The sequence below is a fragment of the Flavobacterium tiangeerense genome, assembly GCF_007830355.1.
In the GTDB taxonomy this organism is placed as follows: domain Bacteria; phylum Bacteroidota; class Bacteroidia; order Flavobacteriales; family Flavobacteriaceae; genus Flavobacterium; species Flavobacterium tiangeerense.
The window spans coordinates 115,344-173,014 of the sequence record NZ_VLKO01000009.1 but is presented as its reverse complement, the minus strand read 5'-3'; the positions used below and the strand labels follow the sequence as shown (position 1 = coordinate 173,014).

The 57,671-nt window shown below is 33.1% G+C and carries 53 protein-coding genes and 1 tRNA gene (2 of these 54 cut by a window edge); 34 read left to right on the top strand and 20 right to left on the bottom strand.

Translation table 11 applies throughout. The features are described 5' to 3' along the window. The 4 genes from IQ05_RS12030 to IQ05_RS12015 all read right to left on the bottom strand — a co-directional run. Nucleotides 1-313, bottom strand: partial view of a hypothetical protein gene (locus tag IQ05_RS12030; protein WP_144893290.1) — the 5' portion only. It extends 137 nt beyond the left edge of the window; 313 of the gene's 450 nt are visible here — the first part of the coding sequence; the start codon lies at nt 311-313; its stop codon lies beyond the left edge, outside the window. Nucleotides 314-428: 115 nt separating this feature from the next. After that, nucleotides 429-2,216 (bottom strand): TonB-dependent receptor, encoded by a 1,788-nt coding sequence (locus tag IQ05_RS12025; RefSeq protein ID WP_244289569.1) that lies wholly within the window; start codon nt 2,214-2,216, stop codon nt 429-431. A 47-nt stretch (nt 2,217-2,263) separates the two neighbouring features. Then, on the bottom strand, nt 2,264-3,127 hold the full coding sequence (locus IQ05_RS12020) for a PhzF family phenazine biosynthesis protein (protein WP_144893288.1): 864 nt from the start codon (nt 3,125-3,127) through the stop codon (nt 2,264-2,266). Nucleotides 3,128-3,180: 53 nt separating this feature from the next. After that, nucleotides 3,181-6,195, bottom strand: coding sequence for a tetratricopeptide repeat protein (locus tag IQ05_RS12015; RefSeq protein ID WP_144893286.1), 3,015 nt, complete (start codon nt 6,193-6,195; stop codon nt 3,181-3,183). Between the two features lie 241 nt (nt 6,196-6,436). On the opposite strand from IQ05_RS12015, the gene IQ05_RS12010 reads away from it, so the two are divergent. After that, nucleotides 6,437-7,123 carry a cell division ATP-binding protein FtsE gene (locus IQ05_RS12010; RefSeq protein ID WP_144893284.1) on the top strand — a complete coding sequence of 229 codons (687 nt, stop codon included), beginning with the start codon at nt 6,437-6,439 and terminating at the stop codon, nt 7,121-7,123. After that, nucleotides 7,123-8,022, top strand: a complete 900-nt coding sequence (locus tag IQ05_RS12005; RefSeq protein ID WP_144893282.1) for a glycosyltransferase family 2 protein — start codon at nt 7,123-7,125, stop codon at nt 8,020-8,022. Before IQ05_RS12010 ends, IQ05_RS12005 begins: the two co-directional genes overlap by 1 nt. On the opposite strand, the gene IQ05_RS12000 is transcribed toward IQ05_RS12005, so the two are convergent. Genes IQ05_RS12000 through IQ05_RS11990 form a run of 3 tightly spaced genes read right to left on the bottom strand, consistent with a single transcriptional unit; the run spans nt 8,014 to nt 10,578 of the window. Beyond that, nucleotides 8,014-9,102: a glycosyltransferase gene (locus IQ05_RS12000; RefSeq protein ID WP_144893280.1), complete on the bottom strand. Its 1,089-nt coding sequence runs from the start codon at nt 9,100-9,102 to the stop codon at nt 8,014-8,016. The two genes, IQ05_RS12005 and IQ05_RS12000, sit on opposite strands and share 9 nt — an antisense overlap. Beyond that, nucleotides 9,099-9,491: a sugar 3,4-ketoisomerase gene (locus tag IQ05_RS11995; protein WP_144893278.1), complete on the bottom strand. Its 393-nt coding sequence runs from the start codon at nt 9,489-9,491 to the stop codon at nt 9,099-9,101. Before IQ05_RS11995 ends, IQ05_RS12000 begins: the two co-directional genes overlap by 4 nt. A 1-nt stretch (nt 9,492) precedes the next feature. After that, nucleotides 9,493-10,578, bottom strand: a complete 1,086-nt coding sequence (locus tag IQ05_RS11990; protein ID WP_144893276.1) for a glycosyltransferase — start codon at nt 10,576-10,578, stop codon at nt 9,493-9,495. 47 nt (nt 10,579-10,625) lie between these two features. Here IQ05_RS11990 and IQ05_RS11985 point away from each other — a divergent pair, with 47 nt between their 5' ends. The 3 genes from IQ05_RS11985 to IQ05_RS11975 all read left to right on the top strand — a co-directional run bounded on the left by IQ05_RS11985 (nt 10,626) and on the right by IQ05_RS11975 (nt 12,725). Next, nucleotides 10,626-11,537: a glycosyltransferase family 2 protein gene (locus IQ05_RS11985; protein ID WP_144893274.1), complete on the top strand. Its 912-nt coding sequence runs from the start codon at nt 10,626-10,628 to the stop codon at nt 11,535-11,537. 227 nt (nt 11,538-11,764) lie between these two features. Continuing rightward, on the top strand, nt 11,765-12,325 hold the full coding sequence (locus IQ05_RS11980; RefSeq protein WP_144893272.1) for a DUF6642 family protein: 561 nt from the start codon (nt 11,765-11,767) through the stop codon (nt 12,323-12,325). A gap of 178 nt (nt 12,326-12,503) precedes the next feature. Next, entirely contained in the window at nt 12,504-12,725 is a 222-nt protein-coding gene (locus tag IQ05_RS11975) for a hypothetical protein (protein ID WP_144893270.1), read from the top strand. Between the two features lie 68 nt (nt 12,726-12,793). On the opposite strand, the gene IQ05_RS11970 is transcribed toward IQ05_RS11975, so the two are convergent. Further along, complete coding sequence (locus tag IQ05_RS11970; RefSeq protein WP_086453722.1) at nt 12,794-13,246, bottom strand: DUF4442 domain-containing protein; 453 nt, start codon at nt 13,244-13,246, stop codon at nt 12,794-12,796. 257 nt (nt 13,247-13,503) lie between these two features. Here IQ05_RS11970 and IQ05_RS11965 point away from each other — a divergent pair, with 257 nt between their 5' ends. From IQ05_RS11965 to IQ05_RS11945, 5 genes are all read left to right on the top strand, one after another. Further along, the gene (locus IQ05_RS11965) at nt 13,504-13,959 is read left to right on the top strand and encodes a DUF4870 domain-containing protein (protein ID WP_144893268.1); all 456 of its coding nucleotides are present in this window, start codon (nt 13,504-13,506) and stop codon (nt 13,957-13,959) included. 233 nt (nt 13,960-14,192) lie between these two features. Continuing rightward, the gene (locus IQ05_RS11960; RefSeq protein ID WP_086454625.1) at nt 14,193-14,522 is read left to right on the top strand and encodes a PadR family transcriptional regulator; all 330 of its coding nucleotides are present in this window, start codon (nt 14,193-14,195) and stop codon (nt 14,520-14,522) included. A 5-nt stretch (nt 14,523-14,527) separates the two neighbouring features. Then, nucleotides 14,528-16,267, top strand: coding sequence for a PspC domain-containing protein (locus tag IQ05_RS11955; RefSeq protein ID WP_144893266.1), 1,740 nt, complete (start codon nt 14,528-14,530; stop codon nt 16,265-16,267). Between the two features lie 2 nt (nt 16,268-16,269). Next, nucleotides 16,270-17,004, top strand: coding sequence for a head GIN domain-containing protein (locus IQ05_RS11950; RefSeq protein WP_144893264.1), 735 nt, complete (start codon nt 16,270-16,272; stop codon nt 17,002-17,004). Nucleotides 17,005-17,080: 76 nt separating this feature from the next. Next, nucleotides 17,081-17,914: a GIN domain-containing protein gene (locus tag IQ05_RS11945; RefSeq protein WP_144893262.1), complete on the top strand. Its 834-nt coding sequence runs from the start codon at nt 17,081-17,083 to the stop codon at nt 17,912-17,914. 380 nt (nt 17,915-18,294) lie between these two features. Here the strand turns inward: IQ05_RS11945 and trxB are convergent, their stop codons facing one another. Then, entirely contained in the window at nt 18,295-19,242 is a 948-nt protein-coding gene (gene trxB, locus IQ05_RS11940) for a thioredoxin-disulfide reductase (RefSeq protein WP_144893260.1), read from the bottom strand. Nucleotides 19,243-19,602: 360 nt separating this feature from the next. Beyond that, nucleotides 19,603-19,677, bottom strand: a tRNA-Pro gene (locus IQ05_RS11935). Between the two features lie 403 nt (nt 19,678-20,080). Between IQ05_RS11935 and IQ05_RS11930 the strand changes: the two genes are divergently transcribed. From IQ05_RS11930 to IQ05_RS11905, 6 genes are all read left to right on the top strand, one after another. Then, nucleotides 20,081-20,848 (top strand): ParA family protein, encoded by a 768-nt coding sequence (locus IQ05_RS11930; protein WP_144893258.1) that lies wholly within the window; start codon nt 20,081-20,083, stop codon nt 20,846-20,848. A gap of 4 nt (nt 20,849-20,852) precedes the next feature. Continuing rightward, nucleotides 20,853-21,752, top strand: coding sequence for a ParB/RepB/Spo0J family partition protein (locus IQ05_RS11925; protein WP_144893256.1), 900 nt, complete (start codon nt 20,853-20,855; stop codon nt 21,750-21,752). A 32-nt stretch (nt 21,753-21,784) separates the two neighbouring features. Next, nucleotides 21,785-22,312: a DUF5683 domain-containing protein gene (locus IQ05_RS11920; RefSeq protein ID WP_394345204.1), complete on the top strand. Its 528-nt coding sequence runs from the start codon at nt 21,785-21,787 to the stop codon at nt 22,310-22,312. Nucleotides 22,313-22,461: 149 nt separating this feature from the next. Further along, entirely contained in the window at nt 22,462-23,163 is a 702-nt protein-coding gene (gene dapB, locus IQ05_RS11915) for a 4-hydroxy-tetrahydrodipicolinate reductase (protein WP_144893254.1), read from the top strand. Nucleotides 23,164-23,223: 60 nt separating this feature from the next. Further along, complete coding sequence (gene lepB / locus IQ05_RS11910; RefSeq protein ID WP_144893252.1) at nt 23,224-24,792, top strand: signal peptidase I; 1,569 nt, start codon at nt 23,224-23,226, stop codon at nt 24,790-24,792. Between the two features lie 60 nt (nt 24,793-24,852). Continuing rightward, nucleotides 24,853-25,470, top strand: a complete 618-nt coding sequence (locus IQ05_RS11905) for a WbqC family protein (protein WP_144893250.1) — start codon at nt 24,853-24,855, stop codon at nt 25,468-25,470. 50 nt (nt 25,471-25,520) lie between these two features. Here IQ05_RS11905 and IQ05_RS11900 read toward each other — a convergent pair whose 3' ends face one another. The 6 genes from IQ05_RS11900 to IQ05_RS11875 form a co-directional block, all read right to left on the bottom strand. Beyond that, nucleotides 25,521-26,567: an endonuclease/exonuclease/phosphatase family protein gene (locus tag IQ05_RS11900; protein ID WP_144893248.1), complete on the bottom strand. Its 1,047-nt coding sequence runs from the start codon at nt 26,565-26,567 to the stop codon at nt 25,521-25,523. Nucleotides 26,568-26,612: 45 nt separating this feature from the next. Further along, nucleotides 26,613-27,482, bottom strand: coding sequence for a rhomboid family intramembrane serine protease (locus IQ05_RS11895; RefSeq protein WP_144893247.1), 870 nt, complete (start codon nt 27,480-27,482; stop codon nt 26,613-26,615). A 48-nt stretch (nt 27,483-27,530) separates the two neighbouring features. Then, nucleotides 27,531-28,274: a rhomboid family intramembrane serine protease gene (locus IQ05_RS11890; protein ID WP_144893245.1), complete on the bottom strand. Its 744-nt coding sequence runs from the start codon at nt 28,272-28,274 to the stop codon at nt 27,531-27,533. Next, nucleotides 28,271-30,112 (bottom strand): DNA mismatch repair endonuclease MutL, encoded by a 1,842-nt coding sequence (gene mutL / locus IQ05_RS11885; RefSeq protein ID WP_144893243.1) that lies wholly within the window; start codon nt 30,110-30,112, stop codon nt 28,271-28,273. Before mutL ends, IQ05_RS11890 begins: the two co-directional genes overlap by 4 nt. 161 nt (nt 30,113-30,273) lie before the next feature. Next, complete coding sequence (ribH, locus tag IQ05_RS11880) at nt 30,274-30,846, bottom strand: 6,7-dimethyl-8-ribityllumazine synthase (protein WP_144893241.1); 573 nt, start codon at nt 30,844-30,846, stop codon at nt 30,274-30,276. 78 nt (nt 30,847-30,924) lie between these two features. After that, complete coding sequence (locus tag IQ05_RS11875) at nt 30,925-31,701, bottom strand: tetratricopeptide repeat protein (protein WP_144893239.1); 777 nt, start codon at nt 31,699-31,701, stop codon at nt 30,925-30,927. Nucleotides 31,702-31,933: 232 nt separating this feature from the next. Here IQ05_RS11875 and recF point away from each other — a divergent pair, with 232 nt between their 5' ends. From recF to IQ05_RS11825, 10 genes are all read left to right on the top strand, one after another. Then, complete coding sequence (gene recF / locus IQ05_RS11870; protein WP_144893237.1) at nt 31,934-33,013, top strand: DNA replication/repair protein RecF; 1,080 nt, start codon at nt 31,934-31,936, stop codon at nt 33,011-33,013. Between the two features lie 27 nt (nt 33,014-33,040). Then, the gene (locus IQ05_RS11865; protein ID WP_144893235.1) at nt 33,041-35,161 is read left to right on the top strand and encodes an ATP-binding response regulator; all 2,121 of its coding nucleotides are present in this window, start codon (nt 33,041-33,043) and stop codon (nt 35,159-35,161) included. Nucleotides 35,162-35,302: 141 nt separating this feature from the next. Next, a complete protein-coding gene (locus IQ05_RS11860) occupies nt 35,303-36,004 on the top strand; it encodes a thioredoxin domain-containing protein (protein ID WP_144893233.1) in 702 nt (233 codons plus the stop codon). A 5-nt stretch (nt 36,005-36,009) separates the two neighbouring features. Then, entirely contained in the window at nt 36,010-36,681 is a 672-nt protein-coding gene (locus tag IQ05_RS11855) for a DUF2461 domain-containing protein (protein ID WP_144893231.1), read from the top strand. 1 nt (nt 36,682) lies between these two features. Further along, nucleotides 36,683-37,744, top strand: a complete 1,062-nt coding sequence (locus IQ05_RS11850) for a glycosyltransferase family 4 protein (protein ID WP_144893229.1) — start codon at nt 36,683-36,685, stop codon at nt 37,742-37,744. Nucleotides 37,745-37,750: 6 nt separating this feature from the next. Further along, nucleotides 37,751-39,598 (top strand): asparagine synthase (glutamine-hydrolyzing), encoded by a 1,848-nt coding sequence (gene asnB, locus IQ05_RS11845; protein ID WP_144893227.1) that lies wholly within the window; start codon nt 37,751-37,753, stop codon nt 39,596-39,598. A gap of 47 nt (nt 39,599-39,645) precedes the next feature. Beyond that, entirely contained in the window at nt 39,646-40,659 is a 1,014-nt protein-coding gene (gene murB / locus IQ05_RS11840) for a UDP-N-acetylmuramate dehydrogenase (RefSeq protein ID WP_144893225.1), read from the top strand. A 46-nt stretch (nt 40,660-40,705) separates the two neighbouring features. After that, a complete protein-coding gene (locus IQ05_RS11835) occupies nt 40,706-41,320 on the top strand; it encodes an FMN-binding negative transcriptional regulator (protein ID WP_144893223.1) in 615 nt (204 codons plus the stop codon). Nucleotides 41,321-41,429: 109 nt separating this feature from the next. Continuing rightward, nucleotides 41,430-42,536 carry a glycosyltransferase gene (locus tag IQ05_RS11830; RefSeq protein WP_144893222.1) on the top strand — a complete coding sequence of 369 codons (1,107 nt, stop codon included), beginning with the start codon at nt 41,430-41,432 and terminating at the stop codon, nt 42,534-42,536. Next, nucleotides 42,527-43,075: an RNA polymerase sigma factor gene (locus IQ05_RS11825; RefSeq protein WP_144893220.1), complete on the top strand. Its 549-nt coding sequence runs from the start codon at nt 42,527-42,529 to the stop codon at nt 43,073-43,075. The genes IQ05_RS11830 and IQ05_RS11825 overlap by 10 nt, the downstream gene beginning before the upstream one ends. Before the next feature lie 76 nt (nt 43,076-43,151). On the opposite strand, the gene IQ05_RS11820 is transcribed toward IQ05_RS11825, so the two are convergent. After that, nucleotides 43,152-43,904, bottom strand: coding sequence for a glycerophosphodiester phosphodiesterase (locus tag IQ05_RS11820; protein WP_144893218.1), 753 nt, complete (start codon nt 43,902-43,904; stop codon nt 43,152-43,154). Nucleotides 43,905-44,163: 259 nt separating this feature from the next. Between IQ05_RS11820 and IQ05_RS11815 the strand changes: the two genes are divergently transcribed. Both IQ05_RS11815 and IQ05_RS11810 read left to right on the top strand, forming a co-directional pair. Next, complete coding sequence (locus IQ05_RS11815; RefSeq protein ID WP_144893217.1) at nt 44,164-47,340, top strand: TonB-dependent receptor; 3,177 nt, start codon at nt 44,164-44,166, stop codon at nt 47,338-47,340. 222 nt (nt 47,341-47,562) lie between these two features. Beyond that, entirely contained in the window at nt 47,563-48,381 is an 819-nt protein-coding gene (locus tag IQ05_RS11810; RefSeq protein ID WP_144893215.1) for an energy transducer TonB, read from the top strand. Between the two features lie 57 nt (nt 48,382-48,438). On the opposite strand, the gene IQ05_RS11805 is transcribed toward IQ05_RS11810, so the two are convergent. After that, nucleotides 48,439-49,275 carry a M48 family metalloprotease gene (locus IQ05_RS11805; RefSeq protein WP_144893213.1) on the bottom strand — a complete coding sequence of 279 codons (837 nt, stop codon included), beginning with the start codon at nt 49,273-49,275 and terminating at the stop codon, nt 48,439-48,441. A gap of 260 nt (nt 49,276-49,535) precedes the next feature. On the opposite strand from IQ05_RS11805, the gene lipA reads away from it, so the two are divergent. The 3 genes from lipA (at nt 49,536) to IQ05_RS11790 (ending at nt 53,688) form a co-directional block, all read left to right on the top strand. Beyond that, complete coding sequence (lipA, locus tag IQ05_RS11800) at nt 49,536-50,435, top strand: lipoyl synthase (protein ID WP_144893210.1); 900 nt, start codon at nt 49,536-49,538, stop codon at nt 50,433-50,435. Between the two features lie 72 nt (nt 50,436-50,507). Next, on the top strand, nt 50,508-51,503 hold the full coding sequence (gene gap, locus IQ05_RS11795) for a type I glyceraldehyde-3-phosphate dehydrogenase (RefSeq protein ID WP_144893208.1): 996 nt from the start codon (nt 50,508-50,510) through the stop codon (nt 51,501-51,503). A 25-nt stretch (nt 51,504-51,528) separates the two neighbouring features. Then, nucleotides 51,529-53,688 carry a tetratricopeptide repeat-containing hybrid sensor histidine kinase/response regulator gene (locus tag IQ05_RS11790; RefSeq protein WP_144893206.1) on the top strand — a complete coding sequence of 720 codons (2,160 nt, stop codon included), beginning with the start codon at nt 51,529-51,531 and terminating at the stop codon, nt 53,686-53,688. Here IQ05_RS11790 and IQ05_RS11785 read toward each other — a convergent pair whose 3' ends face one another. Together IQ05_RS11785 and lpxK are read right to left on the bottom strand one after the other, a co-directional pair. Continuing rightward, a complete protein-coding gene (locus IQ05_RS11785; protein ID WP_144893204.1) occupies nt 53,689-54,501 on the bottom strand; it encodes a purine-nucleoside phosphorylase in 813 nt (270 codons plus the stop codon). Then, entirely contained in the window at nt 54,473-55,498 is a 1,026-nt protein-coding gene (lpxK, locus tag IQ05_RS11780; protein ID WP_144893202.1) for a tetraacyldisaccharide 4'-kinase, read from the bottom strand. The genes IQ05_RS11785 and lpxK overlap by 29 nt, the downstream gene beginning before the upstream one ends. Before the next feature lie 117 nt (nt 55,499-55,615). Between lpxK and IQ05_RS11775 the strand changes: the two genes are divergently transcribed. The 3 genes in view from IQ05_RS11775 to IQ05_RS15585 are tightly spaced (at most 36 nt apart) and all read left to right on the top strand, a layout consistent with a single transcriptional unit that may run on beyond the window. Next, nucleotides 55,616-56,710 (top strand): Nif3-like dinuclear metal center hexameric protein, encoded by a 1,095-nt coding sequence (locus tag IQ05_RS11775; RefSeq protein ID WP_144893200.1) that lies wholly within the window; start codon nt 55,616-55,618, stop codon nt 56,708-56,710. Between the two features lie 3 nt (nt 56,711-56,713). Beyond that, complete coding sequence (locus IQ05_RS11770) at nt 56,714-57,493, top strand: zinc ribbon domain-containing protein (RefSeq protein ID WP_144893198.1); 780 nt, start codon at nt 56,714-56,716, stop codon at nt 57,491-57,493. A 36-nt stretch (nt 57,494-57,529) separates the two neighbouring features. Then, nucleotides 57,530-57,671 carry the 5' portion of a hypothetical protein gene (locus tag IQ05_RS15585; RefSeq protein ID WP_317133643.1) on the top strand. 140 nt of this gene lie beyond the right edge of the window, so only the first 142 of its 282 coding nucleotides appear in the window; its start codon is at nt 57,530-57,532; the stop codon falls past the right edge of the window.

Here is a 57,671-nt window from a genome sequence, read left to right as displayed (position 1 = left end):
GAAGTGCTGCACTTACATACAAATAAATACCATTGGCTTTGACCAAGCTTCCCACAATAATAGTTTGAGCACTTGTAGTGGAGTCAATTTTATCTAAAATGGCTTTTTGACCCAATACTTCTTTCAATTTATGATTGAGTTTTTCTTGCTCAAGGTGCATCATCGACAAAGCCGTTTCGTGTTTATCGCCTGCTGAACCTTTGGCATCATTTTTAGAATCTTCAGTAAGTGCCGTGATCATGTCTTTGAAGACATCTATACGGTCTTGAACCAACTGTAAATAATGAGTGTGGATTTTTTGTTTGAAAGTCATAATTTAAAATTTAACCACAAAGTTCACAAAGAAAGCGCAATGTTCACAAAGTATTTTAATTATATTTTCTGTGGTCTCTGTGCATTCGTTTGAACCGTGTGCTTCGGTAAAAAAATTAAAAATCAAACTTATAATTGGCTCCCACTAAAAATTGAAAACCTTGCACTGGGAAATTCAACCATTTTTGATAGTTGTTATTGGTTAGATTGTTTAATTTTATAAAACCCGTTAATTGCTCATTGTATTTATAACCCACATTTGCATTCACATCAAAATATCCTTCTAATATAATCGGAGTAGTTGATGGTAAAAAAGTAGTGCTGTTTTGAAGATCTTTACGTTCTCCTACATAAAATACATTTGCGCCAGCATACCATTTCTCTGTGATATCCACGTCAAGATTTGCTTTAATCTGAATTGCTGGTAAGTTCCAAGCCTCTTGTTGAAAATCATTTGTAAAACTGCTAAAGCTTCCGTTTATTCCAAAAGAAACATCCTTTGAAAAATCAGCTTTAAGTTCTCCGAAAAAACGAAGGGTACGCATATCATCATACACCACTTGAAATGAGTTCCCAAAACCATAGTTCATATTTGTGCCGCTCTCACTATAATCATTGCTTTTAAACAAAGCCTTGTTGCGCTCATTGTTATACGAACCTCTCAAGGTATAACTCACAGTATTGCTCAACTTTCCTTTAAGACCTGCGTAGATTTCATATTGATTATCGGTAGGGTTAATCAACAAGGTAGGAGACAAAAATGAGTTTTCGGTCACAAAATCTTGATAGGAATTTTGGTTTAAATTCCCTTCGGCACCAGCATAAAATATCATCAAATCGCCCACCACTTTGTAAGACGCATTAAATTTTGGATAGATATATAAAGAGCTATTGCTGTTTTTGGTATCCAAACTATAATAAATAGTAGCACCAAGATTTAAAGTCCAATCTTTCTCTTGCATCACAAAACTTGGCGAGAGTCCAAAATTTGCAAAACCATAATCAATAGCTGCTGTATTGCTGTTATTAGTGACAAAATTTCCGCCTACATAATCCACAATAACATCTGTTTTTACAGCATAATCCATTACTTGAAGTTCAAGTGTGGGCTTTACCACAAAACGATTTTCGGCTGATTTATAAAGATCCGTAAATCTATTAAATTTGAGAGTAGCCTTATCTAATATTCCCTCGGTAAGCACTACGTTTCCTGAGAAAGACAAAGTATTGTACGCTTGTTTAGGATCTATACTAGCAAGTAAAACTCCTTTATCAGAATTAGTTAAGGAATTTCCAAAATTTAAAGGCAACCCATACCAATTGTAGACTTGGTTATTGTAACCCAAATCAAGATTATACGAAAGCGTTTTTTGATTTGAACCGTACATAATATCGAATGCTGTATCATAAAAACTATTATCTAAATCTATCGTGTTAATCCCGCCTTGCGAGGAGTGGTGCCTGAACATTCCACCCACATAATCAGTAGCATTTAAATCATGATTCACAAACAGTTCTCCTACAAGTGTTCCATAATTACCCGCACCAAATGTGGCATAATTTTTAAAAACATGAGGTTGTTTTTCCTTTTCAACTCCTTGTGCTTTTCCCTTTGAAGGTGTAAAAGTTGATGCTACTGGAAATGAAAAAATAGCATATTTAACCGTTTCTTTTTTCGAATTACCCACTTCCTCAAGTTCAGGAACTTCTTTGACTTTAAAGGCATCTGAAATTTTAGGAGTAAATGGCTTGACTACGTTTACCGTTTCTGTCCCTATTTGCTCTTTTTTTTGTGACCAAGAAATTGGAATTATACCCATAAACAAAAAGCCCAATACTAACGGCTTTAAAATTCCGATTTTGCTATGATTCTGTACGTTTATAATGGATGGATTCAATGTCATTTCTATTGTGTTTACTTCTTATTTTTTTAATGCTTTTTTATGCAAGCTTATACTTCCCATACTCCTTTTGCAAGAAACTGAGATTTGCCACCAATTTTAATTTCATAATTTTCACCACTTTTGGTTCCGTCAAAATAAATTTGAGAAGGCCTATGTATAAAATGTCCCTGGTGATTGACAAGCTTTATTTCTGGGCTGTGGTATTGTAACAAAAATGCTTGCAAGCATGTACTGGCACTACCTGTAGCCGCATCCTCAATCAATTGGTTGTTCTCTATACACATCATTCTGCTAGATAATTTTTCATTTTCTAAACAAAAAAAGTAAAAAGCCCTATGTGGTGTTTTACAATTTTGGCGCAACCATTGTTCTGCTTTATTTTTATCCAAAACAATCTTGCCCAGCACCTCTTCATTTTTTACTGGTACCATCACAAATGCGCTACCAGTAGTCACCTCTTGAATAGGGAAATTTATATCAAAATCATCTTGTGACAAAGTACTAAATGAAGAAAAATCATCTTTCAAATAAACGTCTAAAAAAGTAGGTTGTGCTGCCTGAAGCCAAATAAATCCATCTTTTTGATTAACAGGAATTGCTCCCACAGGAACCTGTATTGTAATAGTTGATGGATTGTCATTGAAAATTTTATTCATTAAAACCCATGATGTACCAATGATGGGATGCCCTGCAAACTGCATTTCATGTTCAGGGGTAAAAATTTTAATTTCGGCACTATTTGTTTCCTTATTAATATGGGTAATAAAAGTACTTTCGGCAAAGTTAATTTCCTTTGCAATTTGTTGCATTTTAACTTTGCTCAGGCTTTCGGCACCAAAAAAAACAGCAAGTTGATTGCCTGCATACTTAGCATCCGTAAAAACATCTACTATATAAAAATCTAAATTCATTTTTCTATTTTATTAAAAATCAAACATCATTTCCAAACAATTCTGTGAAGCAATTATTTAGTTACAGATGAGTTTGTTTTGGACTCTTCGGTTTTGATAATATCTAATTCTTTTTGAGCATCAGCAACAACATCTGGGAAATCAGTGAAATTCTGAATAACATTCTCTAAAATATAAGTGGCTTGAAAACTATCTTTCAGTCCATAAAAATTCTTAGCCATTAGCACCAATCCTTTAGCACCAAAATATTTATAACTAGCATAACTTTTAGCTAATTTTTGCACCGCTGTATTCGAAGCTTCATAATTAGCCTCTTTGTTTTTAAAATAGGCATCATAATACAACGCCTCTGCTGCCAGTTCTCCTTTGGCCGTAGCCATTAATTTTGCATAAGCGCTTTTCGCTTTTACTTCGTCTCCGTTAACTATTGCAGCACGGGCAATGATAATTTGAGCATCACTTTTTACTCCATTATCCGTTTTAGGATTTAGCAATACTTTTTCGGCATAAACACCCGAATTAGGATAGTCTTTATTGTCGTAATACAATTTCATCAAATTAGACTGAGCAAAAGTTTTGTTTTGAGACGTTTCTGCTTCGTTTTCCAATCTAGTTAGCATTGCAATTGCTTTCTCTGAATCTTTATTTTTAAGATAAATTTGAGACAATCGAGACAAAGACTGCTCTGAAAATTCATTTCGAGGCTGAGCCACTACGTACTCATAATGCGGAATAGTTTTGTTCTCGGCACCATCTGTAAAATAAAGTTGCGCTAAATAATAGTTAGCTGGTAAAGCATGAAGTCCGCGTGGAAACTGACTTACATAACTTGCAAATCCAGCAATAGCTTGCTTTGTATTGTTTTGCTGAAATTGCTTTTCGGCTGCCTCATAACTGTCATTGTCTAATTCTGCATCCGTTACAGCAACAAAATCGAGTGTCTTAACCCACGTTGCATATTCATTTACTCGTCCCGTGTCTACATAAATCAATCTAGCTGTTGCTACAGCCTCTAGTGCCTCAGGAGTTCTAGGGAAATCAGCAGCAACTTTTTTAAATTTGACTAATGCTTGATCGTCTTTATCTGTATTGTAAAAAATTAAACCTTGACGTAAAATTGATCTAGAAGTAAATGTTCCGTTTTTAAACTCGGTATTCAATCTGTCGTAGGTCTTAATTCCTTTGTCATTTTCGTTTTCAGCAACATAGGTATTTGCTAGTTCAAACAACGCATCATCTCTAAAATCAGATTTTTGATAGGCCTCTAAAAATGAATTTAAATCATTAATTTTTTTATCATTTTTACCCATAAAACCATACGAAATAGCTCTTTGAAAATAAGCATAATCAGCATCTACACTTTTTGAGTCTACCACTTTTGAATACGCTTGTAAGGCCTCCGCATATTTTGAAGTTACAAATCGACAATCCGCAAGTCTTAAATAAGAATCTTGAAAACGAACTTTATCCGCAGTAGCGTTATCAATTTGTTTTTGAAAATAATTCCCAGCTTGTTCGTATTCTTTCAACTTAAAGAACGTGTATGCTATATTGTAATTGTGATTTTTAAACTCCGGAACCGTGTTTGCCTGAGCCGCATTTGTAAACTGTTTGAAAGTGAGTAAAGCCTCTTTAAAATCATTTAAAACATATTCTGTTTCTGCTTTCCAAAAAATTGTTCTAGCAGTAAAAACAGGATCTTTTTGTTCGGTTAAAGCCTTGGTAAACATTTTCAAAGCTTCATTAAAATTTGCGTCGGTGTACAATTCTAATCCTCGGTAAAAAAGAACTTTTTGGTACGCTACTTTATTTTCGGGTGACTTATTTTTTTCTAATAATACGAGCGCTTCTTTGTAATTTTTAGAAGAAATATAGGAGTCTATCAATAATTTCTCAATCTCATTTTTATTCGCATTCTCTGGATATTTCTTTAAAAAAGCTTGTAAAACGGCTGGTACACTTTGATAGGAATTGCCTAATTCATAACTCAATTTAGCATAATTTAAACTCGCATCTTCTTGAATGGCGAGATCAAAATCCATTTCAGACGCATTCTTGAAAGCGTTTAATGCTTGTTGTTTCTTATCTGTATTCAAGTAACTTTCGCCCAGATGATAGTAGGCATTTTGTGCCACAAAATCTTTCCCTCCTATTATTTTATTAAACTGACTGATTGCATTTTCAAAATCTTTTTGCTTGTAATGCGCATAACCTAATTGGTAAAAATCTGTATTTGTCCACTTCCCTTTTTTGCCTTTATAAGCCTCTAAAAAAGGAATTGCGTTGCTGTATTGTTTTAGATTAAAGTAGCTTTCGCCAATGATTTTATTCAGCTCTGATTTTTCTAAAGCATTTGAACCAGCCATTGCTTTTTGCCCTAAATCGATAGCTTTTTGAAAATTACCAAGCTTAAAATTCATATCGGCTTGGTAATACGACAATTTTTCTTTGTACTTCTCCTCACCCGAAACTTCATCAAAATATTTAGTTGCTTGCTTATAATCATCGCCCTCATAAGCCATAAATCCTAGGTAGTATTTAGCTTGTGAACCATATTCTTGTGAGTTAATTACTTTGTTAAAATACGCAGTTGCCTCCTTGCGTTTCTTAGCATTAAAGTTACCATATCCTTTTTGAAAATTAAACTTATCTTGATCATTTCTACTCAAACTAGACTCGTCAACTTTATCGAACCATTGCAAAGCTTGAGGATAATTTCCTTGTTTAAAGTGAAATTGCGCTACCTCTATATACGCTTGATTTTGTTTTACACTCGTGGGATAATCTGTAACAAACTGTTCCATCAACTCATCTGCATTAGACTGGTTGGTTCTAATGGCGCAGTTTGCGGCATAATAAGTACAATCTGATTTTAGCTCCTCGGTGGTGGCTGTTTCTTTTACTTTATTAAAAATTAATTGGGCAGATGCATATTGATCATCTTTGAATAATGAGACTGCTTTGTCAAATTCCCTGGAGTCATGAGTATATATTGCTGTTTTTTGTGCACTAAGACTAGTGGCATAGATAAAAAGGCTACCTATAAAACATTGAGAAAGTTTACGCATTGTACTTTTATTTTAATAATTCAAATGTATTATATTCTGAGTCTATAACGAATTGAATACGGGATTTATTATGATTTTTTTACAATTGCTGTTGGTTCGCATACTGTTCTAGGATTATTTTTAGAAACGGTGGGTTTGATTTTGTTCTTTAATTTTTTATCGAATTCTAAGCATTACAACAGAATTTATTTTGAATCGTTGCGTTAACTTATTACTTTTACCCCATAAACAAATGTAAAACATGTCACAATCCGTACTATCCTTAAAAAATGTAACTATTTATCAAGAAAATAAATCAATTTTATCTGATGTAAACTTGGAGGTAAAGCATGGCGAATTTCTTTATATCATTGGTAAAACAGGTTCTGGTAAAAGTAGTTTAATGAAAACACTTTACGCTGATTTGGCTTTGACAGAGGGAGAAGGAACAATTGTTGACTTTGATTTAGCAACTTTAAAAGAAGATGACATTCCGTTTTTACGTCGAAAAATTGGAATTGTTTTTCAAGATTTTAAGTTACTACCAGATCGCACCGTAAATGACAACATGTTATTTGTGCTAAAAGCTACTGGATGGACCGATAACGGTGAAATGGAAGCTAAAATTGAGGAAGTTTTAAATAAAGTAGGGATGGGTGAATTTGGCAAAAAAATGCCACATCAATTATCTGGTGGAGAACAACAGCGTGTAGCAATTGCTCGCGCATTACTTAATGACCCTGAGCTAATCCTTGCTGATGAACCTACGGGAAATCTTGATCCTCAAACCAGTGCCGAAGTTCTTGAAGTACTAAAAAAGATTAATGCTATAGGAAAAACAATCATTATGGCTACGCATGATTATGCTTTATTGATGAAATTCCCATCCAAAACATTAAAATGTGAAGATTCTAAAATATTCGAAGTGATACAGCAACGCAATTCGTAATGCTTTCTATTCTTGTTCCTATTTATAATTTCAATGCATTTCCTACCGTTCAAGAACTGCATAGACAATGCGTCGAACAAGAAATACCATTCGAAATTATTTGTCAAGATGATGCTTCAGAATCAGATTTGAATCTTTTTAATGAAAAAATAAACGACTTATCACATTGTAGCTTTGTTTCCTTAAAAAATAATATTAGCCACCGAGAAAATAGAAATAATCTAGCAGCACAATCAAAATATGATTGGCTGCTTTTTTTAGATGGCGATTCAATTATCACAAACAAAAACTTTATTCACCACTACATCAAACAAATAAACACTTTCGATATTGTTTATGGTGGCCGAGTTCATCCTGAAAAGTGCCCTTCAAATAATCAAAAACTGCGCTGGAAATACGGTCGCTATATGGAAGACCAAAGTGCCCCTGAACGAGAAAAAAAAGGGTATTCTGCACTGCTTTTTAACAATACACTCATCAAAAAAAAGTGTTTTGACACGGTAAGATTTGACACGAATACCACCAAATACGGTCATGACGATACCCAACTTTCCTATCGCTTGAGTCTCAAACTTTTTTCTTTAATGCATCTTGAAAATGGTGTAGAACATGGTGATATTGACACAAACTATGATTATTTAAGTAAAACCAAGCAATCTCTGGAAAATTTGCAGCAATTGTATCAAACAAAAACAATTGATTCTAAGTTTGTCAAATTGCTTTCACTATATGATTTTTTAATTAAAACTAAAATTCAATATGGCATAGCTCTGGCTTTCAAAGTATTTTCGAAAGCATTGGAACAAAATTTAAAAAGTAACAATCCAAAATTATTCTTTTTTAATTGTTTTAGATTGGGCTATTTATGTTCTATTTCAAACCCAAAGTCTTTAGGTTAAGGACTTGATTAATTTTTGCCATTCAGGCATTACTTGCTCTATCTGGTAAGCATTACTTGTAGCTTGCGCTTTTTTGCTCATTTCTAAACAAAGCGTTTCATTGCTCATCAACAACTGCAATTGTTTTATAAATTCATCTTGATTACCATCTTCAACGAGCAATCCATCAACACCATGATTTATAATTGCTCTTGGACCACAAGGACAATCATAAGCAACACAAGGAACTCCAGAAGCCATCGCCTCCAGTAAAACCATTGGAAAACACTCATAACGAGACGTCATAACATAAATGGCTGCTTGTAAATACACCTCTTGAATCGTTTTGGTTGAGTCTAAAAAAACAACCGAATCTTGTATTCCTAACTCTCGAGCTAACACCTCAAGATCTTGGTAGTTGCCACAGTATAATTCTAATTTCCAGGATGGATATAATGTTACGACTTCTTTCCAAATAGGCAACAACCTGTCTAGCCCTTTCTCATAAGTATTTCTAGCTACAGCAAGTACCTTTCTCGATGAAAGCGGCGCAACAGAATTTAAGGCAAACCATAATGGATTAGGAATTATTGCTTTCTTCCTAACATTCCATTCTTGAGCACTTTCATTGGATAAAAATACAACTTTAGTATACTTTTGAGCAGCATACTTTTTGAAGTGATATTGCAAATTCCGTTTCAAGGAACTGAATACAGCATGAGAAGAGGGATGTTCTTGTACATGAATGGAACTGTGAATCTCTAACAAAAGTGGAATTTTCCGTCGAACTAAAAAAGGCAGTAAAAAAGCTTTTAATCCATTATCACAAATTAGAATACAATTTGGTTTAATGAGGGAAATATTTTGATTTAACGCCTTATAATATTGAAAAGCAAACAAAGGAGCAGCACCTTTTAATTGCATGTCATGAAACACAACATCCTCATGAAAAGAATAAAACAAGGGAGTATTCCCGTTATTTTGAGTCAAAATATGAACTTCATAACCGCATTGTGTAATAAAATAATCCGTTTTAAAAGATAAGATTCTTGCAACCCCTCCTTCATTATTGATATTTGGAACTATATAAAGTAGTTTCATTTTTTTGAGTTGATGAAAGTATCAAAATCCCTGATATAATCCTCCTCATCAAAAGTGGCTGATGCCAAGACAAGACAAACGGCACCTGATGAAAAATTTTCAAGTTCGCGCCATGTATCATTTTTAATCAATAATCCTTTGTCAGGTTTATTTAAGGTAATGGTTTTTTCTGTAATTCCATCTTTTAAAACTACATCAAAACTTCCTGAAATGGCAATTAAAACTTGCTGTAGCTTTTTATGAGAATGTCCGCCTCTTTTTGAAGAACTAGGAATATCAAATAAATAATACACACGCTTAATTTCAAACGGAATCACCTCATTTTCTATGACTGCAATATTCCCAAGCACATTTTCAATCTTGGGTATGTCTATAATTTCTATTTGCATCTTAACTCTTCGTATTTAAATAATCAAGCCATTCATTTCCAATTTTTTCTACTGAAAACCGAAGCGCACTTGGTACACTATTCGCTTTGCAAAATGCTCTTAATTCAGCATCCGTATAAAGTAAATCTATGGCTTCAACCAGTTGCTCCTTATTTTGATTTTCAACCAGTAAACCATTGAATCGGTCTGTAATAATTTCACTTGGCCCAGCAAAACAATCATAGGAAATGGCAGGAGTTCCTACTAACAAACTTTCTATAATCACATTTGAAAGTCCTTCATATTCGCTGGTAACTACTGTGAAAAGAGCATTTTTTTGGTGACAAAAAGGATTTTTTTGACAACCCAAAAACTCTACTAAATCACCTAAATTTTTCTCAGCAACAAGCCGTTTTAAATCCTCAAGATAGATTCCAGAACCAATAATTTTTAATTTTATCCCATTTTTTGGCAATACCGTTTTAGAATACGCCTCTATCAACACATCAAATTGTTTTACCTTTTCGTTCATTCGACCCACAGCAATAATATAGGTATCCTCCATTGGCATACTAGCCAGAGCTAATTGTTGAATCTTTTCAACTTCAAAAGGATTGTAAATGGTTTGAGCTTTAATATTATACTGCTGGAGCAACGCTCTTTCCAGTGCTTTACTTACGGTAACAAAATTATGTTTTCCATAAATAAAACGGGCAATCCAGGGTTTCTTTGAAATATAATTGTGTAAAATTCCACTATGAATGGTATAAATAATACTCGATTGATAAACATAATGTGCCATCAAAAATTCATTTATCGTATTCACTCGATAGCGAAAATCAAGAACAAAATCAAAATGATGTTCTTTAAAATAACTTCGTAACTCTTGTAATCGTTGTAGCTTTTTAAAGGTTGTCGCTGTATTTTTTTCATCTAAGTTAAGCACAACTCCTTTGTAATCATAAACGATATCGTCAACAAAAATAATGTTGTGAACCGCGATTCCTTTACTTTCAAAAAAACAAGACAGCACGGCATGGACACGTTCTGCACCACCGCCACCCAGTGAATCGCCCACTAGAGCAATTGTTATTTTTTTCGGAATCATTTTTAATTTACTAATTTAGCTTCAAATATAAACACTTCTTTGTTCAAATGAATTACAATCCACTAGTTTCCGTTATCTGTCTTTGTTACAATCATGAAAAATTTGTTCAAGAAGGACTGGAATCAATTGTAAATCAAACTCATAAAAACATTGAAATTATTATTGTAGATGACTGTAGCACAGACAATTCTGTGGAAGAGATTGAAAAATGGCTCGTTAACTATCCCAATGTTATTTTTATTGCCAATCGTGTAAACCAAGGGAATACAAAATCTTTTAATACCGCCTTCAAGCGCTCAACTGGCTCCTATATTATTGATTTTGCAACTGATGATTTACTCCATCCCGATTGTGTAGCCACGCAAATAGAGCAGTTTAAAAATAGCACTTACACTAATCTTGGAATTGTATACGGTAATGCCGAAATGATCTTTGAAGACAACACGCATTTTAGCTATTTTTTTGAGGTAGACCAAAATAAAAAACGAATACAAAGCCAACCTACAGGCGACATTTATTTAGGATTATTGCGTTTAGACAATAATGTTTGTTCCGTTTCGGCAATGGCAAAAAGAGAAGTTTATGAAAAACTAAACGGCTATAATGAAAACTTGCATTATGAAGATTATGATTTCTGGATACGAGCAGCGCGCAGCTACAACTTTGATTACATAGACCAAATTCTGTTACAAAAAAGAGAATTAAAAAATTCCTTGAGTACCTACCGTTTTAGAAGATTGAATTCAAAAACACGAAAATACAACCGGTCTACGTATAAAATTGTAATCCATGCTTTAAAAATGAATACCACTACCGAGGAAAACAAGGCCATTTTAAACATGATTCACCATGAAATAGAAATAGCTTTGCGAACAATCGACCCAATTTTACTTCTCAAATATATCGTATTAGAGACCAAAGTATTAGCCTTAATAGCACTCAAAAAAAGATATCAATAATTCTTAATTGCGTTTTATAAGAAAACATTCGTCGCAAAAAAATATCCAAAACAATTACTAGTCTTACAAAAAAAACGGTGTTCACAACACTTTTTTTGCAATAACTTCACACTCGTTTAGGCAAGAATTTAGCCGTAGAACCTTATTTTTGTTATCATGAGATATTTTAAATCAGGTATAGTGCCATTTGGAATTCTTTATTTTTTACATCATCTAAATCGAATACAATGGAAACCGATACATTTATTTTCTGTCTTGAGGCTGTAGCCGATGTAGAGGAAAATCTAGATACCGAAGTTGTCAAACATCTAGAAAAACTAGCTTCAGATCAAGGATTGACTAGTATTTATAAAACATGTGACACCATAGAAGGACTAGAAGAAAGCTTGAATAGACTGCTATATGACGATCATAATTTTACCAATTATGAAATCATTTATCTGGTAATGCCTGGCGAAGCCAATACGATTTGCATCAACGAATATTTTTACAGCCTTGAAGAAATAGCCGAATTATTTGAAGGGAAAATGAGAGGAAAAATTGTTCATTTTGCGAATTCAAAGATTCTTAATTTATCACCAGATGAGGCACAATATTTTATTGATGTTACTGGTGCAAAAGCTGTCTCGGGCTATGGTGCATTCCTTCCTAACGTGAGTAGTACCGTGCTAGACCGTTTGTTTTTTGGACTGTTTGAAGAGCAAGATGATATTTTTGAAATTGTTGAAGAACTGCATCAAAAACAGTATGCATTGTGCAAATTACTTGATTTTAGAATGTATTATTAACTCGTTTATATCATTTTAGATATTGAAACCAGTTCATACAAAAAATGACTATAATAGCTTCTTAAACTATTTTTATATGTTAAAGTGGCGGCATAAAGACTAATTTTTTCACAAGAAGCGATTCAACATTACATAAAATCTTTATATTTGAAATACAAACAATCAAAAATCAAAACTTATGAAAAAAATAGTATCCCTAGCTGTAATTGCTTTTTTTACACTTCAAATGAATGCACAAGAAGTTAAAGCAGTAGCCAAAGAAAAAGCAAAAAAAGAGGCTTGTTGTTCTAAAAAAGGTGGAAAAGCAGCCATGTCAGCAGCTGAAATTGAAAAATGTATGGCAGCATGCAAAGCAAAAGGAAAAAAATGCGATGCATCAAGTGCCGGTAAAAAGTGCTAAAAAACCCATATGTATTAAACAAAAAACGCCTCTTTATAGAGGCGTTTTACTTTTATATAAGTAGTATATTATTTTACTCTCACACTCCATTCAAAGTCCATTTCTGAAACTTGTACTCCTTTTTCATCGGTGCCAATGGATTTCATCCAAAACGTTTGCCCCTCTCCAGTAGCAATAGTTTCCTGAATTGCTTTTTCAATTAAATGACCGTCATTACACGTAAAAGTAATGCGACCCGTGGCTTTTTTGGTAAAGTTTCCTTTGTTGTTTGCTACTAGCATTGATATTTTACGACCACTTTTTTGAATTTGAAACATCACAAGTGCGCCCGTGGTCAATTCTGCTGCCATAGCTTGAACGGCAAAATACATCGAGTTAAAAGGATTTTGATTGATCCAGCGGTGTTTTACGGATACAACACATTTTTTTTCGTCAATGTTTTTTACGCGAACTCCGCAAATAAAAGCCGATGGTAATTTGAAAAGTAAAAATTTATTAAGTTTTGATGCAGTAAGTAACATAGGCTTTCTAGTTTATGAATTTTAATTACAAATGGTAATACATGGGCTGTCAGGGGTATTGTCATTTGATATTTGGCTAAAATACAAAAAAATACTATGCACGCCTATTAAATTTATTTGTTAATTTTATGTTAATATTTGGTACTATGCGAAACAAGATACTGTTTTTTAAACATATATTTGCATAAGAAATTACTAGGTAGCCTAATTAATCAAAAAATCAAATCAGTTTCAATCATCATCAGAAATCAAAAAAAATGGAAACAACTACAGACAAAAACATTGCCACATTTACACACTTGAGTACACTAACTCAATATTTTATTCCTTTTGGGAATTACATTTTCCCAATTGTATTGTGGAGCACTAAAAAAGGAGAATCGGAATTTGTGGATCACCACGGGAAACAAGCTATTAATTTTCAATTGAGTTTATTACTCTATTCATTAGTTTTGTTAATGATAGCAATTCCTTGTTTTTTAATCACTGTTTTTAAAAACATCCCGTTGAATAGCTTGCATGAGAATCACAATTTTATATTGTCTGATTTTAATTTTAGTGACAATGCTGGATTTTTGACCGTAGGAATTGTGAGCCTTTTACTCTTTTTAATATTAAAAGTTGTTGAGTTCTTTTACATTATTTATGCTTCGATGCAAACATCTAATGGCATAGCATATAAATACCCGCTTACCATCCCGTTTTTAAAATAGACATGAGAGCACTCGAAGTTCTCTATAGCCCTGATTGCAACGGCATCCTTTTATGGTCTCGTTTTTTAGAGACCAGAAAAGATAGAGTGAAAAGCAGGAATAAAAGTTCTTAAAAAACTGGAGTTGACTGCTCCTAAAAAATCATCATAATAATCAATCACGCTGGAGTAAAATCCAGAAAATCAATCAAAGAATGAACAGTTTTAATCACACAAAATCAAAAAAATGAAATTATGAACATTGAAAACACAAAAGCACAAATGCGCAAAGGTGTTCTTGAGTTTTGCATCCTATCAGTACTAAAAGAGAAAGACGCATACACATCAGAAATATTAGACACTTTAAAAAACGCAAAATTACTAGTTGTTGAAGGCACCATTTACCCTTTATTGACTCGATTAAAAAATGACGGTTTGCTCAATTATCGTTGGGAAGAGTCTACATCAGGACCACCAAGAAAGTATTATGGCTTGACCGAAATAGGACAAACTTTTTTAAAAGAACTTAGTGGCACCTGGACTGAATTATCAGATGCTGTAAACCTTATAACCAACCAAAAATAATAATCATGAACAAGACTGTAAATATAAACCTAGGCGGAATGGTTTTTCATATAGATGAAAATGCATACCAAAAATTAACTCGATACTTTGATGCCATTAAGCGCTCATTATCAAACTCATCTGGACACGATGAAATATTAAAAGACATTGAAATGCGCGTGTCTGAATTATTGAATGAAAAACAAATAAGCGACAAGCATGTTATAGGATTGAAAGAAGTTGATGAAATGATTGCAGTTATGGGGCAACCTGAAGACTATATCATTGAAGACGAAAACGCCGAAGCAAAACCATACCAAAACACGACCAGAAGAACTAAAAAACTGTATCGTGATAAAGAAAAAGGGATGCTAGGTGGTGTAGCACAAGGATTGGGTTACTATTTTGGGGTTGATGCCGTGTGGATTAGAATAGTACTAGTATTGCTTGTTTTTGCTGGTTTTGGAACTGGTATTTTAGCGTATATCATTTTATGGATTGTAACACCAGAGGCCGTAACAACCTCTGAAAAGCTTGAAATGACTGGAGAACCCGTTAATATATCAAACATTGAAAAAAAAGTTAGAGAGGAGTTTGAGAACGTTTCTGGAAAGCTAAAAAATGTAGATTATGACAAATACGGTGTTCATATTAAAACAGGAGCAAACAAATTAGGAAGCTCGTTTGGAGATTTTATCATGACCGTTTTTAAAGTTTTTGCAAAATTCTTAGGCATATTATTGATCTTGTCTGGAATCACGGTTTTATTCTTCTTGTTGATTGGTATTTTTACATTGGGTTCTGGATTGTTTATCGATTTCCCTTGGCAAAATTTCATTGAAGCAGGCAATTTTACTGATTATCCTGTGTGGTCTTTTGGATTACTTATGTTTTTTGCAGTTGGGATTCCGTTCTTTTTCTTAACGTTGCTAGGATTTAAATTACTGGCTCCAAACATGAAATCAATAGGAAATATTGTAAAATATACCTTGCTTGCTATTTGGATTATTGCAGTTTCAATTGCTATCTCAATTGGGATTAAACAAGCTAGTGCATTTGCAGTAGACGGTAGAGATGTAAAAAAAGAAACCATTAATTTGAAACCTACAGATACATTGTACATCAAATTTAGATACAACGATTATTTTGCCAAAAACGTAGATGACAATAGAAATTTTGAGGTAACTCAAGACTCCACTGGAACTAATATTATTTACTCTAATGATGTGCGTTTTAAAATTGAAAAAACAGATGAAAAACTACCTTACCTTCAAATAGAAAAAGAAGCTAGAGGTATATCATTATCCGAAGCTAAAAAAAGAGCTCAGAAAATTAAATATGCGTATACCATCAATGGGAATCAAATTGTTTTAGATAATTACATGATTACTGAATTAAAAAATAAATACCGTGATCAAAGTGTAGATATCACCCTATTTGTTCCAGTAGGCACGCATATTAAGCCTGATTCATCTGTACAAAACTACGACAGATCTGACGATGAATTCTTTAATTTACACTACAGCTCAGATAATTACGTTTACAAAGTTACAACAGATAAAATAAAATGTTTAAATTGCCCTGCTGATGAAAATGAATATAATGATTCAGAAACTCAAGAGGAAGAGGTATACAATTCTGAATATTCAAGTGAAGTTGATAGTACTTCAGTAGAGAACAGTGTAGAAAACACAACCGAAACTAAAAACAGCTCTGGAAAAGGGTTATCAATAAACAAAGACGGAATAATTGTAAAAAATAAATAATCATGCTAAAAATTATCACACTCATTACTAAGTTTATTGTAGGTGTACTTATTGCCTTATTATGCACCTCTTGCCATTTTAATTTTGACGCTGTTGAAGGAAATGGAAATGTGACCACAGAAAACCGAAAAATTACAGAGCGATTTAAAAGTATCGAAGTAAATAGCGGCATTGATGTTGAAATAGAACAATCAGACAAGGTTGAAGTCATTGTAGAAACTGATGAAAACTTACAAGAATATTTGACTACGGAAGTTGAAAATGGTACGCTTGTAATAACCTTTGACAAAAATTTAATGAATGATGCAGATGTCAAAAAGGTAATCGTAAGAATGCCAGTTATTGATGAACTTGAAGCTACAAGCGGAGCAACGATTGTGAGTAAGAACACCTTAAAAGGAGAAAACATTAGACTTAATACCTCAAGTGCAGCAACAATGGACCTTAGTATAGAAGCTGATGTTGTAAGCTGTGACACTAGTAGTGGTAGTGAAATAAAAGTAAACGGAAAAGCGCTAGAGACTAAAAATACAGCTTCAAGCGGAAGTGAAATCAACGCTTATGACTTGCTAACAAATGCCGTTAGGGCTGATGTTTCCAGCGGTGCGAGTATCAATGTGCATCCTATTGTGAGTTTAAATGCAGAGGCCTCTAGCGGTGGTGTAATTCATTATGACATACAACCTAAGTCTATCCAAAAAAATACTAGTTCAGGCGGCAGCGTTGATGCTGAATAAAAGACTTCAAACAAAAAAATCATCCCTTACTAGTGGATGATTTTTTTTTATATTTGTTAGTAATAAATATCAAGACATGAAAAAAAATTTCCTCTTAGTGCTACTTATAGCAACAGCAAGTGTAGCATTTGCACAAAAATCTGATAAAGTAAAAGGTTCCAAAATTGTTACGATTGTAGAACGAAAAATTTCAGACTTTGAAACCTTACAAATTGAAAACAATCTAGAAGTACATCTAGAAAGAGGAGAAAAAGCAGGCATAAAAGTTGAAACGGACGATAATTTACAGGATGTAGTGGCACTTGACGAAAACGAAAAAACATTACGTATTTACACCAATAAAAAAGCTACAGCTTATAGAAAATTGATTGTTCGAGTAACCTATACGGAGAATTTAAAAACAATTCAAGCCAAAGATGAAACTACTTTAAATGCCATCCAAGAATTATTATTAGATAGCGTAATCCTAAAAGCAAGCGGCACGTCTAAATTATTTTTAAACATCAATTCTAAATCAGTAGTTTACCAAGCCGATGACAAAGCAAAAGGTGAGCTTAATATCAAATCAGAAAAAGCAACTATTGAAATGAGTAAAAATTCTAGTTTAAAAGCGCTGGTTACAACCGTTGATTTAAAAACAGATTTGTACCAAAAAGCTGATGCTACTATTGAAGGTGATGCCTCGAATGCTATCTTGCGTTTAGACAACAACTCTAGCTTAACAGCCAATAAATTAACGCTGAAAAATACGGAACTAACCATTGAAGGATATGCAAGTTGCATCATAAATACAAGCACAACATTAAGTATTGATGCAGCAAATAAAACTGAAATCCAGCTCGTAGGAAACCCTAAAATAACTATCAAAAAGTTTGCTGACGAGACTAAACTAATCAAGAAGTTGAAGTAACAGTAACTTTACTAAAACAAGAAAACAGGCAAAAGTGCCTGTTTTTTTGTGATTTATTTTTTGTAGATGCCCAATCGGGAGGCTTACTTGTTTACCAATTGCTTTATCTTACTTTCCCGCGTTGCAAATACTTTGCTCTATTTTTCTATGGAAGTAGGAATTCAATCGAATCGAGTACTAAAGAATTTGGACAAACCAGGGCAGCGGGTGATCGTTTGAGACCTAACAGGTTTTTAAAACCTGTTAGGTCTGTAACACCTTGTGCAAGTTAACGATAGACTGAATAGCTAAAATGATCCAGATTTTAAGCAGAAGAATGATTCAAAAAAAAAAAGTCTCTTTTGAAATAAAAGAGACTTTTTTTGAATATTGGATAGTTGTTATTCTCTTGCTGCCAAATATCTTTCGGCATCCAGTGCAGCCATACAACCTGTTCCTGCTGCTGTTATAGCCTGACGGTATACATGATCTGCAGCATCACCAGCTACAAAAACACCTGCAACATTTGTAAGTGCAGAACCTGGCGTGTTAACAATATATCCTGTTTCATCGAGTGTAATAAACTCTTTAAAAATATCTGTATTCGGTTTGTGACCAATGGCAACGAAAAATCCAGTTGCTGGAATTTCAAAAGTTTCACCTGTAGTTTTGTTTAACGCTTTTACACCTGTAACTACTTGTTCATCCCCAAGTACTTCTACAGTATCGTGGTTCATCAAAATCGTGATATTTTCTGTTTTGCGTACGCGCTCCTCCATAATTTTTGAAGCTCTAAATTTTTCGCTACGCACTAACATAGTTACTTTTTTACAAAGTTTAGACAAATAGTGCGCCTCTTCACAAGCTGAATCTCCAGCTCCTACTATTACTACCTCTTGGTTTCTGTAGAAAAAGCCGTCACAAACAGCACATGCAGAAACACCACCACCCATTTTTAAGTAATGTTGCTCTGATGGTAAGCCTAAATATTTAGCCGAAGCACCAGTTGAAATGATCACGGTTTCACAGTGTAACTCTTTAGTTTCGTTAATCCAAACTTTGTGAATATCTCCAGAGAAATCAACTCTTGTAGCCCAACCGTCACGAACGTCAGCTCCAAAACGCTGAGCTTGAGCTTGTAAACCTACCATCATTTCTGGTCCTGTAATTCCTTCTGGATTACCTGGCCAGTTCTCTACTTCATTTGTTGTAGTCAACTGTCCGCCTGGTTGCATTCCTTGATATAAAACTGGGTACATATTAGCTCTTGCTGCGTAAATTGCTGCAGTATATCCTGCAGGCCCTGAACCTATAATAAGGCATTTAATTTTTTCGATCGTATCTGACATGGTGTGATTATTAAAATTTTCTGGTACAAAAATAAGCTTTTATTACAGTACGTAATAAAGTACTACATCAGTTTTAATTATTTGGTAATAAAAAAATCCTTCTAGTGCAAATAAGAAGAAAATAAGCTAAAACTAAAAACTTCATATTAACTAAATGTTTTTCAAGCACTTATAGATATTGTTAAATATTAAGTTGACATTTGTTGCAAACAATAGAAAATGGTTTATCCGAGTCTTACTTCTAAAAATATAGAATTATAACCAACATAATACATTTCTTGAGTTTTCGAAAAATAGGATATTAACTTAAAACTCAACTTTTGAAAATAAAAAAAGCCGAACGATATCGTTCGGCTTTTGTCGGGGTGGCAGGATTCGAACCTGCGACCTCCTGCTCCCAAAGCAGGCGCGATAACCGAGCTACGCTACACCCCGAAAGCGGGTGCAAAGATACAACTCTTTTTATCTTACACAAGTATTTTTGCAAAATATGAAAAATGTTATTCTATTAAAAAAAAGAAGATGAATTATAGAAAAATTTTTTCTGGATGGGAAAACCAAAGCCCCTATGGTAGCGAAAAGCGTTGCGCTAGGTGCATCTTGCTTTTTTTGTCCTAAAAGAGCGACTAAAAGAAGCTCCTTTTAGGGCTGTAAAAAAGCAGAGGCAACAGCAAGACCTTGTAGCGAACAGCTGGAATAGCTTTTAAATGAAAAAATTAAACTAAAATTTTAAACACAAGTAACATCATGCAAATTGTGGTTTGACGATTGTTAACAAAATAGATTTTCAAAAACCATAAATAATCGTATTTTTACGGTTCAAAATTTAGAAAAACAAATGGGCAAAATCATCGCGATTGCTAATCAAAAAGGAGGAGTTGGCAAAACTACAACATCAGTTAATCTTGCAGCTGCATTAGGTGTATTAGAAAAAAAGGTTTTACTTATTGATGCTGATCCTCAAGCTAATGCATCATCCGGACTTGGGATAGATGTTGAATCAGTAGAAATAGGCACGTATCAAATTTTAGAGCACAGCCATACTCCGCAAGAAGCAGTTATTAAATGCTCTGCTCCCAATGTTGACGTTATTCCTTCTCACATTGACCTTGTTGCTATAGAAATAGAACTTGTTGATAAAGAAAATAGAGAATACATGCTTAAAAAAGCATTGGCTAGCGTAAAAGATGAATACGATTTCATTATCATTGACTGTGCACCATCATTAGGATTGTTAACACTTAATGCTTTGACGGCATCAGACTCTGTTGTTATTCCTATTCAATGCGAATATTTTGCTCTGGAAGGATTGGGTAAGTTGTTAAATACCATAAAAAGTATTCAAAAAATACACAATCCAGATTTAGATATTGAGGGACTTTTGTTAACTATGTTTGATTCACGTTTGCGTTTATCTAACCAAGTTGTTGAAGAAGTTCAAAAACATTTTAATGACATGGTTTTTGAAACCATCATTCAAAGAAATGTAAAATTGAGTGAAGCGCCTAGTTTTGGCGAAAGCATAATTAATTATGATGCAACAAGTAAAGGTGCTGTAAACTACCTTCACCTTGCACAAGAAATCATAAAGAAAAATAGTAAATAATTTTATGGCACAAGCAATTAAAAAACAAGCCTTAGGAAGAGGATTATCCGCGTTATTGAAAGATCCAGAAAACGATATCAAATCTGTTGATGATAAAAATGCCGATAAGGTTGTTGGGAATATTATTGAGCTTGAAATTGCTGCAATCGAAATAAATCCGTTTCAACCCCGAAGTAATTTTAATGAGGAATCATTGAGAGAACTAGCTACTTCTATAAAAGAATTGGGTGTTATCCAGCCTATTACTGTACGTAAACTAGATTTTAATAAATTCCAGCTTATATCTGGAGAGCGTCGTCTTAGAGCTTCTACACTTGTAGGACTTACTACAGTTCCTGCTTACATTCGTATTGCAAACGACAATGAATCACTGGTTATGGCATTGGTTGAAAACATTCAACGTCATGACTTAGACCCTATTGAAATTGCCTTATCTTACCAAAGATTGATAGATGAAATCCAACTTACACAAGAACAAATGAGTGACCGTGTAGGGAAGAAAAGATCTACTATTGCTAATTATTTACGCTTGTTGAAACTTGATCCTATCATTCAAACAGGGATTAGAGATGGATTCATAAGTATGGGTCATGGTAGAGCCATAATCAATATTGAAAACCAAGATATTCAGGCTGATATTTATCAAAAAATTGTTAGCCAAAATTTATCGGTGCGCGATACCGAGGCATTGGTAAAAAATTATCAAGAGAGCCTAAAACCAAAACCTGAAGGAAAACCAAAAGCTACTTCGTTTGAGGTTGAGGATGCTCATAAAAATACCTTTACTAATTATTTTGGTACCAAAGTAGACGTGAAAGTAACAGGCGGCGGAAAAGGTAAAATAACCATTCCTTTTCACTCTGAAGAAGATTTTAAAAGAATCATTAAATTAATAAACGACTAGTGTTTAAATCATTTTTCATTATCTTCATTCTCATGTTAATGAATTTCAGCTCTGTTTTTGCACAAACCAAAAACAATACTGAACTCATAGCGAAGGATACCTTGAAAACGTCAAATATTGACCCGCTTACACCTGCAAAAGCTGCTTTTTTTTCGGCAGTACTACCTGGTTTAGGTCAAGCTTACAATAAAAAATACTGGAAAATTCCACTTGTTTATGGCGCCATAGGTACAAGTGTATACTTTTATGCGGATAATAATAAAAAGTACAGACAATACAGAACGGCTTATAAAAGACGCCTAGAAGGTGTTGTAACTGAAGATTTAGAATTTCTTGACAACAACAGATTGATTGCAGGGCAAAAATTTTACCAGCGTAATAGAGATTTATCTGCATTAGTCACACTTGCTTTTTATGCTTTAAACATTATTGATGCCAATGTTGATGCTGCTTTATTGCAGTTTAATGTTGATGAAAACTTATCACTACGCCCCGCTATTTATCAAAATGATGTAACGTTCAAGACAAATGCGGGACTAACTATTAATTATACTTTTTGAAAGAGAAAATTGAATTGATTTTTCATCAATAAAAAAATAAGTCTGCTTGAATTATAAATAATTTAGTATCTCAATTAAACTAAGTTATTACAGCAAGCAAAAAATAAAATTGTCAAAGTTCATTTGGCTTTAAATTATAAAATATTACAATGAAAATTGCATTACTAGGATACGGAAAAATGGGCCAAGTGATTGAAAAAATTGCTTTGGAACGAGGTCATGAAATCGTATTAAGAAAAGAGGAAACAAGCACTTTTGAAGGACTTTCAACTGCTGATGTAGCCATTGATTTTAGTGTACCGTCAGCAGCTGTTGAAAATATTTCGACTTGTTTTCACACCAATGTTCCTGTAATTTCAGGAACCACAGGATGGCTAGAACATTACAGTACAATTGAAGCACTTTGCCTTGAAACGAAAGGTGCCTTGATTTCTAGTTCTAATTTTAGTTTAGGAGTAAACATCTTTTTTGAGTTGAACGAATACCTCGCCAAAATGATGTCAAAATTTGACAGTTACCAAGTAAGCATGGAAGAAATTCACCATACCCAAAAACTAGATGCACCTAGCGGTACTGCTATTTCTTTAGCCAAAGGAATTATGGAGAATAGTTCATACACAAAATGGACTTTAGACAATCCTAATCAAGGTGAAATATACATTGATGCTAAAAGAATAGGAACCGTTCCTGGAACGCACACCGTACAGTATAATTCTACAGTTGATAGCATCGAAATAAAACACACGGCACACAACAGAGATGGATTTGCACTTGGAGCAGTTATCGCGGCAGAGTGGATAGTAGGAAAACAAGGGATTTTCTCTATGAAAGATGTATTAGATTTAAAATAAAAACAAACATTATTCTCTTTGTGAAATTGCATCACAATAATTAAACAAAATTAAAAGACTATGACTGTATATCAATGGTTTGTATTTTTCTTACTGGTACAAATAATTCACTTTTTAGGAACTTGGAAATTATATGAAAGTGCGGGACGAAAAAAATGGGAAGCAGCTATTCCTGTTTATAACGCAATCGTTTTAATGAAAATAATAGGTAGACCTACATGGTGGACAGTTTTACTCTTTATCCCGATAATCAACTTAATCTTATTCCCAGTAATTTGGATTGAAACTTTAAGAAGTTTTGGTAAAAAATCTTCCTTAGATACTTTCTTAGGGATAATCACATTAGGTTTTTATATCTATTATATTAATTATACTCAAAAACTAGAATATATAGCTGATAGAAGTGTAATGCCTCAAAACAAAACAGCTGACACTATCAGCTCTATACTATTTGCTGTGGTAGTAGCAACATTAGTTCATACGTATGCAATCCAGCCTTATACTATTCCAACTCCGTCATTAGAAAAATCATTGCTAGTAGGTGATTTTCTTTTTGTAAGTAAGATGAACTATGGCGCAAGAGTACCTATGACAACTGTAGCGCTTCCTATGGTTCATGACTCTATCCCATTAACACACAAAAAATCATACTTGTCATGGCCACAATTGCCATACTTGAGATTGCCTGGGATACAAAACATCAAACGAACTGATATTGTAGTTTTTAACTGGCCAGTTGACACCGTTTATAAATTTTTTGATACCTCAAAAAGAAGAGCCTACAAACCAATTGATAAAAAATCAAATTATGTAAAAAGATGCGTAGGTGTTCCTGGTGACAACCTTTCTATTGTGAATGGTGATGTGTATATTGACGGTAAGATCCTTCAATTACCAGAACGAGCGAAACCGCAATTTTCATACAAAGTAGCGCTTGATGGAAAGACGCCAATTGATCTTGAATATATTTTCAAAGAACTAGACATTACAGATAGAGCCTTTTTTACTAACGAAGCTAAGAGAGATACCATTTACCTAAGTGCATTGACCGATGCTGGTGCACAAGTTTTAAAAAACACTCCAGGTATAACAGCGGTTATCAAACAAATTGCGACTGGAGTTGACCAAGCTAATTTTGGCAAAGGAGTTTTTCCTCACCTCAAAAAATGGAATAGTGACAATTACGGACCTATTTACATTCCGGAACAAGGAAAAACTGTTGCTTTAAATATTGAAAACCTACCTTTCTACAAAACGATTATTGACGATTACGAGAACAATAAGTTGCAAGTAAACGGTACAGAAATTCGTATCAATGGTAAAATTGCTAAAGAGTATACTTTTAAGCAAAATTACTACTGGATGATGGGAGACAACCGAAACAACTCTGAAGACAGTAGATACTGGGGATTTGTTCCAGAAAATCATATTGTAGGTAAACCAATATTTATATGGTTAAGTATAGATCCTAACGGTAAAGGAATCAACAAAATTCGTTGGGATAGAGTTTTTACAACTGTGAGTGGTGAAGGACAACCTCAATCTTATTTTCAATTATTCCTAATAGGACTAGTTGTATTTTTCATAGGAGATTATTTTTGGAAAAAAAGAAAAACAAACAAAGTTTAAATAAAAAAAACTAGCGTTTAGTAGAAATTAAAACTCTAAACGCTAATATATTACAACATCATGAATATTATCATACACCCCACCTATTTCCCATCCATAAGCCATTTTGTAGCCATTGCAAAAGCTGAATCAGTACTTTATGAGGTAGAAGATAATTTTCAAAAGCAAACCAACAGAAATAGAACTTACATTTATAGTCCAAATGGAATTCAACTTTTGAATATCCCTATAAAACATACTAAAATAAGCCATCAAAAAACAAAAGACATTCGAATAGAAAATGATTTTGATTGGCAAAAACAGCATTTCAAATCCTTAGAGGCAGCATATAGAAGCTCTCCTTTTTTTGAGTTTTTTGAAGATGATTTACAACCCTTTTTCGAAAAAAAGCATGATTTCCTGATGGATTTAAACTTTGAAGTGTTGGAATTATTATCCAAGTGTATGCGCATGAAAATGGATTATTCAAAAACAACAAGTTATTTACTGGAGACCAATCCAGAACTTATTTTGGATTACAGAACATTGGTAAACGGAAAAAAAGACCAATCGCAATTTGAACCTTATCAACAAGTTTTTGATGACAAACATGGCTTTTTGAATAATTTAAGCATTTTAGATTTACTATTCAATGAAGGTAAGTTTACTGTGGATTATTTGAGAAATCAGACATTATAATCTGTTACCACGAACATCCCAAAAAAAATTCGTTTAATACCAAACATAATCTATTCATAGGATAAACGTGCCATGATAGGGAAATGATCTGAATTTATAAAATTAGAAAAGTTTTCGAATTTTTTCACCTGCATTCTTTCATCAGCAAAAATATAGTCAATCCTTGCTGGATAATATCTAAACTTATAGGTTTCACCAAAACCCTGACCTGCCTCTTCAAAACTGTCTTTCATTTTCCCTTTTATACTCCTATACACATAAGAAAATGCACTATTATTCATATCACCACAAATGATTACTGGATAAGTACACTTTAACTTATGCTCTCGAAACTGCTCAGCTTGTTGCTGTTGTTGTTTAAATGCCTTACTGATTCGAATAAAAAGTTTTTGAGATTTATTCTGATTAATAGCATCTATATTTTCATCGATTTCATTTACGTCAGGAGAAATTTTAATAGATTGTAAGTGCATGTTATATACCCTAATAATATCTTTACCCTTCTTGATATCTGCGTAAATAACGTTATTACTGGATTTAGGAAATATAATATTGCCATGATCTATTATAGGAAACTTCGAAAAAATAGCTTGACCCGTTTTGATTTGGTTTCCTTCGGTAAAAATATAGCGGTGTGGATATACCTTTAAATCTATTCCAGCAGTTGATGAGAACTCTTGAATACACAATATATCAGGGTTTTTTTCATTTATAAAATTCAAAATATCACCAGGTACATCATCACGTTCGATCCATTTAAAAACGTTTAAGAGTCTAACATTGTAGCTCATGATGGTGAAATCTTGTTCTACTTTAGGCAATTCAACACTTGAAAATTTATAAAACTTATTTATAAATGTAATCCCTATTAATAATACAATTCCAGAAACAATCAATTGTTTTTTAAATTGTAAGGTCCAATAGAAAAAAAACAAGGTATTTAAAACAAAGAACAAAGGCATGAATAACGTGAGAACTGACAATAACGGGAAAGATTTCGGGGCCAAGAAAGGTAAAATATAAGCAATAAAAGTCACCACTGTTAGGACTATATTGAGTAGAAACATACCTTTATTAAACCAAGAAAGATTTCTCATACTTACACTTTTAAATACTAGTTACAATATACAATTTAATTCAGATTATTTTCCTACTTTAAAAAGGAATTCTTTTTCGTTTTGAGATAGACTATCATAACCAGATTGACTTATTTTATCCAATATTTGATCTATTTGCTGCTGATTATTATCTTTTACAACAATTTTAGAAACTGTTTTTGGTGCTGGTTTTTGATGCGATTTATACACTTTTTTAAAAGGAGTAGCATTGTTTTTTTTGAATCGATTTTGGAAAAAATCTATAAAACCTGAAATTATTTTACTTAGATCAGTCCCATTTTCAAGTAGTTTAATGAATAAAAAACCAAATAAAGCTCCTGCAAGATGTGAAATATGCCCACCCATATTACCGGAACGCAATTGCATTAAATCAATAAAAACAATAACAGCTGTAACGTGCCAAAGCTTTACGGTTCCAAATATCAACATTCGGAGCTCCATCAATGGATTGTATGTAGCAACAGCAACCAAAATAGCCATTATAGCCGCAGAGGCCCCAACAATAGGCGCATCTATTGCCAAAATATAAAAAACCAAAACATACACTATTCCAGCAAAAATAGCTCCCAAAACATACAAGCCAAACAACTGCTTGCCTGTAAAATAAGTCATGAATAATCTTCCTGCAAAATTAAGAACTAATAAATTAAAAAGAATATGCATGATTCCAGTATGAAAAAAAGCATAGCTCAAAATAGTCCAAGGCTGGCTTATAAAAACAGTGGGGTTTGATGATAAGCTTACATATTGTAAATAATCAATTGTTATTCCCATTTTAGATAATAGAAAAAAAACTAAAAAAGGAATCACAAATAAAGCGATATTCCAAAAAATAAGACGAATAACAATTCCTCCCATTTTGTATTGCAATTTCAAATCATCAATAACATTCATATACCAATTCTTTTGTGCCTATTAAAAATATACTCGATCTGTGTTGTATTAATTCCAGCGGTTTTTATTAAACTGTTTTTTTTTCCAATACCACATCATTATAAAGCCAAAAAGCGCTCCACCCACATGCGCAAAATGTGCTATTCCGCCGCCGCCAAAAATAGATTTACCTGAGATTCCCAAATATAAATCAACAAGAACTAATCCTGGAACAAAATATTTAGCTTTAATAGGTACTGGAATAAACATAAGCGCCAGTTCAGCATTAGGAAACATAAATGCAAAAGCAACAATTATTCCGTAAATTGCTCCTGATGCTCCCACAGCCCTACCAGCATATGCACTTATAAAATTAGAAAAATCAGAGGCATTCATATACTGCTGCAAAGCATTAATTTTACCTTCATTTAAAAGCTGTAAAATATCTTGCTTATTAAAGCCATTTGCTGTCAAGGTAGTAATAGCATCATTAAAATAATAATAATTAACACCCGTATGCAACAAAGCCGCACCTAAACCACAAGAAATATAAAAAAACAAAAACTTTTTCCCGCCCCATATTTGCTCCAAAGCTGATCCAAAAGAATACAAAGCAAACATATTGAAAAAAATGTGCATGACACCGCCGTGCATAAACATGTGGGATAGTGGTTGCCAATACTGAAAATTAGGATTCTCTGGAAAAAATAAAGCCAAGGCTTTATAAACTACATCTCCTAAAAGGTATGTCCCTATAAAAAATAGAATGTTAACAATAATTAATTGCTTAACAACTTCGGTTACGTTTCTCATACTGCAAATTTTTTATCTAAATCTTCCACACGCATAGTGATGAAAGTGGGTTTATGAAATGGCGACACATTTGGATCTTTGCACGCAAAAAGTCCGTTAACTAAATTTTCCTGTTCCTTTTCTGTAAGATGCGTTCCTGTTTTTACGGCTAAACTCTTAGCCATTGACTTGGCAATAGTATCGTTTTGACTAAAACTGCTCTCAGGAATTCCATCTTGAAGATCACTTATTAATTGTTCTAAAACTATAGAAACTTCACTCTCGGTGATGTTTACGGGTATTCCAGATATTACAATATGATCTGAATTGTTATCTTCAAAAACAAAACCGGTATTTTTTAGCGCTTGTTGCAACTCAGTGATAATTTCCATTTCGCTTGACGAATAAAACAAATTTAAAGGAAACAATAGTTGCTGACTTGATGCTTGTTGTACCGTCATATTTACCAAAAACTGCTCATACAAAACGCGTTGGTGTGCACGCTGCTGATCAACAATTACCATTCCTGATTTGATAGACGATACAATGTATTTTTTATGAATTTGATAGGTTTTATGCACCGCATGCTCCACTTCTTCATCGTTAAAAAGTGACGATGTGACTTCCTCGTTTTCAAACGTTACTTGCTCTATATCAAAAACATCTTGTTTTAAACCGACATACAAACTGTCCCATTTTGAAGTGCTTTCTGGTTTTTTATAACTAGAAAATTGTTTGCTAGGAGTTTCGTTAGAAAAAGGATTAAAAGTGCCGTCAACTTGAATTGATGGAACCTCGCCAGATAAATCTTTGTAATGATAAGGCGTATCCAGATTTGAGTCTCTATCAAAATCCAAAACTGGAGCTACATTAAATTGTCCTAAACTGTGTTTTATAGAAGCACGAAGAATGGCGTATAAAGCATGCTCATCATCAAATTTAATCTCAGTTTTAGTAGGATGTATATTAATATCAATTGTGTTTGGCGGTACCGTTAGGTATAAAAAATAACTCGGTTGCGCTCCGTCTCTCAAGATTCCATCATAGGCAGCCATAACTGCATGATGTAAGTATCCGCTTTTTATAAAACGATCATTAACAAAGAAAAACTGTTCGCCCCTACTCTTTTTTGCAAATTCAGGTTTACTTACAAATCCTTGAATAGTAACAATATCAGTTTCCTCTTGAACGGGAACCAATTTTTCATTTGTTTTTCCCGAAAATATAGACACAATACGTTGTCTTAACGTAGCTGGAGGCAAATTAAACATTTCGCTTCCGTTGTGGTAAAAAGTAAATTGAATATTAGGGTGAGCCAATGCTACTCGTTGAAATTCATCAACAATATGGCGGTATTCCACAGTATCTGATTTCAAAAAATTTCTCCTAGCCGGAATATTAAAAAACAAGTTTTTGATTGCAAATGAAGTTCCTTGTGGTAAAACAGCAAGCTCCTGCGCTATAAATTTACTTCCTTCAATAATGATGTGATGTCCTAACTCATCCTGTTCTTGACGTGTTTTCATTTCAACATGAGCAATAGCAGCAATGGATGCTAATGCTTCGCCTCTAAACCCTTTGGTAAACAAGGAAAACAAATCTTCGGCTTGACGTATCTTTGAAGTAGCATGACGTTCAAAACACAAGCGAGCGTCAGTTACATTCATTCCTAAACCATTATCAATCACTTGTACAAGCGCCTTACCAGCATCTTTAATGATTAACTTGATATCTGTAGCCCGTGCATCTACTGCATTTTCCAAAAGTTCTTTTACTACTGATGCAGGACGTTGAACAACCTCTCCCGCTGCAATTTGATTTGCAACATGATCAGGCAGCAATTGTATAATACTCGACATTAAAAAAAATTAGATTTAAAAAATGGTTTTTGGTTCAAAACCAAGTTGTACAAATTTAGTGATTTTACAAAGGTAATACAGTAAAAACACTCATAAATTAAACTAAAAAAACCTATACAATGATTAAAGTATAGGCTTTTTTTGAAAAAATTATTATTTCTTTATTCTGTTAATCCTAGTGGTAAATTCTCTATTTGTAAGGTACCTGAAGACAAGAATTGTTGGTTCTTAAAAGTACTATTTAATGATGCTTGTTGACGAATGTATGCCATTTTAATAGCAGCAATAGCAGCTTCTGTTCCTTTGTTACCATGAATACCACCGCTTCTGTCAATAGACTGTTGCATGGTATTATCTGTAAGTACACAAAAAATCACAGGAATATCGGTTTGAATGTTTAAGTCTTTAATTCCTTGAGTAACCCCTTCGCATACAAAATCAAAATGTTTTGTTTGCCCTTGAATTACACACCCAATTGCGATTACTGCATCCACGTTTTGTGTTTGTAACATTTTCTTTGAACCATAAATAAGTTCAAAACTTCCTGGAACGTTCCATCGAATAATATTTGTTTCGGGAACATCATTCTCAACTAAAGCGGTAAACGCTCCATTGAATAATCCCTCAGTTATGTTCTCATTCCATTCTGCGACAACAATTCCAAAACGAAAATTTTTCGCATCTGGTATCGCGTTTTTGTCGTATTCAGATAAATTTTTATTCTCGGTAGCCATCTTATTTTAGATTTCAGTATTAAGTTGCAATATACAGTTTCTCAAAACGGTATCCTGCAACCTGTGTACTTTTTATTTTTATTGAGACAGACCAATTAAAACATCAACAGATGCAGCCTCTGGAGATGATTCGTAATTTTCTTTGATATCTGTAAAATATTTCAATGCATCAGCTTTGTTACCTAATGTAAGAGCTACTTTACCAGCTTTTAATAAAAAACGAGGAGTTATAAAATCGTTTTTGTTAGTTCCAGCTGCGTTGATGTAATTTTCAAGAGCCTCTTTTGGTTGGTTTTTTTGAGCATAAGCATCACCAATAGCACCTTTTGCAAGAGCGCTTAACATGATATCCTCTGATTTGAATTTTGATAAATAATCAATTGCTTCAGTGTATTTCCCAGTATTTAAATAAGCAATACCTGCATAGTAATTAGCTAGATTTCCTGCATCAGTGCCAGAATATTCGTCAGCAATTTTTAGGAAACCAAATTTCCCTTCAGATCCGTTTAAAGACAATTTATATAACGAGTCACTTGAAACTCCATCAGTCGCTTTTTGAAAATTTTGTTGTGCCACAAACATTTCATTGGCAGCTTCTTCTTGTGCAGGAGCAGCAATTAAACGTTGGTATGCTAAATAACCAAGTGTTACAATTGCAGCTGCAGCAACTAGTCCTATAATAACTTTTTGATTTTTAGCAACAAAGTCTTCAGTTCTTGATGCGGTTTCATCTAATTTAGAAAATACTTCGGCTGTGGTACTGTCTTTTTCATCAATAACTACTGCTTCTACCGCTTCTTCTTTTACTTCTTTTTCTTTTGGTGCTTTATATCCTCTTTTATTATAAGTTGCCATTTAAATTTAATTTAGTGAATCGCAAAAATAAAATTTTTATTCAAACCCACATAAAAAAAAGGATTTAATATTAAAAAAAAATAAAGTTGTATTGGTACGATTCACTTTTGATAAAATATTTCAAAATTGAAAAACTACAAAAGCGGGTTATGTGGATATTTTTCAATAATTTGCACCCTTATAAAAAACTCCTTTCCAAAAACCTTGATCGCCTTTGTAGCAAGACTTTCTCATGTATTTAAAAAAAATTTCGCTCTTCAATTATAAAAATTTTTCAGAGGCAAGCTTTGATTTTGACCATAAAATAAATTGTTTTGTAGGTAAAAACGGCATTGGCAAAACCAATGTTCTGGATGCAATTTATCATTTGTCTTATGGCAAAAGTTATTTTAACCCACTAGCGGTTCAAAATATCAAACACGGTGAGGAATTTTTTGTCATTGATGCTGAATTTGAAAAAAATGAAAGAACGGAGCAAATAGTTTGTAGCCTAAAAAAAGGACAAAAAAAAATACTCAAACGCAACGGTAAGAATTACGACAAATTTTCAGACCACATCGGTTTTATACCACTTGTTATCATTTCGCCCGCAGATAGAGATTTGATTGTGGAAGGTAGTGAAACTAGGAGGAAATTTATGGACAGTGTAATATCTCAACTGGATGCGCACTACCTCCAGGAATTAATACATTATAATAAGGTAATAAGCCAACGCAATGCTTTGCTTAAATATTTTGCTCTCAATCATGTCTACGATGCAGATACCCTTTCTATCTATAATGAACAATTAACTGGATTAGGGAATTCGATTTTTGAAAAACGAAAAGATTTTGTAGCTCAATTTCTACCTATTTTTATTGCTCATCACAAAGCAATCACTGGATCAGAGGAAACCGTTCAGTTGCTCTATGAAAGTCACTTATCCCAAAAAGGTTTTTTATCCTTGCTAGAAGAAAGCATTACAAAAGACAGAGCACTACAATATACTAGTGTAGGCATCCATAAAGACGATTTAGTTTTTCAAATTGACGAGCATCCCATTAAAAAATTTGGTTCACAAGGACAGCAAAAATCATTTTTGATTGCATTAAAACTGGCTCAATTTGAATTTTTAAAAAAACAAAGTGGTGTGAAACCCATTTTACTTTTTGATGATATTTTTGACAAACTTGATGAAAGTAGAGTTAGTAAAATTATCGAAATGGTAAATAGTGCTACTTTTGGACAATTATTCATAACAGACACACATTCAGACCGAACAGAGGCCATTGTAAAGTCTACGCATCAGTCTTATAAAATTTTTAATCTATAAACTTATTACGAACCAAAATCAAACGAAATGATTCCTATTAAAAATAGAAAAATAGTCCACATATTTCTTTTTATTTCTATCATTGCTTTGCAAATTGTAGCATTTAATTTTTGGTATTCTGAAACAAAAATCCAAAATAACATTTATAACTCAATTGATGCTCTTGCAAAGCCCAATGAAGCTTTGACCTTGTCTAATGAAGCTATAAAAAGTTATTTTGAAGCTAATAATGCCTTCAATGAATATTTAAATACCAATTCAACGCAACGGTATATAAAATATCAAGAAGCCATAAAAAAGATGATTAATGATCTTGAAAAACTAAGCAGCTTGACTCAAAAAAATGTTGCTTTCAAAACCATCATTAAATCAAAATTAGGATTAGAAAGTGATATGGGAAAACTGCGTAATGAGTTTGACGCCATCATGAATTCAAATCTTAATAAAACATCTCCAAATGATTTAAATTTCAAATTAAAATCATACAATTATGAAAAAGTTCTAAGTTCAATCAGTTACGATACTACAAAAACAGCCGTTGTAACAAAAAAGAAAGGTTTTTTTGGCAGACTTGGAAATGCTATTGCTGGTAAAAATGATGTTGACAAAGAGGAAGTGAAATCTGTTATAAAAATGGTTTTTAACAACCAAGAAAAAGCAGGTTCCTTTGAAGAGCAATTGAAAAATATTTTTCAGGTTACTGAGAATTATTACAAAAACGAAGTGTCTAAATTGCAAAAAGTTCATTTTGCACTCAAAGAAAAAGACAACGAACTCATTAAAATTAATAAAAACATATTAACAAAAAGTCAAGAAATTGTCTTGATTTATTCTAGTTCAGCTCAAGAGTTGAATAAAATAGAATACTTGCAGAACATAAAGGAATACAATTCTAAACTAGTTGAAAAGAAACAATTTATTTTTAACTTATTAATTGCCATAAGCATCATCACTTTTCTACTGCTATTGTACACCATCTACTCTTTCATACTTGAAAAGAATTTGAACATCCTAAGACAAAATGCCGAAATTAATCTAGACAAAAAGAATCAACTAATTGGAATGATTAGCCATGAAATGAGAGCGCCATTGAATATTATTTCAAACTTTTCTAGAAAAATTAAAAATTCAAACACAGACCCTTCATTAAACTCACCAATTGACTCCTTGTATTTTACTGCTAACTCCTTGCAAATAACAGTAAGTCAAATTTTGGATTTTTTTAAAAATGAAAACAATACATTACTCCTGTATAATACCAAGATGAACTTAAAAACAGAGGTCAGTGCTATTTTAGAATCTTTAAAAGCGCTGGCTGAATTGAAGCAACTCGAAATTAAATATTCCATTCCTACAGAGCTAGACGAAAGTGTTTGGGCAGATAATGTTAAAATTCACCAGTTGTTTTACAACATTATAGGTAATGCAATAAAGTTTACCAAAAAAGGATCAATTACAGTAGTTACAGCCCTCCAAAAAATAGGTGAAAATTATAGATTTGATGTGAAAATTACCGACACAGGAGCTGGAATTCCCGCTGAAGAAGTAGATAAAATTTTTGATAAGTTTTACCAAAGTAAAGCCCATCAAGAGCAAATAAGTTTTGGAGCAGGTCTTGGACTCACACTTTGCAAAAATATTATTTCCCTCTTTAAGGGAGAAATATCAGTAAAAAGCGAACTAAATATTGGAACTGAAATTTCGTTCTTCCTGATGCTAGAACCATCAAATGAGGAGCAAGAAACTAGCGAAACAAAACTATTAAACCAATTTAAAGACAAAACTACAGAAGTTGTTGTAGTTGATGATGACCCAATGACATTGCTGCTTTTGAAAAAGTTAATAGAAAAAATACACTTTAAAGCTACCACTTTTCAAGATGTAGAGTCGGCAAAAACGTATTTAAAAACAAATGAAGCTGACTTAATTCTTACCGATTTACAAATAAGTGAATATTCTGGATTTGACTTTGTAGAAGACATCAAAAAAATACCTAATAAAAATGCCGAAGTACCAATCCTAGTGATTACAGGTGACTCCTATATGAATACTGAAAACCTGAAAGAGCTGCAAATAGATGACATTTTGATAAAACCAATAAACAAGGAAGAACTATTTTTTAAAATTCATACACTTTTAAATAAGTAATACGATTCTTTTATGAATCATTAAATCATGTCTTATTCATTTTAAATTCTGGTGCATGGTAAACTATAAAATATAGCTACGAAAGCCCAAAAACCAATAGAAATTAAGTATTTTTGAAGAACACAAATTACCCCAAATAAAATGAATCTATTTAAAACCTTAGTAATTCTGGCATGTACCACATTAATTACCTCTTGCAACGGACAAGAAGCTATTAAAACAAAAACCATTGAAGCTCAAATTTTTAGTGACAAAATAAAACAAACGCCAAACGCTCAAATTATAGATGTGCGTACACCCCAAGAATTTTCATCTTATCATTTAGATAATGCCATCAACATTGACTGGCTTGGTACCAGTTTTGAAAAAGAAGTAGCCAAGTTAGACCCTAAAAAACCTGTTTTTATTTACTGCAAAGCTGGAGGTCGAAGTCAAAGTGCTCATGAAAAACTAAATGAGTTAGGATTTACAACAGTCTACGAAATGAAAGGTGGGATCTTAAAATGGGAAGCCGCTGGACTTGCAAAAACAAGTAATAAAGCGATAGGCATGACTAGAGATGAGTACAACAAAATCACCAATAGTGATAAAAAAGTACTCTTAAATTTCTATGCTGAGTGGTGCGCTCCATGTAAAAAAATGGAGCCATATATTAAAACTATGCAAACTGAACTTGCTAATAACGTTACCATAATTAGGCTGGACGCGGATAAAAACAAAACACTAATGAGTGAATTGAAAATTAGTGAGCTCCCTACTTTATTGTTATATGAAGGAACCAAAATAAAATGGCAACAATCAGGCTACATAACGGAAGTTGATCTAAAAAAACAAATACAATAACGTATATGCTCACAAAAGAATCACTTCAATTTCTAGAAGATTTAAAGGCCAATAATAACAGAGATTGGTTTTTGGATCAAAAAAAACGATACGAAGCTTTTAAGACAGATTATAAAAGATTTGTTGCTGACTTGCTAGACACTCTAAAACCATTAGACCCAAGTCTAGAACTACTTGAAGTTAAAAATTGCACTTTTAGAATCAATAGAGACATTCGTTTTTCTAAAGACAAAACACCTTATAAATCCCATTTAGGCATCTGGATTTCATCTGGTGCCAAAGGTCATAATAGATCCGGTTATTACATTCATCTAGAAAAAAGCGGTAGCTTTATAGCAGGAGGCTTGTACTGCCCAGAGGCTGAAGATGTCAAAAAAATACGAAGAGAAATTGCATTTTTTCTTGAAGATTTAGAAGCCATACTGGCCGAGAAAAAATTCAAAAAAGAATTTGGTGACCTTGACAGGAATGAAAAAGACCTATTAAAAAATCCGCCACGTGGATATGATAAAGACCATCCTGCAATTGATTTATTAAAACTCAAAAGTTTTGAATCATCACATAAAATTGATTATCATGACGCTGCAAAAGAGAACTTTACCGAAACCATTTGTCAAAAATTGATTCTTTTGAAACCGCTAAATGATTTTATCAATCGTGCCTTAACGACCGAATAAAATGAAAAAGCGAAAGATCCTTTTTTTAGGTGAAACCTACCGCGCAGATGCTATCACTTGGATTAGAGGTCTACAAGAATTTGGCGACTTTGAAATCATTACTTGGGAATTAAAAAAACCTAGTAACAATATAAAAAACAGACTACTAAGACTTTTAGAATACACTTGTGCACTACCACACGTAAAAAAAATTATTCGTATTGAAAAACCAGATATGATTATTGCTGAAAGAACTACTAGCTATGGTTTTCTGGCTGTTTTATGCGGGATTAAACCCGTAGCAATTGCGCAACAAGGTTACACTGATTTATGGCCAAAAAATTCCATCTTGTACCCTATAAAAAAAAGAATGCAAAAATACGCTTTTAAACATGCAACTTTAATCCATGCTTGGGGTCCTGTGATGTCACAATCCATGCAAAAAGCAAATATTGACATGCAAAAAGTTTTGGTTTTACCAAAGGGTATTGATCTCGAAAAGTTCAATTGTCCACAAAAAACCTTTTCTGGCAAAATAAATGCTATTGTCACCCGTTCCTTATGTCCTGAGTATGGGCATGATGTCATTTTGAAAGCTTTTGGAATCTTACATAAAAAAGAAATAGATTTTGAATTGACATTTGTAGGTGACGGCAAAGAGCTTTTAAATTTAAAAAAACTAGCTCAAAATTTAAATATAGCTCCTAAAGTACATTTTACTGGAAGAATTTTAAATACACAGTTACCTAACTACCTTAAAAAAGCGAATCTGTATATTAGCATGCCTGTTACAGAAGGAGTTTCGGCATCACTTTTTGAAGCAATGGCCACACGTTGCTATCCTATTGTAAGTGATATTCCTGGAAATAAAAATTATATTGAAAATAAAGAAAATGGACAACTAGTACCTGTGGGGGATTATAACAAGCTTGCTCAAGAAATTCTATGGACCATCAACAACACAAATAGCATTAAAAACGCTACCGAAATTAATTACAATTTTTGCTCTCAAAAAGCTAATTACAAAATAAATATGAAGGAAATTGCCAATAAATACCATACTCTAATAAACGCCAAGAAATAACTCATTATGTGTGGAATTAATGGAATCTTTCATTTACAAAATCAAAAAAAGGTAGATGAACGTCTCTTACTTAAAATGAGAGACTCACTAGAACATAGAGGACCTGATGACAAAGGAATTTTTATTGATAAAAATATCGGATTAGGACATAGAAGATTATCCATTATAGATTTAACTATCGCAGGACACCAACCCTACATCTCCGAAGACGGAAGATACATAATGGTTTATAACGGCGAAATTTATAATTACAAATCCTTTTATAGCGAATTAAAAAACAATGGGCTTACTATAAAAAACACATCAGACACAGAGGTGTTAATGAAACTATTTCAGTTGCATGGCTTGAAAATGCTGAATAAACTCAATGGAATATTTGCCTTTGCTATTTGGGATAGACTAGAAAAAAAATTGACACTTGCACGAGACAGGATGGGTGTCAAACCGCTATACTATTCGTTTCATAATGAATCATTATTTTTTGCTTCAGAACAAAAAGCATTGTTTACTGCTGGTGTACCACTTAAAATAGCTTCTGACGGACTAGAGGAATATATATTCAATCGTTTTGTAGCTGGTGAAAATACCTTATACCAGAATGTTAACAAAGTTTTACCAGGTCACTCCTTAACTATACATCAAAACGGTAAGAAAGAGATTTTAAAATGGTGGGACTTGAAGACAGAAATTCAAAATCAAGACCAAATTAAAAAACCTATAGAATGGTTTCAAGAAACATTTAACGATTCTATAAATTTACGAATGGTGAGTGATGTACCCGTGGGTGTATTATTAAGTGGAGGTCTAGACTCATCATCAATTTTAGCTTCTTTACACGATCAAAAATATCAAAAAATACAAACCTTTAATATGGGTTTTGAAGAAGCAGAGCATAATGAGTCCCATCTAGCCAAAAGATTAGCCTCAAAGTTTGATTATGAATTTCACACGATGAAATTAAAAGATGAAAATCTATATGAAAACCTTATTAATGCTACATATTACCAAGATGAGCCCATTGTACATTTGAGTGAACCTCATATTTTAGCGCTGTCTAAAATGGCAAAACCCAAGGTAAAAGTACTTTTATCTGGTGAAGGAGCAGATGAATTAATGGGAGGTTACGTACGCTATAAAACTTTAAAATATCCATCCTTGTTAAATGCAATATCAATGATTAGCAATTTTGAGCTTTTTAATAACAAACCAAGACTGGAAAAACTGGGTCGATATTCTCAAATTAATACAAATTCCGATTTAGTTATTTTTAATGGATCAAATATATATCCAAATGACATTGCAAAAAATTTCGGCATAAAAAATCCTCCAATAAATGAATATCGAATGAAAATATTTGAGGAAGCAAAATCAATTTACCCTAATAATCTCCGAAGACAGGCACTCTATTTTGACCAGCATACTTATTTGTGCTCTCTATTGGATCGAAATGACCGCTGTACAATGGGCGAATCAATTGAATGTAGAGAACCTTTTCTGGATCCAAGACTTATCATTGGAATAGGTTCATTAGAGGATAAATGGTTGTTTTCAGGAAAAAAATGGAAATTCATTTTAAAAAAATCAATGGAAAAAAAGTTGCCACAAGAAATTCTAAACTTTAAAAAAGTAGGTTTAAGTGCACCTTGGGGTAAATACATGGCAAGCAGTGATGCTTTTAAGGAAGAAATAGAACTTTTTGCTAAAAGTGACCTCTTTCAAATGCCTTATTTTAATCACATCAATATTCAAAAATTGATCTCTAATTTACAAAAAGGAGATATGAGAATGACTCCGTATGTAATGCCGCTTTTTATGATGCATATCTGGATGAGAACATACACATCTAAATTTTAATACTTACTTTTGACATTCGTTACAATACTTGAAAAAAGCATACCATCATGAACATACTTCCCCACTTTTCACTAAAAAAACACAACACTTTTGGCATTGATGCTTTCGCAAAAAGATTTATAGCTGTACATACCGTCGCAGAATTAGAAATAGTATTAAACCAGAATCAAAATACTGAACTATTTATTTTAGGTGGGGGCAGCAACATGCTACTAACACAAGACATTGACGCTCTTGTAATTCATGTAGATTTAAAAGGCAAAAAAATCATCAATGAAAATGATGACTTTGTGTGGGTTGAGAGTCAAGCAGGTGAAAATTGGCATGAATTTGTACTATGGACTATCAACCAAGATTTTGGAGGATTAGAAAACATGTCCCTTATTCCGGGTAATGTAGGTACAACTCCTGTTCAGAATATTGGGGCTTATGGTGCCGAGATAAAAGATACTTTTGCTTATTGCGAAGCAATGAACATTGAAAACCAAGAAATTAAAACGTTCACTAAGGATGAATGTAACTTTGGTTATCGAGAAAGTATTTTTAAACATGAGGTGAAAAATCAATTCGTAATTACATCCGTAGTTTTTAAACTCACCAAGAAAAACCATAAAATAAACATCTCATACGGAGATATTTCAGGTGAATTAGCCAAAAAAAAAATCACAAATCCTACTCTTGTAGACGTTAGTAATGCGGTAATTACTATCAGACAAAGTAAATTACCAGATCCTAAAGAACTTGGCAACAGCGGTAGTTTTTTTAAAAACCCAATAGTTTTAAAATCTGATTTTGAAAAAATACACCAACGCTTTCCTGAAATGAAATTCTATGAAATTTCAGATACTGAGGTTAAAGTTCCCGCAGGTTGGCTAATTGAGCAAGCAGGTTTTAAAGGCAAACGTTTTGGTGATGCAGGTGTGCATAAAAACCAGGCTTTAGTTCTTGTAAATTATGGCAGTGCTACAGGAAAAGAGATATTAAATGTAGCGCATGAAATTCAAGATACCGTGTTTAAACTTTTTGGAATTCGTATTGAAGCAGAAGTTAACATTATATGATACACGAATTCCTTTATTAGTATCAACTATAAAATAAAATCAATCCATGTACATTCCTGATATTTACAGAAACGAAAATGCAGAAGAAATAAAAAAATTTCTTTACGAAAACAGTTTTGGTATACTCATCAATCAGTCTAATAGTAAACTGTGTGCTACTCATATTCCATTAGAGCTAGAAACTAACAGTGAAGGAAAAGAAATTTTGTGCGGTCATATTTCAAAAGAAAATCCACAATGGAAAGGATTCTTAGAAAATGACGAAGTTTTAGCAGTATTTTCAGGACCTCACAGTTACATATCTTCTTCGTGGTACGATCATGAAAATGTGCCAACTTGGAATTATATTGCAGTTCAAATACATGGGAAAATCAAAATAATTGATCACGAAGCAGCTGTAGAATCCTTAAAAAAATTAGTAGACAAATATGAAAAAGGTTCAGAAAACCCAATTCGAATTGAAGATTTATCAGCAAAAACAATGCGCCAAGCAAAGGGAATTGTAGCCTTTGAGATTGAAATTACAGAAATTAATGCTACTAAGAAAATGTCTCAAAATAGAGACCGAAAAAATTATCAAAACATTATTGAAGCGTTAGAAAAAGTAAATACTCCACAAGCCATTGCAACTGCAACTGAAATGAAAAAATGTCCTATTTAATTTCTTTGTAAAATTACAATTAGTATTTAACATTTAGAGATTCTATTCATACCTTTGCAGCCATATTTATACACGCCTTGTAACGAATATTAATACTCATAAAACACAAATGCTTATATTACTATTTTACTTTTTTATTTTTATTGTAGCCGTCCAAACACTCTTTTACTTAGGGGTTTTCAGGGTTTTTGCTTTCGCCAAAGATCAAAAGAGTACTCCAAAAAAAATTCCAGTATCTGTAATCGTTTGTGCTAAAAATGAAGAAGAAAACGTAGCACAATTTATACCCTTATTAGCAGCACAAGAATACCCTGACTTTGAAATAGTTCTAATTGATGATGCATCAAGTGATAAAACACTAGATATTTTTGAAGAATTTGAAAAGCAATATTCAAACATTCGACTTGTAAAAGTAGAAAACAACGAAGCCTTTTGGGGAAATAAAAAATACGCTTTAACGTTAGGCATCAAAGCAGCATCAAAAGACTATTTATTATTTACAGATGCGGATTGTTATCCTACCTCAACAAACTGGATAGCTACCATGACAGCACAATTTACCATGCAAAAAACTATCGTTTTGGGTTATGGAAAATACGAACGAATTACAAATTCCTTTCTGAATAAAATAATTCGATACGAAACCTTATTAACAGCGATTCAATATTTTTCATGGGCTAAGTTAGGAAAGCCGTACATGGGAGTTGGTAGAAATTTAGCGTATAAAAAAGACGAATTCTTTAAAGTTAACGGATTTATTGAGCACATGCGCATTCGCTCAGGAGATGATGATTTATTTGTAAATCAAGCTGCAACAGCAAAAAACACTACAATAGCCTTTGAGCCAGATAGTTTTACGCTTTCTAAACCTAAAACTTCCTTTAATGATTGGGTATCACAAAAAAGAAGGCATGTTGCAACTGCTAACCATTATACTTTTTTTGATCAATTTCAATTAGGTGTTTTTTATAGTTCACAATTATTATTCATAGTATTACCAGCTGTTTTACTTGCGTTTCAATTTGAATGGATTATTGTTACCAGTTTAATAGCCTTTCGTTATCTCGTGGCATGGATTATGATAGGTTCATCTGCAAGGAAACTTGATGAGCATGATTTAAAATTTTGGTTTCCAATTGTTGAAATTGTCTTAATCTTGATCCAAATCAATATCTTTATCATTAATCTATTCTCAAAACCAGCACAGTGGAAATAAACAATCAAATAGAAAAAGCTAAACAAGGTGATCAAGTTGCCTTTACTTTTCTATTGAATCACTACTGGAATGAGGTTTATGGGTTCATGTTAAAAAGAACCGAAAATGAAACTACAGCCGAGGACATTACCATTGAAACATTTTCAAAAGCATTTGATAAATTAGCCACTTACAACACTGAATTTCAATTCAATACTTGGTTAATAGCTATTGCAAAAAATGTGCATATTGATTTATTACGAAAGAAAAAACTAAGTCTTTTTGTGGAAATTACAGAAGACGAAAATCATCAAGCTTACAATATTGCTGACACTACACCGTCTGCTGAGGATGTATTGATCACTGAACAAAACTTATCCCGTTTATTACAATGTATTAAAGAATTAAAACCTCATTACCAAGAGGTAATTCAGCTGCGTTATTTTCAAGAAATGAGCTATCAAGAAATAGCTTTAAAAATGAATGAACCACTAAGTAATGTAAAAATTAAACTTTTACGTGCCAAGAAGTTGCTAGCCGAAATAATTCAGAAAAAATAATTCCTTTATCTGTTTTGAATGGGCACAAAAAAAAGCCTGAAAAAACAGACTTTCTTTTACATTCAAAAATTTCAGTTTAACGTACAATCCTTTCGGGAAAATCAGTGATGATTCCACTCACTTTTAAATCTTGTAGCATCTTGATATCAGCAGGCTCATTTGCTGTCCAAGGAAGAATCTTGAAATTATTAGTTTTCATGATCGCAACATTTTCTGGCGTCAAGGTTTTAAAATAAGGATTTATTGCTTGCGCATTTAATTCTTTTCCTAACTGAATCACAGTTTCAATAGGATCTTTGTAAGTCAGTAATCCTATAGAAACATCCTTAGTCAAACTTCTCATTTTTCTTAATTCATTTACTTTAAAACTAGATACAAAAAAATCTTTATTGCTCCAGCCACGCTTTTTAAAGTTTTCCATAATGGCGTAGGTATCTGCCGCCGTATTTTCTCCTTTCAATTCAATGTTGAGCACTGCTTTTCTATTCATAGTTGTAATGACTTCCTCAAGAGTTGGAATTTGATGTTTACCCGCAACAAGTACTTTTCTTAATTCGTCAAAGGAATAACTCTCAATCTTTCCTTTAGCATTTGTCAATCGGTCTAAATCATCATCGTGAAAAACTACAATTTCACCTGTTTTTATTTTAAACACATCTATCTCAAGCATATCAGCTTTGAGATCAATTCCTTTTTTTATGGAGGCTATTGTATTTTCGGTTTCATGTCCCATTGCACCTCTGTGGCCGCAAACAATAAATTTATTTGAACTACAACTTAAAAAAAATAGCGACAATGCAGCCGCAATAGTTATCATTTTTGCTTTCATAAATACCTTATATATTTTTCATAAAATTATATTTAAACTCTTCAAATACCATTACCAAATCATTACGATTAAACTAAATTAAAGCTACTTTTTATGATGCAATGTTTCATAAAGTTTACCTAAAAATAGAAATAAACACTAAAAAAGGGCGAAAATCAAAACTTTGGTTACCTAAAATTATTTTTCTAATAGTATTAATGTAACACCTTTTTTTCTATTTCTAGATTCCTTTGCCAGCATGAAACTAAACACTAAACTCATGAAAAATATTAAAATGTTCTTATTTACGATGCTTTGGATTATCGTTATAAGCACTACAAGTCATGCACAAACCACACAAGCCTCTATTACTGGAACCATATCAGGCACAAATAATGAGACTATAAAAGAAGCAAATGTTACCCTAAAAAATGAATCTACTGGATTTAAAACTACTACACTTAGTAACTTTAAAGGGGTTTATACTTTTAAAGAATTGCCTCTAGGTGGTCCTTACACTATTACTGTAAAAACATCCGGATATGGAGAACAACAACGATCTGGATACACGCTCAATCAAGGTGATTTAATTACGATTAACATCGAAATGCAAACCGAAATGCAAACCCTAGAGGTTGTAGAAGTGGTAGGCAGAGGATTAAAAAACAAAACAGGAAATCTAGGCGCAGCAACTGCAATTACAGCCAAACTCATTAATTCTTTACCCGTAAACGGAAGAAATTTCACCAACTTAATGGATTTATCTCCATTAACACGTGGAGGAAACATCTCAGGACAACTAGCATCGTCTACTAATTATACATTAGATGGTATGAATGCAAAAAACCCAACTTCGGCAGGAGCTACCACCAGCAGAAGTGGCGCACCCTACTCCATCTCTATTGAGGCTGTAAGAGAATTTAAAGTAGTCACAAATCAATATGATGTAGGTTATGGTCGTAGTGGTGGTGGAACAGTGAGTGCCGTTACTAAGTCCGGGACGAATGATTTTTCTGGAAGTATGTTTGCTTACAATAGAGCAGACTGGCTTTCTAGTGCTTATGACATTAGAGGAAACAGACGTCAAAATGATTTTACAACGACTCAATATGGTTTTACCTTGGGCGGACCTATTATCAAAGACAAACTACACTTTTTTGTAGCATGGGATCATCAACAAGATTCTAGACCATTGATTATTGCAGATGTTCAATCGCCAGAAGATGAGCTTAGGTTTAATGTAACCAAAGCAACGCTGGACAATTTTGTAACCATTGCTAGAAATAAATATGGCGTTTCAAGTTCACCTCAATATGGATCATTTGATAAAAAAAGAAATTCGGATGCAGCATTTGCTCGTTTGGATTGGCAATTAAATAGTAAAAACCTACTTACAATTCGAAACAACTTTACGTTTGATGACAATAAACTGGGATTGCAAGACAATACAGCAATTAATTTATATGAGTCTTTTGGTGATGACTATAATATTGATAACAGTATTTTAGCTTCATTGAGAACAACTGTAAATCCTAAAATCACAAACGAATTAAAAGTGCAACATCTTTACACTTTTCAAGACAGTAACCCTGGTGATCAATTGCCTTCTTATAACATTCCTAGAGCCATTGTAGAAAATGTAGCCTCCACAATTAATGGCGCTGTGAGAACCACCAATATTCAAATAGGAGGACACCGATTTGCACAAGAAAAATTCACCAATAATGTTTTTCAAATTGTAGACAATCTATACTACAATACCGATAAAATAAAATACACTTTTGGATTTGACATTATGCAAACCAATTCAAAATCAGTGTATGGTAGCGAAGTAAACGGTCGTTTTCATTTTAATAGCGTTGCAAATTTTGACAATGGTACTCCTTATCGTTACTTTAGAGAAGTACCATTAGTGGCTGATCCTACTGTTAATTCGAATATATTAAATGTAGGGATATATGGACAATTACAAGCAAAAGTAGCACTGGGTGTTGACCTAACTTTAGGATTACGTTTTGATTATGCAAAGTATCCAACTGCAACTTTCAACCAATTGGTCTTTGATCAATTAGGAATTAGAACCGACAACAAATTACAATCGGCTATATTACAACCAAGAGTGCAATTGACATGGGATGTAAAGGAAAACCACAAAGATTACATACGCGCAGGAGCAGGAATTTTTGCATCAGATTTAAATAACTATGCCATCATTAACAATTTATATTTTGACGGAAAGAAAACTGCAACTGTAGATGTTAGAGCACCAAATGTTCCTGTACCTGACTTCATAGGTTACCGAAACAACTTTTCTAGCATACCTACGCTAGATGCTTTTCAATTACCAACTATAAATTATACTGGTACCGATGCTAAAGTACCTGTGGTTTATAAAGCTAATGTATCTTACACACATTTTTTTACAGATCATTTAAAAATGGGAATTGCTGGTTATGCTACTCTAGGACGTAATAATTATGTGTATGTAGATAGAAATATGGTTAGCAATCCGTTTTTTAATTTGGCAAACGAAGGAAATCGCGGCGTATTTGTTCCAGCAAGTTCAATACCTGCAAATGGAGCTGCAGACTGGATGCAAGGTAGAATAAGCAATAGATTAGGGAGAGTTTTAGAACTTAACAGTGAAGGAAAAGTAAATCAATTTGCGCTAGTTGTTGATGCTACTTACAAATATTTTAAAGATGGAGAAATTACGGCTAGTTACACCCTAAATGACACCAAAGACAACACTTCTTTCAACGGAAATGTGGCTAACACAGCTACACTTGTATTACCAGTAGAGGATGATCCTAGAAATTTAAGTAAAATGACATATTCTGATAATCATTTTCGACACAAGGTGGTGTTTTATGGATCATTACCAACTTTTTACGGGTTTAGTGTAGGAATTCGCTATTCAGGAATTGGTGGTACACGATATAGTTTATTATCTGGAGGAAATACAAATGGAGATTTTGTAACAGCTTCAAATGATTTAGCGTACATTTTTGACATCAATAGCCCAACCGTTCCACAAAATATCAAAACTGGTTTACAAACTATTTTAAATAATCCTGCAGCAAGTTCAAGCTTAAAAAATTATATCAACTCTTACTCTGGTAAAATTGCAGAGCGTAACGGTGGTATAAATGAGTTTTATGGTCTTGTTGACATTAGAATTAATAAAAAAATCAGTATTCCCAAAAAGCAATTCATAGAATTTACTGTTGATATTTTTAATGTTGCGAATTTACTAAACAAAGAAAGGGGAGTTAATAAATCATTGAATAGCCAGTCTCTCTATGCACTAGGAACACCTGCATCTGGCGGTAATGCTGCAGTTCCAGGATTTGATAGTACTAGACAACAGTTTAACTACCGTGTAAACAATGCTGGTCTACCTGCTTTATCTGGTAATCCATTTCAAATTCAGATAGGTTTTAAATATGCATTCTAAGTAATTCTTTTTTACAAAAATACAAGCGCATCCTGATACAGTGATGCGCTTTTTTTTGCGCAGTATTTTAATAAAATTAATTTAGTTAAATAATAAAATATAATTCAATCAATTTTTAAAAATTTTAAAAATTAATTACAATAATAACACAATGGACTCGTTATTAATAAAAAAAACACTTGCTTATGATGTAAATGTACTTAACCATAAAAACCACATATTATGTCTAAATTAAGCATTTACGAGACCGGCTGGATTGAACTTGTTTTTCAAAACAGAAATAAAGAGTATGGTGCGTACAAACTTCGTCAAGAGAGTACAAAAACGTCACTTACAGCACTTTTCATGGGAGTAACATTATTAGTGGGTGCCATAAGCATTCCTACACTAGTCTCAATTTTTAATCCTGAGACAACCTTTACCCCTATTGAGCCAGATTTGACAGATAAAATTGTCCAAATAACAGATGTCTATCCAAATAAAACACAACCTCAAAAAGCATTACCTCCCTTAAAAACAAAAAGTATTGCTAATCCAGTAAAAAGTAAAGCATTAATTAATCCTATTATTGTATCTACTGAAAACGCAGAGCAAAATATTGCTAAAAACACTGATCTACCACTTGTAAATACAACGCCATCTGACGGAACTGGCATAGTGGCTGTTAACACCGGTCAAAGTACAACTGTTCAAAACACAGTGGAAACACCTGAAACTGGAAACACTATCATTAACAGTGTAGCGCTAGATAAACTTCCAGAATTTCCAGGAGGTATCAATAAGTTTTACACGTATGTGGGAAATAATTTTGAAAAACAAGAAACTGAACTCAATGGAACGGTTAAAATCTTTGTTTCTTTTGTAATAGAAAAAGATGGTAGCATGACTGACATACAAGTTAGAAGAGATCCTGGTTACGGACTAGGAAAAGAAGCGGTTAGAGTTTTGAAATCTTTACGAACCAAGTGGACTCCTGGCATGATTGGCGGTAAAGCAGTACGTACCGCCTACACCTTGCCAATTACGGTTCAAATGAACTAAAAACACCAACATAAAAAAAGGCAGAACATAGGGTTCTGCCTTTTTTAGTTTCAAAAATTATTTTTTCTTTTTAACTGGTGCTTTTTTTGCAACAACTGGTTTTTGCTTTACATAAGGCTTATAAAGACCGTCTTTTTCTGCTCTTAATTTAGCGTTTTCTGCTCTTTCTTTTGGATCAGGATGAGAACTCATCATTTTCTCCAAGAAAGAAGATTCAGCTCCTTCACTCATTTTTGCTAGTATAGCAAACGCTGATGAAACTGCATTAACATTATAGCTATTGTTTTTCATGAAATTATATGAAAACTCATCAGCCTCAGACTCTTGTTTTCTACTGTGTTTACTATCAATCATTTGGCTACCCACTTTAGCTAACTGACTGTCTGTTATAGCTGCAACTTTATCAGATTGGGATGCTAATAAACCTAAAGCTGCTTCCTTTTTATAAGCAGCTTTAATTGCATCTCTTGAATCAGTATTAACCACGTGACCTATTTCATGCCCTATTACTGCTAGCAACTCATTGTCATCCATAATATCCATTAAACCAGAATAGACACGAACACTTCCGTCTGCGGTAGCAAATGCATTTACCTCGTTTAATTTATATACTTTATAATTAAGTGCAACTCCTTCTGTAGTCTTATGTTTTCCAAAAAGCTTATTTAATCGAAGAGTATATGGATCTTTAGCACCTGTAATAACATGTTCAGCATCCATTTTATCTACTGCTGCTTTTGATAATGAAGCTGCATCAGCATCACTAAATGTAAAACCTGCCACCCCTTTTTGAACAGCTCCAAGAGCTTTCTCTCCAAAATTTATTTGTGCGTTAGCGGTTGAAACTCCTAGTAAAACGAACAAAGCTCCTAAAATTATTGATTTATTTTTCATGATTTCTAATTTTAAACAAATGTACTAATTTATGTTAAAAAAAATAAAACACATCAACATTGTTTTTTTAAACGTTGAGATACTTCATCATCTCTTACAAAGACAATACCAAAGAATTATTTTATAATTTCCAACCCAAACAATATCCTCTAAAAAATATGTTAAGTAAAATTTTATGCTTTGTATAAGTCTAATTCACGATTTGGTTTTACCCTTTTATAATTCAACTTTAGTTATCTTTGCACTCAGAAAATTGAGATATGAAAAACGTTGTAGAAAACAATTTACTAGAAAAAACCCAAATCAAGGCAGAACACGTCACTGGAAAACCAAAATGGTTAAAAGTGAAACTACCCATTGGTCAAAAATATACAGAACTTAGAGGATTAGTTGACAAATACAGTTTAAACACTATTTGCACATCCGGAAGTTGTCCTAATATGGGAGAATGCTGGGGCGAAGGGACTGCTACATTTATGATTTTGGGTAATATTTGTACGCGCTCATGCGGTTTTTGTGGTGTAAAAACCGGTAGACCAGAAACGGTAGACTGGGAAGAACCAGAAAAAGTAGCGAGATCTATAAAGATCATGAATATCAAACACGCAGTAATCACAAGTGTTGATCGTGATGATTTGAAAGATGGTGGCTCAATCATTTGGATTGAAACAGTAAAAGCTATTCGAAGAATGAATACAAATACGACACTTGAGACATTAATTCCTGATTTTCAAGGAAACGAAACCCATTTAGACAGAATAATTGCTGCAAATCCCGAAGTTGTTTCGCACAATGTAGAAACAGTGAGACGATTAACTAGAGAAGTCCGCATACAAGCTAAATACGATCGTACACTTGAGGTATTGCGTTACTTAAAAGAAAAAGGCATCAATAGAACTAAATCTGGTATCATGTTAGGTTTAGGTGAACTTGAAGAAGAAGTATATCAAACATTAAGAGACCTGAGAGAGGCAAATGTAGATGTAGTCACCATAGGACAATACCTTCAACCGAGTAAAAAACATTTACCTGTTAAAGAATTCATAACTCCTGATCAGTTTGCAAAATATGAGGAATATGGTTTGTCATTAGGTTTTCGTCATGTAGAAAGTGGACCTCTTGTTCGTTCGTCTTATAAAGCACAGAAACACATTCTTTAAAATTGTAACAAGGTATTGGTACAACAAAATTTCATTTTAAAACTGAAATTTGAAACTTTAAACAAAAAAATATTGAAAACTAGAATTGCGATAAACGGTTTTGGAAGAATTGGAAGGAATCTTTTCCGCTTACTTTTAAACCACCCAACAATTGAAGTTGTTGCCATAAATGATATAGCCGACAAAAAAACTATGGCACATTTAATAAAATATGATAGCATACACGGTGTGTTACCGCATAACGTGAGCTATGATGAAACAGGAATACTAGTTGGCGAATCTCATTTTCTTTTTTTTCACGAAAAAAATTTAAAAAACCTAGACTGGAAAAGTTGCTCCATTGATTATGTTATTGAATCAACAGGAAAGTACAAGACTTTTGATGAATTACATACGCATATTCTGGCTGGTGCCAAAAAAGTAATTTTATCTGCACCCTCAGAGACAGATGTAATAAAAACCGTTGTATTAGGCGTTAATGAAGAAATTCTTGACGGTACAGAAACAATTATTTCAAATGCAAGTTGTACTACAAATAATGCTGCCCCAATGATTAAAGTAATCAATGATCTTTGCGGCATAGAACAAGCGTACATTACCACAATTCACTCTTACACAACAGATCAAAGCTTACACGATCAGCCTCATAAAGATTTAAGAAGAGCTCGCGGTGCAAGTCAATCTATAGTTCCTACAACAACAGGTGCAGCAAAGGCGTTGACAAAAATATTCCCAGAATTTGAAGGGAAGATAGGCGGATGTGGCATAAGAGTTCCTGTTCCGGATGGATCTTTAACTGATATTACCTTTAATGTAAAAAAAGCCGTCAGTATCAAACAAATTAACGAAGCCTTTAAACACGCTTCAAAAAACACTCTAAAAGGAATATTAGATTATACGGAGGACCCAATTGTATCTGTAGATGTAATAGGGAATAAAAATTCATGTATATTTGATGCACAACTTACTTCTGTAATTGATAAAATGGTAAAAGTAGTAGGTTGGTATGATAATGAAATAGGATATTCATCAAGGCTTATTGATTTGATTCTTTTAACATCAAAATAGTAATTTTTCAAAAAAAACATGGCAAATGAAATGTTTTTTCTTTTCTGTATTGTTTTTTACTGGTATACTTGCCTCACACTCCAAAGTGACGGCAGATAGCTTGACCTATTATTACACGCTCAGCAATCAAAACATCAAGGACGATAATTATAGAAATGCTTTGTTTTTTACACAAAAAGCAATACAATTTGCAAAAAAAAACAACAAAAACATAGAGCAAGCTCTTCATGAATTCAATTTAGGTAAAATTCTTTATGATTTAAAAAAATATGATGATGCGCTAGTTAGTTTTTTAAAAAGTGCTACACTCAACAATACTACTATTTCGAATAAAGCGAAAGCCGAAAGTTACTACCATATTGGCCTTTGTTACATGGCCAAGGAGAATTATAAAGAAGCATCCCCCTATTTTAACAAAGCCGAAAATTTATACAAAGATTTAAAAACCACGAATAAAATTCTTGAAGTAAAACTCCAAAAAGGACTTATTAATCGGTTCACTGGAAAAACTCAAGAGGCTATGACTATTTTTAAATCTATTATTTATATGCCAGAATCTTCTATTTTAGAGGATTTAAAAGCAAAGACTTTGTATCAAATAGGAACTATAGAATCACAATACAATAGAAATAATTTGGCAATAGCCTATCTAAAAAAGGCTCTTAACGCTAATAATAATATTGAACTAAAGACATCTATAGTACTAGCGCTAAGTACACTTTATGACAAAACATTAGATAAAAATTTAGCATATCAATATTTAAAACAATATTTAAAACTAAAAGAAGAGTTAACTTTTCTCAATAATAAAAGACTTGGAGTTGATGATTACGCTAAATTTAAAGAAGCGGAACGTCTTAAAGAACAAAATCAATTCAAAATTCAAAAAGAAGAAGAACTAAAATCCAAAAAAATATCAAAAATCATTAGTATACTTGCTATTGCTTTAATTACTATCTTATCATTATTAAGCCTTTCTCTTTACAAAAACAATAAAATTAGAACCAAATCAAACCAGCTCTTAAAGGATAAAAACAAAGAACTAGAGATTGCTAAAAACAAAGTTGAAAAAGCATCTCAAGCCAGATCTGAGTTCCTTTCTACGGTAAGTCATGAACTGAGGACCCCGCTCAATGCAATCAATGGAATCACCCATTTACTTCTTGAAGAAGATCCTAAAAAAAACCAAATAGATTACCTTTCCTCCTTAAAATTTTCTGGTGATTACCTGACTAAGTTTATCAATGAAATTTTAGAAATTAACAAAATAGAATCTAACAAAACGGAAATAGAAGAAATTCCCTTTAACTTAAAACAACTACTCATCAACATCAAGCAATCTCTCAAGGAGTTAGCCATCGTAAATAACAATGATTTCAAATTAGATGTTGACTATACCATTCCAGATTTTCTCATTGGAGACCCAACTAAACTCTCTCAAATCATTTTAAACCTGATTAATAATGCGCTAAAATTTACAAAAAATGGAGTAGTAAATGTGGTTGCAAAACTCAATAATCTAGAAGATAAGTATGCCACATTACATTTTGAAATTATTGATACTGGAATAGGCATACCAGCAGAAAAACTAGAAAGTGTTTTTGATAGTTTTTCACAAGGCTCTATTGAAGTTAATAGAAAATATGGAGGTACTGGACTTGGGCTAACAATTGTAAAAAAATTAATAACCATTCTAGGAGGTGAAATACACCTTAAAAGCACTGTAAATAAAGGATCTACATTCTCATTTCAATTAAAATTTGAAATAGGAAAAAAACCCATAGATATCGTTTCTACAAGCAAGCAAAATTATGAATCCAAACTTATCAATAAGAAAATACTACTAGTAGAGGACAATAAAATCAACCAAATGATCACCACAAAAATGCTTTTTAATAAAAAAGTAATTTGTGAAGTGATTGACAATGGCGAAGAAGCTATTGAACTTTTAAAAATTTCAAAATTTGACTTAATTTTAATGGATGTTCATTTACCCGGAATTAATGGTACGATAGCAACAGAAACTATTAGAAAATTTGACAATATTACACCCATTATAGCCCTTACTGCTATCTCTCTTGATGAAAACCGGGAAATGCTTTTATCTTTTGGTATGAACGATGTAATTACTAAACCGTTCATACCCGAAGTTTTTTATTCCATAATTGCTGATCACCTAAAGTAATTAGTAATTCATAATCAGTTCTTTTATTAAACTGCGAACTTGTGGTTCGGCTTCTTTTGCTGCTTCTAGAACTTCATCATGAGAAATCGTTCCTATACTTTCAGCATCACCCATATCTGTAATAACAGAAATCCCAAAAGTTTCTAAATCCATGTGTCTAGCCACAATAACCTCTGGAACAGTAGACATCCCAACACAATCAGCTCCCAAAATTTTTACCATTTTATATTCTGCTAGAGTTTCAAATGTAGGTCCTTGCAAACCAAGGTAAATGCCTTCATGTGTTACAATATTCAATTCTTTAGCTATTTCGGTTGCTTTTGCAATCATTTTGCGGGAATAAGGCTCACTCATATTAACAAAACGAGGGCCAAAACGTTCGTCATTTTTCCCTCTCAAAGGATGCTCTGGAGTCATGTTAATATGATCCGTAATCATCACAATAGATCCTACTTTATAACTCGGGTTCACTCCTCCTGATGCATTAGATACAATAAGCTTATCAACACCCAAGAACTTCATTACACGTACCGGAAAAGTAACTTCGGTCATAGAATAGCCTTCGTAATAATGAAAACGGCCTTGCATGGCGACTACTTTTTTACTCCCAATAGTCCCAAAAACAAGAGCCCCTTTATGACCTTGAACAGTTGAAACAGGAAAATTAGGAATTTCATTATACGGTAAAGTAAAATCAACCTGCATATCACTAGTAAAACTTCCTAATCCTGAACCTAGAATAACACCGTATTCTGGAGTGAAATTAACTCTCTCTTGTATGAAACTAACTGTTTCTTGTACTTCTTCCCACATAATCTAAAATTGTTTTATTAAAATTCTCACCACCTGATATAAATGAACATGCTATACCCAAGTAAAACAGCTGTTCCCCTGAGAAATGTTCCTTCAAACGCACATAATCCTTTTCGGTGGTAATAATTTTATTGTTTTGCGCTATTTTTTTTATTTCTAAAACTTCACTATCTGTAAAATCATGATGGTCAGGGTATGCTAAGCAAACATCACCCTCTTCTTTAATGGCATCAAAAAATGAATCAGGCTTTGCAATACCCGCAATCAAAACTTTCTTTACACCTTTTAACGTATCTCTATTGATTTTATAATTATGACCCAAAAAATAAGGATCATAGTTAATATAAGTGAAAAATAATTCTTGATGATCATTAACTTTAAGTCTAGTTCGCAATCTACTTTGTTCCTCTAAACTCAAGTTTTCAGGACATTTTGTAACAATTATTATGGATGCTCTTTTCGCACCAACTTTTAGTTCTCTTAAATTCCCTGTGGGCAACATACAATCATCAGCATACAAATCTCCGTAGGCTGTTAGTAAAATATAAAACCCCGCTTTTACCTTTCGGTGTTGGTAAGCATCATCTAACAAAATAACATCGGGCTTTTGAGTTGATTGCATTAACTGCTCTATTCCGTTTTTTCTATCGGCATCTACAGCCACTTGAATTGTTGGGAATTTACTAAAAAATTGAAACGGTTCATCACCCAAAATTTTTGCAGTGGTTCCGGCTTGCGCCAAAATGTATCCTGAGGACTCTCTTTTATATCCTCTACTCAATGTAGCTACATTATAATTATCATTAAGTAAACGGATTAAATATTCTATTTGAGGCGATTTTCCAGTACCTCCAACACTTAAATTCCCAACAGCAATAACTGGCACATCAAAAAAAGTAGCCTTAAGTACTCCAATATCATATAAAAAGTTACGAATACTGGTGACCAAGCCATACAAAACAGCAAACGGAAACAGTATTTTTCTCAGTAATTTCATTTTACGAAAGTAGAATAAATTATCTTTGAATTAAAAATCTAGTACAGATTTAAGCAATTATAAAATATTCCTTTAATTTTTGTGTCAATAAAATCTGTGCCAATCTTTGTCAAAAACATGAAAATCAAAGAAATAATTTACGTACTCGAAGAAATGGCTCCCACAGCCTATGCAGAGGATTTTGATAATGTAGGATTACTTGTAGGTGATCAAGAGACCGAAGCCAGCGGAATATTGGTTTGTCATGATGCTCTCGAGACTATTATCGATGAAGCTATTGCAAAAAAATGCAATCTTGTAGTGTGTTTTCATCCCATTTTATTTTCTGGATTAAAAAAGATAACCGGAAAAAATTATGTAGAGCGTGCTGTTATCAAAGCTATAAAAAATGATATCGCTATATATGCCGTTCATACTGCTCTAGACAACCATCAAGAAGGTGTCAATAAAATTTTTAGTGATGCTCTAGGGCTAATCAATACAAAAATCCTGATTCCTAAAGAGCAATTTATTCGAAAACTAGTGACTTACGCCCCGCTTGACAATGCCGAAATCGTTCGAAACGCTTTATTTGCAGCTGGCGCTGGCAACATTGGTAATTATGACAACTGCAGTTTTAGCTCTACAGGAACAGGAACTTTTAGAGGCAATCAAAACAGTAATCCCTTAGTAGGAGAACGCTATGAACTTGTTCAAACCACTGAAGTCAAAATAGAAGTGACTTATGAGAAACATTTGGAACGCAAAATCCTTACTGCTTTATTTAACAGCCACATTTATGAAGAAGTTGCACATGAAATCTATAATTTAAACAATAAGCATCAAAACATTGGTTTAGGTATGATTGGTGAACTTCCTAATCCCTTGCCAGAAAAAGAATTTTTAGAATTCGTAAAAGACAAAATGCAGTGTGGTGGCCTCAGACATTCTAGCTTTACAGGTAATAAAATAAAAAAAGTTGCCGTTCTTGGCGGAGCTGGAAGTTTTGCTATCTCAAATGCAATTCAAGCTGGAGCAGATGCCTATTTAACAGCTGATTTGAAATACCATCAGTTTTACGAAGCGGAAAATAAGCTCCTTTTAGCAGATATTGGACATTTTGAAAGCGAACGCTATACAAAAAATTATATTGTAGAGTATCTTCGAAAAAAAATCCTTAATTTTGCAGTTATTTTATCAGAAGAAAATTCAAATCCAGTTAAGTACTTATAGAATATGGCGAATACAAAAGAATTAAGTGTTGAGGACAAGTTAAGAGCAATTTACGATTTACAACTTATTGACTCTAGAATTGACGAAATCAGAAACGTAAGAGGTGAATTGCCTTTAGAGGTAGAAGATCTTGAAGATGAAGTGGCTGGTTTAAGCACACGTTCAGAAAAATTAAAAGGAGAACTTGAAGTTATTGAAGACCTTATCAAAGCTAAAAAAATAGCTATTGATGAGCACAAAGAGTCTATCAAAAAATATACAAAACAACAGGAAACGGTTCGTAATAATAGAGAATTTAACTCTTTGACAAAGGAAGTAGAGTTTCAAGAACTTGAAATTCAATTGGCTGAAAAGCAAATCAAAGAAATGAAAGCTTCAATTGAGCATAAGAAAGAAGTAATTGCAGGCTCAAAAGAAAGATTAGAATCTAAATCGAATCATTTAAAACATAAAAAATCAGAATTAGATGCAATCTTAGCTGAAACAGCAAAAGAAGAAGCATTCTTATCTGAAAAATCTATCGAATTCCAAAACTTAATCGAGGAGCGTTTGTTAAATGCTTACAAAAGAATAAGAGGAAGTGTTCGTAATGGTTTAGCAGTAGTTTCAATAGAAAGAGGTGCATCAGCAGGTTCTTTCTTTACTATTCCACCACAAACGCAAGTTGAAATTGCTTCTAGAAAAAAAATCATTACTGATGAGCACTCTGGAAGAATACTAGTAGATAGCGTTCTTGCAGAAGAAGAAAAAGAGAAAATGGAACAATTGTTCTCAAAAATATAATACCTTTAAAGTCCCGATAACATCGGGACTTTTTTTATGATCAAGCAGATATTCTATACTCTTTTTACCAAGTCAGTGGGTACCTACATCAACCTACTCAGCTACCTTGCCCCAACAAAAGCGATACAACTCGCATACAACTTATTCAGTAAACCTCGCGATGGAAAGTTACAAATTG

Coding starts and splice junctions, on each gene's coding strand:
- IQ05_RS11945 (WP_144893262.1), top strand. CDS start 17,081: ATGAAAAAAAATTTCCTCTTAGTGCTACTTATAGCAACAGCAAGTGTA.
- lipA (WP_144893210.1), top strand. CDS start 49,536: ATGAAAAACGTTGTAGAAAACAATTTACTAGAAAAAACCCAAATCAAG.
- IQ05_RS11995 (WP_144893278.1), bottom strand. CDS start 9,491: ATGCAAATAGAAATTATAGACATACCCAAGATTGAAAATGTGCTTGGG.
- IQ05_RS11805 (WP_144893213.1), bottom strand. CDS start 49,275: ATGAAAAATAAATCAATAATTTTAGGAGCTTTGTTCGTTTTACTAGGA.
- lepB (WP_144893252.1), top strand. CDS start 23,224: ATGACTGTATATCAATGGTTTGTATTTTTCTTACTGGTACAAATAATT.
- IQ05_RS12005 (WP_144893282.1), top strand. CDS start 7,123: ATGCTTTCTATTCTTGTTCCTATTTATAATTTCAATGCATTTCCTACC.
- ribH (WP_144893241.1), bottom strand. CDS start 30,846: ATGGCTACCGAGAATAAAAATTTATCTGAATACGACAAAAACGCGATA.
- IQ05_RS11950 (WP_144893264.1), top strand. CDS start 16,270: ATGCTAAAAATTATCACACTCATTACTAAGTTTATTGTAGGTGTACTT.
- IQ05_RS11785 (WP_144893204.1), bottom strand. CDS start 54,501: ATGTGGGAAGAAGTACAAGAAACAGTTAGTTTCATACAAGAGAGAGTT.
- IQ05_RS11830 (WP_144893222.1), top strand. CDS start 41,430: ATGCTTATATTACTATTTTACTTTTTTATTTTTATTGTAGCCGTCCAA.
- IQ05_RS11775 (WP_144893200.1), top strand. CDS start 55,616: ATGAAAATCAAAGAAATAATTTACGTACTCGAAGAAATGGCTCCCACA.
- IQ05_RS11960 (WP_086454625.1), top strand. CDS start 14,193: ATGAACATTGAAAACACAAAAGCACAAATGCGCAAAGGTGTTCTTGAG.
- IQ05_RS11815 (WP_144893217.1), top strand. CDS start 44,164: ATGAAAAATATTAAAATGTTCTTATTTACGATGCTTTGGATTATCGTT.
- IQ05_RS11890 (WP_144893245.1), bottom strand. CDS start 28,274: ATGAGAAACGTAACCGAAGTTGTTAAGCAATTAATTATTGTTAACATT.
- IQ05_RS12000 (WP_144893280.1), bottom strand. CDS start 9,102: ATGAAACTACTTTATATAGTTCCAAATATCAATAATGAAGGAGGGGTT.
- IQ05_RS11980 (WP_144893272.1), top strand. CDS start 11,765: ATGGAAACCGATACATTTATTTTCTGTCTTGAGGCTGTAGCCGATGTA.
- IQ05_RS11820 (WP_144893218.1), bottom strand. CDS start 43,904: ATGAAAGCAAAAATGATAACTATTGCGGCTGCATTGTCGCTATTTTTT.
- IQ05_RS11850 (WP_144893229.1), top strand. CDS start 36,683: ATGAAAAAGCGAAAGATCCTTTTTTTAGGTGAAACCTACCGCGCAGAT.
- IQ05_RS11985 (WP_144893274.1), top strand. CDS start 10,626: ATGAATTACAATCCACTAGTTTCCGTTATCTGTCTTTGTTACAATCAT.
- IQ05_RS12010 (WP_144893284.1), top strand. CDS start 6,437: ATGTCACAATCCGTACTATCCTTAAAAAATGTAACTATTTATCAAGAA.
- dapB (WP_144893254.1), top strand. CDS start 22,462: ATGAAAATTGCATTACTAGGATACGGAAAAATGGGCCAAGTGATTGAA.
- IQ05_RS11975 (WP_144893270.1), top strand. CDS start 12,504: ATGAAAAAAATAGTATCCCTAGCTGTAATTGCTTTTTTTACACTTCAA.
- IQ05_RS11990 (WP_144893276.1), bottom strand. CDS start 10,578: ATGATTCCGAAAAAAATAACAATTGCTCTAGTGGGCGATTCACTGGGT.
- IQ05_RS11965 (WP_144893268.1), top strand. CDS start 13,504: ATGGAAACAACTACAGACAAAAACATTGCCACATTTACACACTTGAGT.
- IQ05_RS12020 (WP_144893288.1), bottom strand. CDS start 3,127: ATGAATTTAGATTTTTATATAGTAGATGTTTTTACGGATGCTAAGTAT.
- lpxK (WP_144893202.1), bottom strand. CDS start 55,498: ATGAAATTACTGAGAAAAATACTGTTTCCGTTTGCTGTTTTGTATGGC.
- IQ05_RS11770 (WP_144893198.1), top strand. CDS start 56,714: ATGGCGAATACAAAAGAATTAAGTGTTGAGGACAAGTTAAGAGCAATT.
- IQ05_RS11810 (WP_144893215.1), top strand. CDS start 47,563: ATGTCTAAATTAAGCATTTACGAGACCGGCTGGATTGAACTTGTTTTT.
- IQ05_RS11835 (WP_144893223.1), top strand. CDS start 40,706: ATGTACATTCCTGATATTTACAGAAACGAAAATGCAGAAGAAATAAAA.
- IQ05_RS11905 (WP_144893250.1), top strand. CDS start 24,853: ATGAATATTATCATACACCCCACCTATTTCCCATCCATAAGCCATTTT.
- IQ05_RS11970 (WP_086453722.1), bottom strand. CDS start 13,246: ATGTTACTTACTGCATCAAAACTTAATAAATTTTTACTTTTCAAATTA.
- IQ05_RS11855 (WP_144893231.1), top strand. CDS start 36,010: ATGCTCACAAAAGAATCACTTCAATTTCTAGAAGATTTAAAGGCCAAT.
- IQ05_RS11930 (WP_144893258.1), top strand. CDS start 20,081: ATGGGCAAAATCATCGCGATTGCTAATCAAAAAGGAGGAGTTGGCAAA.
- IQ05_RS11900 (WP_144893248.1), bottom strand. CDS start 26,567: ATGAGAAATCTTTCTTGGTTTAATAAAGGTATGTTTCTACTCAATATA.
- trxB (WP_144893260.1), bottom strand. CDS start 19,242: ATGTCAGATACGATCGAAAAAATTAAATGCCTTATTATAGGTTCAGGG.
- mutL (WP_144893243.1), bottom strand. CDS start 30,112: ATGTCGAGTATTATACAATTGCTGCCTGATCATGTTGCAAATCAAATT.
- IQ05_RS11860 (WP_144893233.1), top strand. CDS start 35,303: ATGAATCTATTTAAAACCTTAGTAATTCTGGCATGTACCACATTAATT.
- IQ05_RS11895 (WP_144893247.1), bottom strand. CDS start 27,482: ATGAATGTTATTGATGATTTGAAATTGCAATACAAAATGGGAGGAATT.
- IQ05_RS12015 (WP_144893286.1), bottom strand. CDS start 6,195: ATGCGTAAACTTTCTCAATGTTTTATAGGTAGCCTTTTTATCTATGCC.
- IQ05_RS12025 (WP_244289569.1), bottom strand. CDS start 2,216: ATGACATTGAATCCATCCATTATAAACGTACAGAATCATAGCAAAATC.
- IQ05_RS11925 (WP_144893256.1), top strand. CDS start 20,853: ATGGCACAAGCAATTAAAAAACAAGCCTTAGGAAGAGGATTATCCGCG.
- asnB (WP_144893227.1), top strand. CDS start 37,751: ATGTGTGGAATTAATGGAATCTTTCATTTACAAAATCAAAAAAAGGTA.
- IQ05_RS11955 (WP_144893266.1), top strand. CDS start 14,528: ATGAACAAGACTGTAAATATAAACCTAGGCGGAATGGTTTTTCATATA.
- murB (WP_144893225.1), top strand. CDS start 39,646: ATGAACATACTTCCCCACTTTTCACTAAAAAAACACAACACTTTTGGC.
- IQ05_RS11920 (WP_394345204.1), top strand. CDS start 21,785: ATGTTAATGAATTTCAGCTCTGTTTTTGCACAAACCAAAAACAATACT.
- IQ05_RS11875 (WP_144893239.1), bottom strand. CDS start 31,701: ATGGCAACTTATAATAAAAGAGGATATAAAGCACCAAAAGAAAAAGAA.
- IQ05_RS11790 (WP_144893206.1), top strand. CDS start 51,529: ATGAAATGTTTTTTCTTTTCTGTATTGTTTTTTACTGGTATACTTGCC.
- IQ05_RS11865 (WP_144893235.1), top strand. CDS start 33,041: ATGATTCCTATTAAAAATAGAAAAATAGTCCACATATTTCTTTTTATT.
- recF (WP_144893237.1), top strand. CDS start 31,934: ATGTATTTAAAAAAAATTTCGCTCTTCAATTATAAAAATTTTTCAGAG.